47 protein-coding genes (2 of these 47 cut by a window edge) are annotated in these 56,658 nt (G+C 71.9%); 22 read left to right on the forward strand and 25 right to left on the reverse strand.

Annotation, left to right across the window (positions count from 1 at the left end; translation table 11 throughout):
- Window positions 1-141 carry the 5' portion of a hypothetical protein gene (locus ESZ52_RS17720; RefSeq protein ID WP_131106092.1) on the reverse strand. Its footprint begins 174 nt before the window's first position, so 141 of the gene's 315 nt are visible here — the first part of the coding sequence; its start codon is at window positions 139-141; its stop codon lies beyond the left edge, outside the window.
- Between the two features lie 25 nt (window positions 142-166).
- A complete protein-coding gene (locus tag ESZ52_RS17725; protein WP_131106093.1) occupies window positions 167-589 on the reverse strand; it encodes a hypothetical protein in 423 nt (140 codons plus the stop codon).
- A gap of 96 nt (window positions 590-685) precedes the next feature.
- Here ESZ52_RS17725 and ESZ52_RS17730 point away from each other — a divergent pair, with 96 nt between their 5' ends.
- Together ESZ52_RS17730 and ESZ52_RS17735 are read left to right on the forward strand one after the other, a co-directional pair.
- Entirely contained in the window at window positions 686-2,062 is a 1,377-nt protein-coding gene (locus tag ESZ52_RS17730; RefSeq protein ID WP_131106094.1) for a NupC/NupG family nucleoside CNT transporter, read from the forward strand.
- A 262-nt stretch (window positions 2,063-2,324) separates the two neighbouring features.
- Window positions 2,325-3,317, forward strand: coding sequence for an NAD(P)H-quinone oxidoreductase (locus ESZ52_RS17735; RefSeq protein WP_131106095.1), 993 nt, complete (start codon window positions 2,325-2,327; stop codon window positions 3,315-3,317).
- 35 nt (window positions 3,318-3,352) lie between these two features.
- On the opposite strand, the gene ESZ52_RS17740 is transcribed toward ESZ52_RS17735, so the two are convergent.
- Window positions 3,353-3,862, reverse strand: a complete 510-nt coding sequence (locus ESZ52_RS17740) for an NUDIX hydrolase (protein ID WP_131106096.1) — start codon at window positions 3,860-3,862, stop codon at window positions 3,353-3,355.
- A gap of 86 nt (window positions 3,863-3,948) precedes the next feature.
- The gene (locus tag ESZ52_RS17745) at window positions 3,949-5,676 is read right to left on the reverse strand and encodes an FAD-binding dehydrogenase (protein WP_131106097.1); all 1,728 of its coding nucleotides are present in this window, start codon (window positions 5,674-5,676) and stop codon (window positions 3,949-3,951) included.
- 75 nt (window positions 5,677-5,751) lie between these two features.
- Between ESZ52_RS17745 and ESZ52_RS17750 the strand changes: the two genes are divergently transcribed.
- Window positions 5,752-7,488 (forward strand): metallophosphoesterase family protein, encoded by a 1,737-nt coding sequence (locus tag ESZ52_RS17750; protein WP_181009841.1) that lies wholly within the window; start codon window positions 5,752-5,754, stop codon window positions 7,486-7,488.
- 135 nt (window positions 7,489-7,623) lie between these two features.
- Here the strand turns inward: ESZ52_RS17750 and ESZ52_RS17755 are convergent, their stop codons facing one another.
- Window positions 7,624-8,310 carry a 2'-5' RNA ligase family protein gene (locus ESZ52_RS17755; RefSeq protein WP_131106099.1) on the reverse strand — a complete coding sequence of 229 codons (687 nt, stop codon included), beginning with the start codon at window positions 8,308-8,310 and terminating at the stop codon, window positions 7,624-7,626.
- A gap of 193 nt (window positions 8,311-8,503) precedes the next feature.
- On the opposite strand from ESZ52_RS17755, the gene ESZ52_RS17760 reads away from it, so the two are divergent.
- The 4 genes from ESZ52_RS17760 to ESZ52_RS19395 all read left to right on the forward strand — a co-directional run bounded on the left by ESZ52_RS17760 (window position 8,504) and on the right by ESZ52_RS19395 (window position 10,976).
- Entirely contained in the window at window positions 8,504-9,397 is an 894-nt protein-coding gene (locus ESZ52_RS17760; protein ID WP_131106100.1) for a DsbA family protein, read from the forward strand.
- Window positions 9,398-9,406: 9 nt separating this feature from the next.
- The gene (locus ESZ52_RS17765) at window positions 9,407-9,721 is read left to right on the forward strand and encodes a YciI family protein (protein WP_131106101.1); all 315 of its coding nucleotides are present in this window, start codon (window positions 9,407-9,409) and stop codon (window positions 9,719-9,721) included.
- 234 nt (window positions 9,722-9,955) lie between these two features.
- Complete coding sequence (locus tag ESZ52_RS17770) at window positions 9,956-10,213, forward strand: ribbon-helix-helix domain-containing protein (protein WP_131106102.1); 258 nt, start codon at window positions 9,956-9,958, stop codon at window positions 10,211-10,213.
- A gap of 1 nt (window position 10,214) precedes the next feature.
- On the forward strand, window positions 10,215-10,976 hold the full coding sequence (locus ESZ52_RS19395; RefSeq protein WP_181009842.1) for a hypothetical protein: 762 nt from the start codon (window positions 10,215-10,217) through the stop codon (window positions 10,974-10,976).
- On the opposite strand, the gene ESZ52_RS17775 is transcribed toward ESZ52_RS19395, so the two are convergent.
- Together ESZ52_RS17775 and ESZ52_RS17780 are read right to left on the reverse strand one after the other, a co-directional pair.
- Window positions 10,934-12,091, reverse strand: a complete 1,158-nt coding sequence (locus ESZ52_RS17775; protein WP_131106103.1) for a trans-sulfuration enzyme family protein — start codon at window positions 12,089-12,091, stop codon at window positions 10,934-10,936. The genes ESZ52_RS19395 and ESZ52_RS17775 overlap by 43 nt on opposite strands.
- Window positions 12,088-12,693, reverse strand: a complete 606-nt coding sequence (locus ESZ52_RS17780; protein WP_131106104.1) for a CGNR zinc finger domain-containing protein — start codon at window positions 12,691-12,693, stop codon at window positions 12,088-12,090. Before ESZ52_RS17780 ends, ESZ52_RS17775 begins: the two co-directional genes overlap by 4 nt.
- 106 nt (window positions 12,694-12,799) lie before the next feature.
- On the opposite strand from ESZ52_RS17780, the gene ESZ52_RS17785 reads away from it, so the two are divergent.
- Window positions 12,800-13,870 carry an EamA family transporter gene (locus ESZ52_RS17785; protein WP_131106105.1) on the forward strand — a complete coding sequence of 357 codons (1,071 nt, stop codon included), beginning with the start codon at window positions 12,800-12,802 and terminating at the stop codon, window positions 13,868-13,870.
- An 8-nt stretch (window positions 13,871-13,878) separates the two neighbouring features.
- Here the strand turns inward: ESZ52_RS17785 and ESZ52_RS17790 are convergent, their stop codons facing one another.
- Both ESZ52_RS17790 and ESZ52_RS17795 read right to left on the reverse strand, forming a co-directional pair.
- Entirely contained in the window at window positions 13,879-15,378 is a 1,500-nt protein-coding gene (locus ESZ52_RS17790; protein WP_131106106.1) for a S10 family peptidase, read from the reverse strand.
- Window positions 15,379-15,469: 91 nt separating this feature from the next.
- Window positions 15,470-19,492, reverse strand: a complete 4,023-nt coding sequence (locus ESZ52_RS17795; protein WP_181009843.1) for a cell wall-binding repeat-containing protein — start codon at window positions 19,490-19,492, stop codon at window positions 15,470-15,472.
- Window positions 19,493-20,034: 542 nt separating this feature from the next.
- Here ESZ52_RS17795 and ESZ52_RS17800 point away from each other — a divergent pair.
- The gene (locus ESZ52_RS17800) at window positions 20,035-22,110 is read left to right on the forward strand and encodes a M3 family metallopeptidase (protein WP_131106108.1); all 2,076 of its coding nucleotides are present in this window, start codon (window positions 20,035-20,037) and stop codon (window positions 22,108-22,110) included.
- A gap of 10 nt (window positions 22,111-22,120) precedes the next feature.
- Here ESZ52_RS17800 and ESZ52_RS17805 read toward each other — a convergent pair whose 3' ends face one another.
- Both ESZ52_RS17805 and ESZ52_RS17810 read right to left on the reverse strand, forming a co-directional pair.
- On the reverse strand, window positions 22,121-24,208 hold the full coding sequence (locus ESZ52_RS17805) for an elongation factor G (RefSeq protein ID WP_131106109.1): 2,088 nt from the start codon (window positions 24,206-24,208) through the stop codon (window positions 22,121-22,123).
- A gap of 9 nt (window positions 24,209-24,217) precedes the next feature.
- Window positions 24,218-24,718: a MarR family winged helix-turn-helix transcriptional regulator gene (locus ESZ52_RS17810; RefSeq protein ID WP_131106110.1), complete on the reverse strand. Its 501-nt coding sequence runs from the start codon at window positions 24,716-24,718 to the stop codon at window positions 24,218-24,220.
- Between the two features lie 74 nt (window positions 24,719-24,792).
- Between ESZ52_RS17810 and ESZ52_RS17815 the strand changes: the two genes are divergently transcribed.
- Window positions 24,793-28,125 carry an efflux RND transporter permease subunit gene (locus ESZ52_RS17815; RefSeq protein ID WP_131106111.1) on the forward strand — a complete coding sequence of 1,111 codons (3,333 nt, stop codon included), beginning with the start codon at window positions 24,793-24,795 and terminating at the stop codon, window positions 28,123-28,125.
- A 16-nt stretch (window positions 28,126-28,141) separates the two neighbouring features.
- On the opposite strand, the gene ESZ52_RS17820 is transcribed toward ESZ52_RS17815, so the two are convergent.
- Entirely contained in the window at window positions 28,142-29,524 is a 1,383-nt protein-coding gene (locus tag ESZ52_RS17820) for a glucose-6-phosphate dehydrogenase (RefSeq protein WP_131106112.1), read from the reverse strand.
- A 103-nt stretch (window positions 29,525-29,627) separates the two neighbouring features.
- Here ESZ52_RS17820 and ESZ52_RS17825 point away from each other — a divergent pair, with 103 nt between their 5' ends.
- Window positions 29,628-30,170: a DedA family protein gene (locus ESZ52_RS17825; RefSeq protein WP_131106113.1), complete on the forward strand. Its 543-nt coding sequence runs from the start codon at window positions 29,628-29,630 to the stop codon at window positions 30,168-30,170.
- A 148-nt stretch (window positions 30,171-30,318) separates the two neighbouring features.
- Here ESZ52_RS17825 and ESZ52_RS17830 read toward each other — a convergent pair whose 3' ends face one another.
- Together ESZ52_RS17830 and ESZ52_RS17835 are read right to left on the reverse strand one after the other, a co-directional pair.
- Window positions 30,319-30,906 carry a class F sortase gene (locus ESZ52_RS17830; RefSeq protein ID WP_131106114.1) on the reverse strand — a complete coding sequence of 196 codons (588 nt, stop codon included), beginning with the start codon at window positions 30,904-30,906 and terminating at the stop codon, window positions 30,319-30,321.
- Between the two features lie 79 nt (window positions 30,907-30,985).
- On the reverse strand, window positions 30,986-31,669 hold the full coding sequence (locus ESZ52_RS17835; protein ID WP_131106115.1) for a hypothetical protein: 684 nt from the start codon (window positions 31,667-31,669) through the stop codon (window positions 30,986-30,988).
- Window positions 31,670-32,084: 415 nt separating this feature from the next.
- Here ESZ52_RS17835 and ESZ52_RS17840 point away from each other — a divergent pair, with 415 nt between their 5' ends.
- On the forward strand, window positions 32,085-33,062 hold the full coding sequence (locus ESZ52_RS17840) for a hypothetical protein (RefSeq protein WP_132974511.1): 978 nt from the start codon (window positions 32,085-32,087) through the stop codon (window positions 33,060-33,062).
- Window positions 33,063-33,184: 122 nt separating this feature from the next.
- Here the strand turns inward: ESZ52_RS17840 and ESZ52_RS17845 are convergent, their stop codons facing one another.
- Complete coding sequence (locus ESZ52_RS17845) at window positions 33,185-33,793, reverse strand: biotin transporter BioY (RefSeq protein ID WP_131106117.1); 609 nt, start codon at window positions 33,791-33,793, stop codon at window positions 33,185-33,187.
- Window positions 33,794-34,011: 218 nt separating this feature from the next.
- Between ESZ52_RS17845 and ESZ52_RS17850 the strand changes: the two genes are divergently transcribed.
- Together ESZ52_RS17850 and ilvA are read left to right on the forward strand one after the other, a co-directional pair.
- Window positions 34,012-35,031, forward strand: coding sequence for a 6-phosphofructokinase (locus tag ESZ52_RS17850; protein WP_131106118.1), 1,020 nt, complete (start codon window positions 34,012-34,014; stop codon window positions 35,029-35,031).
- A 133-nt stretch (window positions 35,032-35,164) separates the two neighbouring features.
- Window positions 35,165-36,430, forward strand: coding sequence for a threonine ammonia-lyase IlvA (ilvA, locus tag ESZ52_RS17855; protein ID WP_131106119.1), 1,266 nt, complete (start codon window positions 35,165-35,167; stop codon window positions 36,428-36,430).
- Window positions 36,431-36,472: 42 nt separating this feature from the next.
- On the opposite strand, the gene ESZ52_RS17860 is transcribed toward ilvA, so the two are convergent.
- A complete protein-coding gene (locus ESZ52_RS17860; RefSeq protein WP_181009844.1) occupies window positions 36,473-37,372 on the reverse strand; it encodes a siderophore-interacting protein in 900 nt (299 codons plus the stop codon).
- An 82-nt stretch (window positions 37,373-37,454) separates the two neighbouring features.
- On the opposite strand from ESZ52_RS17860, the gene ESZ52_RS17865 reads away from it, so the two are divergent.
- The 4 genes from ESZ52_RS17865 to ESZ52_RS17880 are packed head-to-tail and all read left to right on the forward strand — an operon-like array spanning window position 37,455 to window position 41,450.
- Complete coding sequence (locus ESZ52_RS17865) at window positions 37,455-38,531, forward strand: iron-siderophore ABC transporter substrate-binding protein (protein ID WP_202865375.1); 1,077 nt, start codon at window positions 37,455-37,457, stop codon at window positions 38,529-38,531.
- On the forward strand, window positions 38,528-39,574 hold the full coding sequence (locus ESZ52_RS17870; RefSeq protein ID WP_131106121.1) for a FecCD family ABC transporter permease: 1,047 nt from the start codon (window positions 38,528-38,530) through the stop codon (window positions 39,572-39,574). Before ESZ52_RS17865 ends, ESZ52_RS17870 begins: the two co-directional genes overlap by 4 nt.
- Entirely contained in the window at window positions 39,571-40,602 is a 1,032-nt protein-coding gene (locus ESZ52_RS17875) for a FecCD family ABC transporter permease (protein WP_131106122.1), read from the forward strand. The genes ESZ52_RS17870 and ESZ52_RS17875 overlap by 4 nt, the downstream gene beginning before the upstream one ends.
- Window positions 40,599-41,450, forward strand: coding sequence for an ABC transporter ATP-binding protein (locus ESZ52_RS17880; protein ID WP_131106123.1), 852 nt, complete (start codon window positions 40,599-40,601; stop codon window positions 41,448-41,450). The genes ESZ52_RS17875 and ESZ52_RS17880 overlap by 4 nt, the downstream gene beginning before the upstream one ends.
- A 70-nt stretch (window positions 41,451-41,520) precedes the next feature.
- Here the strand turns inward: ESZ52_RS17880 and ESZ52_RS17885 are convergent, their stop codons facing one another.
- Entirely contained in the window at window positions 41,521-43,854 is a 2,334-nt protein-coding gene (locus ESZ52_RS17885; RefSeq protein ID WP_131106124.1) for an MMPL family transporter, read from the reverse strand.
- A 143-nt stretch (window positions 43,855-43,997) separates the two neighbouring features.
- Here ESZ52_RS17885 and ESZ52_RS17890 point away from each other — a divergent pair, with 143 nt between their 5' ends.
- The 3 genes from ESZ52_RS17890 to moaA are packed head-to-tail and all read left to right on the forward strand — an operon-like array spanning window position 43,998 to window position 46,087.
- Complete coding sequence (locus tag ESZ52_RS17890) at window positions 43,998-44,492, forward strand: MarR family winged helix-turn-helix transcriptional regulator (RefSeq protein ID WP_131106125.1); 495 nt, start codon at window positions 43,998-44,000, stop codon at window positions 44,490-44,492.
- Window positions 44,493-44,549: 57 nt separating this feature from the next.
- On the forward strand, window positions 44,550-45,068 hold the full coding sequence (locus ESZ52_RS17895) for a MogA/MoaB family molybdenum cofactor biosynthesis protein (protein ID WP_131106126.1): 519 nt from the start codon (window positions 44,550-44,552) through the stop codon (window positions 45,066-45,068).
- Window positions 45,068-46,087 (forward strand): GTP 3',8-cyclase MoaA, encoded by a 1,020-nt coding sequence (moaA, locus tag ESZ52_RS17900; RefSeq protein WP_131106127.1) that lies wholly within the window; start codon window positions 45,068-45,070, stop codon window positions 46,085-46,087. The genes ESZ52_RS17895 and moaA overlap by 1 nt, the downstream gene beginning before the upstream one ends.
- 135 nt (window positions 46,088-46,222) lie before the next feature.
- Here moaA and ESZ52_RS17905 read toward each other — a convergent pair whose 3' ends face one another.
- The 3 genes from ESZ52_RS17905 to ESZ52_RS17915 form a co-directional block, all read right to left on the reverse strand.
- Window positions 46,223-46,462: a MoaD/ThiS family protein gene (locus tag ESZ52_RS17905; protein WP_131106128.1), complete on the reverse strand. Its 240-nt coding sequence runs from the start codon at window positions 46,460-46,462 to the stop codon at window positions 46,223-46,225.
- Between the two features lie 106 nt (window positions 46,463-46,568).
- The gene (gene mobA / locus ESZ52_RS17910) at window positions 46,569-47,282 is read right to left on the reverse strand and encodes a molybdenum cofactor guanylyltransferase (RefSeq protein ID WP_181009845.1); all 714 of its coding nucleotides are present in this window, start codon (window positions 47,280-47,282) and stop codon (window positions 46,569-46,571) included.
- A 251-nt stretch (window positions 47,283-47,533) separates the two neighbouring features.
- On the reverse strand, window positions 47,534-48,676 hold the full coding sequence (locus ESZ52_RS17915) for a ThiF family adenylyltransferase (protein WP_238154369.1): 1,143 nt from the start codon (window positions 48,674-48,676) through the stop codon (window positions 47,534-47,536).
- Between the two features lie 209 nt (window positions 48,677-48,885).
- Between ESZ52_RS17915 and ESZ52_RS17920 the strand changes: the two genes are divergently transcribed.
- Window positions 48,886-49,224 carry a hypothetical protein gene (locus ESZ52_RS17920; RefSeq protein ID WP_131106130.1) on the forward strand — a complete coding sequence of 113 codons (339 nt, stop codon included), beginning with the start codon at window positions 48,886-48,888 and terminating at the stop codon, window positions 49,222-49,224.
- A 44-nt stretch (window positions 49,225-49,268) separates the two neighbouring features.
- Here the strand turns inward: ESZ52_RS17920 and narI are convergent, their stop codons facing one another.
- The 5 genes in view from narI to ESZ52_RS17945 are tightly spaced (at most 48 nt apart) and all read right to left on the reverse strand, a layout consistent with a single transcriptional unit that may run on beyond the window.
- The gene (gene narI, locus ESZ52_RS17925; protein WP_131106131.1) at window positions 49,269-50,024 is read right to left on the reverse strand and encodes a respiratory nitrate reductase subunit gamma; all 756 of its coding nucleotides are present in this window, start codon (window positions 50,022-50,024) and stop codon (window positions 49,269-49,271) included.
- Window positions 50,021-50,824 (reverse strand): nitrate reductase molybdenum cofactor assembly chaperone, encoded by an 804-nt coding sequence (gene narJ, locus ESZ52_RS17930; protein ID WP_131106132.1) that lies wholly within the window; start codon window positions 50,822-50,824, stop codon window positions 50,021-50,023. The genes narI and narJ overlap by 4 nt, the downstream gene beginning before the upstream one ends.
- The gene (gene narH, locus ESZ52_RS17935) at window positions 50,824-52,590 is read right to left on the reverse strand and encodes a nitrate reductase subunit beta (RefSeq protein WP_131106133.1); all 1,767 of its coding nucleotides are present in this window, start codon (window positions 52,588-52,590) and stop codon (window positions 50,824-50,826) included. Before narH ends, narJ begins: the two co-directional genes overlap by 1 nt.
- Window positions 52,591-56,295, reverse strand: coding sequence for a nitrate reductase subunit alpha (locus ESZ52_RS17940; RefSeq protein ID WP_131106134.1), 3,705 nt, complete (start codon window positions 56,293-56,295; stop codon window positions 52,591-52,593).
- Window positions 56,296-56,343: 48 nt separating this feature from the next.
- On the reverse strand, window positions 56,344-56,658 hold the 3' end of the coding sequence (locus tag ESZ52_RS17945) for a helix-turn-helix transcriptional regulator (RefSeq protein WP_181009846.1). 609 nt of this gene lie beyond the right edge of the window; the window shows 315 of its 924 coding nt (coding positions 610-924); the start codon falls outside the window, past its right edge; the stop codon is at window positions 56,344-56,346.

A 56,658-nucleotide genomic window follows, 5' to 3' on the forward strand; every position in this document is an offset into this window, starting at 1 on the left:
GCACCCGCCCTCGAAGGCCCTGTGCGCCTTGTCAAGGGCCTCCTTGATCTCCTCGGCCGGTGGCGCCGCCGCCGCCCGGGCGCTGGTGATCGCCGACCGGTAGCTGTTGGGCACCATCGTGACCTCGTCCCCGCCTGCCATGCAGCCTCCTCCTCGTGCGCCCCGGTCAGCGCCCCGGCACTGGGCCGTGCTCGGCGATCCAGGTGTCCAGGTACTTCTCGAACCGGCCGAGGGACTCCTCGTCGGGGCGGCCCAGCGTGCGCGTGGGCGGGCCGTAGCCGAACCGCGTGCGGAAGGCCCCGTCCCGGTCCACCTCGAGATCCAGCACGGTCCAGCGCTCGCCGGCCTGCGCCATACCCTCGTTGAGCTCGGCGACGAGGTCGTAGAGCTGCTCGTCGAAGCCGAACTGGCCCGCGCCCCAGCGGTCACCCAGGTCCACGACCCCCAGGGTGACCCAGTTGAGGCTCACCTCGCCGTCGACGACCGTCGCCTCCCAGTTGCCCACCAGGCGGGCCCAGCCCTCCGGCGCGAGCTGGACGAACCGCTCCGCGATCGCCCGCACCTGCTCCTGCTGCGCGGTCGCCTCCATCGTTGCCCCTCCCAGGTCGAAGATGTCCTGCCCAGACCGGAGCCTAATGGGTCCGCACGACCAGCGCGGGCCGTCAGCCTCCGCTAACCTCGCCGAATGTATGCGCTGTGGGGCCTGGGTGGCATGGTCGGCCTGCTCGTGCTGGCCTGGCTGCTGTCGGAGAACCGCAGGGCGATCCGGTGGCGCACGGTGCTGGCGGCGCTGACGATCCAGGCCGGCTTCGGGGTGATCGTGCTCTACTGGCCGGCGGGGCAGCGGGCGCTCGAGTTCGCCTCCCGCGGGGTGCAGGCGATCATCGACTCCTCCGGCGCGGGCATCGACTTCGTCTTCGGCGGGGTGCTCGGCGGGGAGGGGGTCCAGTTCACCTTCGCCTTCCAGGTGCTGCCGGTCATCATCTTCTTCGGCTCCCTGACTGCCGTGCTCTACCACTTCGGGATCCTGCAGTTCGTCGTCGAGAAGCTGGGCGGGGCGCTGGGCTGGGCCCTGGGCACACGGCGGGCCGAGTCGGTCAACGCCGCGGCCAACGTCTTCGTCGGCCAGACCGAGGCGCCCCTGGTCATCCGGCCCTACCTCAAGGGTCTGACCCGCTCGGGGCTGTTCGCCGTCATGGTCGGCGGTCTGTCGACCGTGGCCGGGTCGGTGCTGGTGGGCTACTCCCTGCTGGGTGCGCCGCTGGAGTACCTCATCGCCGCCTCCTTCATGGCCGCGCCCGGCGCGCTGCTGATGGCCAAGATCGTTTTGCCGGAGCGGCTCGAGGACCGGGACTCCGACGACCCGGACTTCGCCGGCGCGAAGAAGCGCAGGGGACGCGGCGAACGGGCGAAGGTCGGGGCGGGAAAGGGGTCGGCCGCGGGCGGAGAGGGTGGGGCGAGTGCCGCAGGCGCGGGTGAGGCACCGCATACCTCGGAGGGAGACGACGACGACCTCCTTGAGGGGGACGAGCCGAGCGAGGAGGGACACCGCAACGTGATCGACGCGGCCGCCTCGGGCGCCGCGGACGGGCTGCGGCTGGCGCTGACCATCGGCGCGATGCTGCTGGCCTTCATCTCGCTGATCGCGCTGGTCAACCTCATCCTGGGGACGGTCGGGGGCTGGTTCGGCAACCCGGACCTGACCTTCGAGCAGATCCTGGGTTACGTCTTCGCGCCGATCATGACGATGATCGGTGTGCCCTGGTCCGAGGCGGCCGGCGCCGGGAGCTTCGTCGGGCAGAAGGTCGTGGTCAACGAGTTCGTGGCGTTCAGCAACTTCGCGCCGATCATCGAGGAGTTCAGCCCTCGCACCGGCGCGATCATCACGTTCGCCCTGACCGGCTTCGCCAACCTGGGCTCGCTCGGCATCCTGCTCGGCGGGCTGGGCGGTCTGGTCAAGGACCGTCGCGGCGAGATCGCCGAGCTCGGCCTGCGCGCCATCGCCGCCGCCACCCTGGCCAACCTGATGAGCGCCACGATCGCCGGCATCCTCATCAGCTGATGAGCGCCACGATCGCCGGCATCCTCATCAGCTGACCCCCCTCCCCCGACAGAACACGGGAAAAGGCCCGACAGAGCACGGCGAAGAGCCCAACAGAACACGCCGAAAGGCTCAACAGAACACGCCGAAGGGCCCATCAGGGGACAGGCAGCGGGCCTCCGGCGTGTCCTGTCGGGCCGTATCGCGTGCTCTGTGGGGCCATGTGACGTGTCCTGTCGGGCCGTATGGCGTGCTCTGTCGGGGGCGGCGTTAGGTTGGAGGCATGCGTGCGATCACCATCTCCGAGCCTGGCGAGGCCGACGCCCTCGTCATCGCTGACGTTCCTGCTCCCGAGCTCCGCCAGGGCGAGGTCCTGGTCGAGGTGGTCGCTGCGGGGGTGAACCGCGCGGACGTCATGCAGCGCAAGGGCTTCTACCCGCCGCCGCCCGGTGAGTCGGACCTGCCGGGGCTGGAGGTCAGCGGCCGGGTCGCCGAGCTCGGCCCGGGCACCGAGTCGTCCGGCTGGTCGGTCGGCGACGAGGTGTGCGCCCTGCTGTCCGGCGGCGGGTATGCCGAGTCGGTCGCCGTCCCCGTCGGTCAGCTCCTGCCGGTCCCCACCGGGGTCGAGCTCGCCGACGCCGCGGCGCTGCCGGAGGTGGTGTGCACGGTCTGGAGCAACCTGGTCATGGAAGCCGGTCTGCGCGAGGGTGAGACGGTGCTGCTGCACGGCGGGTCGAGCGGGATCGGCACGATGGCCATCCAGCTGGCCCGGGAGATCGGGGCCCGGGTGGCGGTCACGGCCGGGTCCGCCGACAAGCTCGCGGCCTGCCAGGAGCTGGGCGCGGACATCCTGGTCAACTACCGCGAGGAGGACTTCGTGGAGGTGGTCAAGGACGCCACGGACGGCCGAGGTGCGGACGTGATCCTCGACGTCGTCGGCGCGAAGTACCTGCCCCGCAACGTCAAGACGCTGGCGAAGGACGGCCGGCTGGTCGTCATCGGTCTGCTGGGTGGCCGTGCGGGCGAGCTGGACCTGGGCGCCCTGCTGACCAAGCGCGGCCGGGTCATCGCCACCTCGTTGCGATCCCGCTCGGTCGAGGCCAAGGCCGAGATCGTCGCCCAGGTGCGCGAGCACGTCTGGCCGATGATCGAGGACGGTCGGGTCCGGCCGCTCATCCAGTCGCGCCACCCCCTCGAGGACGCCGCCGAGGCGCACCGTGAGATGGAGGCCTCGGGCCACATCGGCAAGATTCTGCTGGACGTCAGCCAGCGCTGAGCGACCAGGCCGCACCCGGCTCGGCCCGCCCGACGTCAGTCAGAGCTGAGCAGCCGGCCCTCCCGCGGCTGCTCGTCCGCCGACCTCAACACGTCGAGGATCCCCCGGGTGTCACGGTCGGCCTTGCCCAGCTCCTTGCGTGAGGTCCAGCGGGCCTTCCGGGCTTCGGTCGACAGGTTCAGCTCCGGCCGGCGCTCCAGCCGGACCCGGAAGACCACGTCGATGCCCCGCTCCTGGGGGTCGAAGCGCACCGTGACCGGCTCCCCGGGGTCGATGTCGAGCCCGACCTCCTCGCGCACCTCGCGGCGGACAGCCTCCTCCGGCGACTCACCGCGGCCCAGCAACCCACCGGGCAGGCTCCACCCGCGCCGGTGCGGCTGCCACAGCACGAGGAAATCCTCCTCGTGCTCGATGACGCATACCGCGCCCACCCGGTAGGTCGGCGCGACCGTCCGGACCGCGGCCCGCTTGAGCGGCCCAGGGGTCACCCGGAAGGCGACCAGCGCAGCGGTGCTCAGCTTGCGCCGCACGGTGGACAGGTCCATACGCCCAGCCAACCACACCGGTCCGTGCCCGGAGCCGCGAGACCGCGGGGCCACACCCTGTCGCCGGTCGGGGGTGGGGTGGTCCGTCAGCCGAGGGCCCGGGCTGCGGCCCGGCCCGCGGCGCGGCCGGAGAACAGGCAGCCGCCGAGGAAGGTGCCCTCCAGCGACCGGTAGCCGTGCACACCGCCCCCGCCGAACCCGGCGACCTCGCCCGCGGCATACAGACCGGGAATCGGCTGACCGGCAGCATCCAGGGCCCGGCTGTCGAGGTCGGTCTGCACGCCGCCGAGGGTCTTGCGGGTGAGCACGCGCAGCCGCAGCGCGACGAGCGGGCCGTGGCCGGGGTCGAGGAAACGGTGCGGCGCCGCGGTCCGGATCAGCCTGTCGCCCAGCGAGCGGCGGGCAGCACGGACGAGCGCGACCTGGACGTCCTTGCCGTACGGGTTGTCCAGCTCGCGGTCGCGCGCCTGCACCAGCTCGCGCACCGCGACGGGGTCGAGCAGGTCCTCGCCGACCAGGGCGTTCATCTTCGCGACCAGCTGCTCGACGGTCGGCGCCTGCACCACGTCCGCGCCGTGCTCCACGAAGGCCTGCAGCGGGCCCGGGACGTCGGTGGTGACCCGCCCCAGCACCTGTCGCACGCTACGGCCGGTCAGGTCGGGGTTCTGCTCGGAGCCGGACAGCGCGTACTCCTTCCCCAGCACCGTGTGCGACGCCACGAACCAGCTGTGGTCGTGCTCGGGCGCGCTGCGTCGCAGGTGCGCCAGGGTGCCCAGGGTGTCAAAACCCGGCAGGTATGGCGCGGGCAGCCGTTGCCCCGTCGCGTCCAGCCACAGGGAGCTGGGCCCGGGCAGGATGCGGATGCCGTGGCCGGGCCACACCGGCGAGTGGTTGGGCAGGCCCTCGACGTAGTGCCACATCCGATCCCGGTTGACCAGCCGCGCCCCGGCACCGACCAGCGGCTCCAGCATCGAGCCGTCGACGTAGGCCGGGACGCCGGTGACCATGTGCCGCGGGGGTGTGCCCAGCCGCTCGGGCCAGAACTGCCGGACCAGCTCCTCGTTGGCACCGATGCCGCCGCTGGTGACGATCACCGCCTGGGCCACGAGCTCCACCTGGCCGACCACCTCGCGGGAGGACGGCATACCTCGATCCACCGGGTCGTGGGCGAGCACCTCGCAGCGCACGCCGGTGACCGCGCCGTCCGTGGTGACCAGCTCGGTCACCCGGTGCCGGCCGCGCAGCTGCACCAGCCCCGACTCCACGCCGGCGCGCACCTCGCGTTCGAACGGCTCGACGAGGCCGGGACCGGTGCCCCAGGTGATGTGGAAGCGCGGGACCGAGTTGCCGTGGCCGGTCGCCGTGCCGTCACCGCGCTCGGCCCAGCCCACGACGGGGAAGAACCGGACGCCCTTGTCGTGCAGCCACGCCCGCTTCTCCCCCGCGGCCCAGGCGACGTAGGCCTGCGCCCAGCGCCTCCCCCAGTGGTCCTCGCCGAGGCCGGCGCTGCTGAGGGCCGCCTCGTCCGGCTCAGGCTCGGCGGTGGTCCGGTCGAAGCCCGCGCTGCCCTGCCAGTCCGACCACGCCAGCTCCGGCGAGTCGTGGATGCGCATCCGCCGCTGCTCGGGGCTGTCGACGAGGAAGAGCCCGCCGAAGCTCCAGTACGCCTGACCCCCGAGGTGCTCCGTCGACTCCTGGTCGACCAGCAGCACGCGCTTCCCGGCGGCCACCAGCTCGCTGGTCGCGACCAGCCCCGCCAGCCCGGCACCCACCACGACCACGTCGGCCCGCGTCCGGCCACCCTGCTCGTCCATGGAGGGAGGCTAGCGCGAGCCGCGCACGTGGCTCGCTGCATGCCCGTCGGTCGCAGGGGTTACCCTGACGCTGCGATGAGCACCCGTGAGCGCATCCCTGCCAGCGTCGTCACCGGGCTGCGACGCGGCGTCGTCGTGGCTCTCCTCACCGTGGTCGCTTTCCTCGGCGGGGTCACCGCGACGCACTTCTTCCCGGTGCACACGCAGACCGACTACTTCGCCGCCCAGCTCTCCGTCCAGCCACGCCTCGACTCCACGGTCCTGCTGCCGACCGCGCTGGGGGACATGGAGGTCACCTTCGACGGCTCGCTGCCCGCGCCCGGCCTCGTCGGTCAGGTGCAGATCCGGGAGAGCGTCACCGAGCTGCTGCGGCAGGGGCAGCTGCGCACCGCCGACCTGCAGCCGACGCAGGAGGAGCTGCGGGGTGCCATCGACCTCGCCGTGCAGGAGGTCGCGTGGAAGTTCGCGCTCGGCGCGCTGATCACCACCGTCCTGGTCCTGTTCACGTATGCCGTCTCCCGCCCGGCGCGCCTGGCGCGGGCCCTGGTGTCCTCCGCGGTGGCCACTGCGCTGGCGCTGCTCCTGCCCGGCGCGACGGCATACCTGACCTACCGGACCGACAACGTGCAGGAGTTCCGCACGACGAGCCTGCTGTCGCTGGTGGAGAGCAACACCGACATCCTGGCCGGGCTGGACCGCAAGGCCGACCAGGGCGCGGTCTACGTCACCAACCTGCTGGCGCTGTCCTCGGCGATGCGGGCGGAGTTCAGCCCGGCCGCGATGGAGGAGCCGACGGTGCGGCTGCTGCTGGTCAGCGACCTGCACGGGATGAACCACTACCCCTTGATGCGCGAGATCGTGCAGACGCAGCAGATCGACGCGGTTATCGACGCCGGTGACCTGGTCAACTTCGGCACGCCCGAGGAGGGCAACCTCACCGGGATCTACGACGGCATCGAGAGCCTCGGCGTGCCGTACATCTTCGTGCGCGGCAACCACGACGCCGTCTCGGCCACCGACGAGCGGCTGCTGCGCCGCCTGAGCCAGGTGCCCAACGTGGTGCTGGCCGAGCCGACCCCGGGCGAGCTGCAGCTGATCACCGTGGGCGGGGTGCAGATCAGCGGGTTCAACGACACGCGCTACTTCAACCAGCGCAGCGACGACTTCGGCGCCGACCAGGCAGACCTGGCCGCGGCCTACCGGGAGCGGGTGGAGGGCCTGCCGCCGACCGACATCATCCTGACCCACCAGCCGTACGCCGCGACCCGGGTGGATCCTCGGGCGGTGACGATCAGCGGCCACATGCACGCCGCGGGCCTGGACGGCGCGAACATCCAGGTGGGGTCGTTCACCGGTGGCGGGCTGGTCAACCAGTTCCGGCTGCCGCCGCTGACGGAGGAGGCGCGGGAGGCGGCCGAGGAGGACCCCGACACCGCGGGCGAGCTCCAGGGTGCGCCCCAAGGGTTCGACATCCTCACCTTCAGCGAGGACTGCTCGGTCGGGACGCTGACCCGCTACAGCTACCGCAACCTCGTCTCCGGGCGGCCCCAGTTCGACGACGTCAGCATGGTCAACGGGCGCACCATCGAGGCCTCACCACCCCAGGAGGGCCGGGTGTGCTCGGCCGAGCTCGGGGTGACCGTCGGCCCGATCGAGGACATGGCCCTTCTCCTGGAGGAGAGCACCGCCGAGGAGCCGGAGTCGACGACGATCGAGGTGACGCCGCCCGACGACGCCGTGGTGACCACGCTGCCTCCGCTGCGGCTGCCGGAGATCGACGAGTCCGAGGTCACCGAGGCGCCGACGCCCTGATCGAGGCGGGCCATCCGGGGACCGATCTCCGTCTCACCTACCCTTTTCGTGCTTCGCGCGCGAAACATCCGTGCACTCAGCACGAGAACGGCAGACAAGTAGGCATACAGCTCACGGCGGGTGGCAGCCGCGTCCTCAGTGGCCGACCGGCCAGGTCTGCAGCACCTCGTAGCGGGGAGTGCCACGGGGACCCTGTCCCAGGTGCGACCGGATGAGGCACACCTCGTCCGCGGTCCACGCGTCGGTATGCAGCGTGTCCAGGGCCTGCACCAGGTGGCCGGCGGGCCCGGGGCGGCCGGCGACCCGGGCGACGGTGACATGCGGGCTGAACCGCGTGCCGTCCACACGGGCGCCCGCCCTGCTGGCCAGGGCGCGCGTCGCCGCGGCCCAGGCGCGAAGGCCCGACTGCCCCCGCTCGTCCGACTCCTCCAACTTCTCCGACTCCGCAGGCCCCGTCGCTTCCCCAGAGTTCTCGGACTCCCCAGACTTCTCGGACTCCTCAGGCTCCGTCGGCTCCTCCCGGACGGCCGCCCACAGCACCCTGGCGGCGCCGGGGTCCGGGAAGGCGCCGGCCCCCGCCAGGCGCAGGGTCAGCGGGGTGGCGCGGGCGGCCCACCGCATACCCTCCTCCTCCAGCGACTCCTCGCGCCACTCGTCCAGCTCTGGCAGGAAAGCCAGGGTGAGATGGAAGTGCTCCGGACGCGTCCAGCGCCAGCGGGGGTAGGTGTCGGCGGCCGCGAGGGCGTCGCGACGCGGCTCCAGGAAGCTGGTCAGCTGGTCGATCACCTCGGGTGGGGGCAGGACGGCCACGAAAGCGCGCATACTTCTAGTGTCGCGCCGAGCCACGCCCAGTGCCGACCCGGCGTCGATGCCAACCCACGCCCAGTGCCGACCCGGCCTCGACGGGTACGTCCGCGTCGAGGGTGCCTCCGCGTCGAGGAGCACGTCGCCCAAGGGGCTCGGGCGCTCGCATCCGCCGGCCGGAGCGCCCAGGCGGGTGTGCGAGGCTGGAGCGGTGAGTACCCCGACCGGAGCCCGCCAGCCTGCCAACGACTCCAGGGCCGCCTCGATCGCCTGGGCCGTGGCCGCGATCGTCGTGGCGCTGGTCATCGCCTTCATCGCCTGGCTGGCGATGGGGGACGGCGGGTCCGACACCGCCGGCGACGCCCCCGCCGCGACGCAGGAGGCGCAGCCGGAGCAGAGCGAAGACCAGGCTGGCGCGGCGGGCGACCCGGCCCAGGGCCAGGGCCAGGAGGGCGCCGACGCCGGTGACCCGGCGCAGCCACCCGCGCAGGCTCCGGCCCCCGACGCGGTGGAGCAGACCCCGCCGCCGGAGATCGAGGAGTTCATGCTGGGGCTGCAGCGCCGGGACGCCGACGACCCGATGGCGGTCGGGGCCGTCGACGCGCCGGTGGTGATGATCGAGTACGCCGACTACCGCTGCCCGTACTGCGCCCAGTTCGCCACGCAGACGCGCCCCGACCTGGACCCGCTGGTCGAGGAGGGGACGCTGCGCATCGAGTTCCGTGACCTCGTCCTCTTCGAGGAGGCCTCGCAGCTGGCGGCGGTCGCAGCCCGCGCCGCGGCCGAGCAGGACCACCTGCACGACTACCAGACGGCCCTGTTCGCGCTCTCCGCCGAGGGCCAGGCGGAGTACGGCCGCGACGACGTCATCGCGCTCGCGGAGGAGGTCGGCGTGCCCGACCTGGAGGCCTTCGAGACCGCGCTGGACGACCCCGAGATCCTGGCCGCGGTGCAGGCCGACACCGCCGAGGCGCGCTCCATCGGCGTCACCTCCACCCCGACCTTCCTCATCAACACCCAGGTCGTGCAGGGTGCCTACCCGATCCAGCACTTCGAGCAGGTCATCGCGGCCGAGGCCGAGCGGGCGGCGCAGAGCACCCAGTAGGTTGGCGCCATGAGCCTGTTCGCGGTCCACTACAGCTACTCCGACGACACCCGGGCGCGTGACGAGCACCGCCCTGCCCACCGGGAGTTCCTCGGCTCCCTCGCGCGGGAGGGCGTCGTGCTCCTCTCCGGCCCCTACGCCGACGTCGACGAGGCCCCGGACGCCGCCATGCTCATCCTCCGCGGCGACAGCGCCACCGAGCTGGTCGAGCTGCTGCGGGAGGACCCCTTCCAGCAGCAGGGCCTGGTCGAGCAGGTCGCGATCCGCGAGTGGACCCCCGTGCTGGGCCACTGGTTCGACCAGGCTCTGGCCGACGAGCTCTGACCTGCGCTGGGCCTGGGCCTCGGGTCGTGCCGGGCTATGTAACCGAGAATCGCCGAGCCGTACGGCCCCGATGTCGCCGAGCCACGCGGCCCAGAGTCGTCGAATGACGTGCCTGTGCACGCCGTAGCCCCGGATAGCGTGCACAGCCGCAGCACTCGGTGAGTGCCCATCGCTCGTGGTCGCCGTGACCACGGCCCGTTGTCACTGCATGCCTAGATTGCTAGCATTCTAGGTATGGTCGAGAAAGCCCAGTTCAACGTCTACCTACCTCGCGAGCTCATCACGGCGGTCAAGCACCGTGGGGTCGACGAGGGCGTCAGTCTCTCTGCTCTGGTCGAGCGGGCCCTGCGGGAGTACCTCGCCACCGCAACCCACAACGACCGCGTCCTGGGCTCGACCCCGACCTCGACCACCAGGACGACCGCGAACACTCCGCACCCGGCAACCACGACCATCACCAGCGCGACCGCCACGACCAGCAAGGAGCAGTGACATGCGCACCCTCACCGGCCCCACCCCCCGCCCCATCCGCTTCACCGCGGACATCCCTGGCTGGCAGCTGATCTTGAAGACTCTCGGCGGCACGCTCATCAGCGAGCATCCAGGCTGGCTCGTCTACCAGCTGGGCGGGGGCCGGGTCGCGCTGCATGCCGCCAGCGAGGATCAGCCAGCAGGCTTCACCACGCTTGCCGTCGAGGATCCGACCGAGCTCACCAAGGCGGTCCAGGCCGCGGCCGCCAGAGGCGTGCCGGTCACCCTGGAGGAGAGTGATCACGGCCCGGCCGGGGTCGTCCGGGCCGGTGACGGCACCTTCCTCTGGCTCGACCGCCCGACGCCGGTCGAAGTGGGCACGGGGGCCGCCGAGCGACCCGAGCTCACCACCCTCCAGATCTGGTACGGCCAGGACGCCGGCCTCATCCGGGGCGTTCTCGAGGGCCTCGGCGCGACACCCCGCCTCGTCGGGGACAACGGCACCTGGACGGACCTTGTCTACCCCGGCGGAGGGCTGGCCGCCGTCCACGCCGCTGACGAGACCGGCACCGAACTGTCCTTCGAGTGGGACGGCGACGTCGAGGAGGCCCAGCAGCTGCTGACTGCGGAGGGCATCGACTGCCTCCTGATCGACGAGACCTACAGCCGCACGCTCCAGGTCGCCGACCCCGACGGAGGCAAGCGGATCTGGATCAACGAGCGGCAGACCGACCTCTACGGTTACACGGACCTCTCGTCGGGCCCCGTCGCCGCCGACGCCTGACCAGCCGGGGCGGCGGGCACAGGAACCCCAGACCTCAGAGCCTGGTCCAGGTCGGTCCACAGGTCCTCGACGTCCTCGATGCCGACGGAGAGCCGGATGAGGTCGACGGGCACGGTGGGCACCTCCAGGGGGTGCCGTCGGCGGCGCTCGATCTGCGACTCGACCCCGCCCAGCGACGTCGAGTGCGTCCACAGCCGGGTCCGGGCGCAGACCGCCTCGGCCGTCTCCTCGCTGCCCACCTCGATCGACAGCATCGCCCCGAACCCGGGATAGCGCACGCGACCGACCGCGGGGTGCTCGCCCAACCGTTCCGCGATCTCCCGCGCCGACGCGGTGGCGCGCTCCAGCCGCACCGACAGGGTGCGGATGCCACGCAGCACCAGCCAGGCCTCCATGGGACCGGGGATCGCGCCGTGCAGGGTCCGGTGGGTATGCAGCCGCGCGGCCAGGTCCGCCCGCTGCGGGCTGACGACGACGGCGCCGAGGAGCACGTCGGAGTGGCCGGCGAGGTACTTGGTCGCCGAGTGCACGACCGCGTCCGCACCCCAGGACAGCGGCTGCTGGACGAGCGGGGTGGCGAAGGTGTTGTCGCACACGACCACCGGACGCCGATCGCCATACCGCTCCGCGAGCTCCCGCAGGACGGCGGGCACGTCGGTCACCTCCATCATCGGGTTGGTGGGGCTCTCCAGGAGCAGCAGGTCAGCGCCCGCGCACGCGGTCACGATGGCCTCGACGTCGTCGGCCGGCACCGTCCGCACGGTCAGCGCACCTGCGGCGGACCGCTCACCGAGGATGCCGGTAGTGCCGTTGTAGGCGTGCTGCGGGGCGACCACGACGCCGCCGATCGGGACGAGGGAGATCACCGCGGACACCGCGGCCAGGCCGGAGCCGAAAACCCGGGCCGAGCCACCCTCCAGCGACCCCAGCACCTCCTCGAGGGCCTCCCAGGTCGGGTTGGAGGTGCGCGCATAGTTGATCTCGCCGTCCGCGACGTAGGTCGAGGTGAACGCCACCGGCACGTTGACGGGGGCACCGGGCGCCCGCTCCGGTCGCCCGAGCGCCACCGCCCTGGTCGCGGCGGTCAGCTGCTCGTGGTCGGTGGCGTTGGTCATGCCTCATCCTCCATCGCGGCGCCCGAGCCGTCGGCAGGACCCCCGTCACCGGTCGGCCGGGCCGCCTGCCGCTCCCGGTATGCCGCAGCCGCCATCCGGTTGCCGCAGGTGGTGCCGCAGTAGCGCCGGGACCGGTTGCGGGACAGGTCCACGTGCACGTCGCGGCAGTCGTCGGCCTCGCACACGCGCAGCCGCCGCAGCTCGTTGGCCCGCAGCACGTCACCGAAGGCCATCGCCGCCTCGACCGCCATCCGGGAGGCGAGCGGGGCGTCGTCCGGGGTGGCGTGCAGGTGCCAGCCCAGGTCGTCGTGGTTGACCAGCCGCGGCAGGGCCTGGGCCTCGGCGAGCAGCGTGTTGACCAGCTCGGCCACCCCTTCTTCATCCGCCTCCCAGAAGGTCGCGAGCCGGGGCCGCAGGGCGCGCACCTCGTCGAGCTCGGCCCGGTCCCGGGTGCGACGCCCGGTCCAGCGCCACCGGCGGACGAAGTCCTCCAGGTCGCTCACCGTGGCCAGCTCGTCCACGTCCCCCTCGCGACGCACGCCCGTGTTCACCAGGGCCGCGGCACCCTGGAGCGCCAGCGCTGTGTCATGAGTGAAATGCATCTTGACTCCTGAGCCGTGGCTCGCTTATCGTCATATGTGTCAACGGCTGACACCCATGATCCCACGTCGGGCCGTTGAGCGAGCCCGCCTTCGAGAGGAGGGCCGCATGAGCGCGACCTCGACCACCCCGCCGCCCACCGGCACCTCCGCCGACCTCGTCGACCGCGGCGGCCGCGGCGGCCGGGCCAGCCTCACCCCCCGCCGCAGCCCCCGCCGCGTGTTCTGGGTCGGTCTGCTGGTCGCGGTGCTGTCGGCGTCCATGTTCGGCACCTCCGGCGCCGTGGCCAAGAGCCTGCTCGTGGAGGGCTGGTCCCCCGGCGCGGCCGTCACCGTGCGGATCGCGGTCGGCGCCCTGCTCCTGGCACCGCTGGCGGTGTGGGAGATGCGCGGACGCTGGCACCTGCTGCGCAGCCGGCTGACCTGGACCCATCTGGGGCTCTTCGGCCTGCTCGCGGTGGCGGGCTGCCAGCTGTTCTACTTCCTCGCCGTCGAGCGGCTCTCGGTGGGCGTGGCGCTGATGCTCGAGTACCTCGGCCCCATCCTCGTCGTGGGCTGGCTCTGGCTGGCCCGTGGCCAGCGGCCCCGTCCCCTGACGGTCGGCGGCATCGCGGTGGCCCTCGTCGGGCTGCTGCTGGTCCTCGACGTCCTGGGCGACGTGCAGCTCAGCACGGTCGGGGTGCTCTGGGGCCTGGCCGCCGCGTTCGGCCTGGCGGTCTTCTTCGTCGTCGGGGCGGACGACGCCTCCGGGCTGCCGCCTCTGGCCTTCGCCTGCTTCGGTATGACGCTCGGCGTGCTCGCCCTCCTGGTCGCCGGGCTGGCCGGCGTGGTGCCGATGACCTGGGACACCGGCCCGGCCGCCCTCGCCGGGGTGACCGTGCCCTGGTGGGTGCCCGTGCTCTGGCTAGGTGTCGTCGCCGCGGGGGTGGCCTACGCGACCGGCATCTTCGCGGCCCGGGCGCTGGGCGCGAAGGTGAGCTCGTTCGTCGGGCTCACCGAGGTGATGTTCGCCGTGCTGTGGGCCTGGGTCCTGCTCGCCGAGCTGCCCGCCCCGGTCCAGCTGGCCGGTGGCCTGCTGATCCTGGCCGGAGTGGTCTGCGTCAAGCTCGACGAGCCGGCCCAGGGCGCCCACGCCGAGACGGGCCCGATGGAGGTCGAGCCCATCCCCGACCGGTCCTGAGACCGGGGTCAGGACGCGCTGGCGCGACGGACGAAGTCGGTGATCCCCTCCGCCTCCTCGATCCGGGTGGCCTCCCCGACGTAGGGCATGTGGCCGGTCTCGAAGTAGGCGTGCTCGATGCGGTCGAGGGCCTGCTCGGGCACCCGCAGGTGGGCGACCATGTCCTCGGCCGCGCCGTAGGGGGTCGCCAGGTCGTAGTAGCCGTACTCGATCCGGACCCGCAGGTGCGGGTTGGCGCGCAGCACCCGCTCCAGCCGATCGGTGACGTTGATCGGCCTGGCCTCGAACTCGCTGTAGGACCAGTGCTGGATCGCGTCGGAGAAGACGGCGTAGGGCAGGTCGAGGTCGGAGCTCAGCTCGCCGCGCAGGTAGTGGTGGATGGCCGCGGCGTACGGGCCCATGATCATGTCGATGGAGGGGTCGGCGTCCATCCCCTCGGCGATCCCGGAGTGCAGGACACCGGTGATCCGCCCGTCGATCCGGCCGACCGTGCGCCCCTCCGAGCGGAGCAGCTCGGTGCAGAAGCGCCAGTGCTCGGGCCGCAGGTCGCTGCGGTCCAGGTAGTCCTCGGACAGGCCGGTCAACCGGGCCAGGGTGGCCAGCACCTCCGCCCGCTCCTCGGCGGCCAGCCGGTGACCCCGGCCGAGCGCCCACCGGTAGGTGGTGCCGGCATACTCCTCGGCCTCGGCGAGGACCTCGCGCAGGGACCGGCCGGAGTGCTTGCCGTGGTAGTGCGCGATGGCGGCGTAGGTGGGCAGGAACGACTGGCACGCCTCGTCGTGGCGCAGGTAGCGGAAGTCCTGGGCGCCGAAGTCGAGGACGCTGGAGATGAGGACCAGGCCGTTGAGCTGCATACCGAACGTGCTGAAGAGACGCTCGGCTACGGCGACGGCCCGGGTCGTGCCGTAGGACTCGCCGGCGATGAACTTGGGGCTCATCCACCGGTCCTCGCGCGTGCACCACAGCCGGATCAGCTCGGTGACCTGCTCCACGTCCTTGCCGAAACCGTGGTAGTCCTTAGCCTTGCCGCCCTCGACCACGCGGGACTGGCCGGTGGACATCGGGTCGATGAAGACGAGGTCCGTGGCCCGCAGCGGGGTGTGCGGGTTGTCCAGCAGCGCGTACGGCGGCGGCGTCGGCGCGTCCGCCTCCCCCGCGTCGACGATGCGCGGCCCCATGACGCCCAGGTGCAGCCACACCGAGCTCGAGCCCGGCCCGCCGTTGAAGACGAAGGTGATCGGGCGCGACCGCCGGTCGACCTCGTCGGTGTCGAGGGTGTATGCCGTGACCGCCAGCTCGGCGCGCGGCTTCCACCCCTCGAAGACGTCGTCCTTGAACTCCTCCTCGCGCAGGACGACCCGCCCGGTGCGGGCGGTGTAGGACAGCTCGCCCTCGGTGGTCTGCACGGTGTGCCGGGTCTCGACCAGCAGGTCCCGCGGCTCCGGCCGCTCCGGGGAGCTCGCGGCGCGGTCGGAGGTGGGGGTGGGCTGGTCGGCGCTGACACTCATGGGCGCGACCCTATGACACCGACGGTGCCCCGCCGACCTGGTGGTCGACGGGGCACCGTGTGTGAGCGTGTGATCGTGTGCGCTCAGTCGGTCAGTCCTGACCGCGCAGGTCCTCCAGCTCCTCGATCACCTTGTCCGAGACCGCGGTGGTCCCACCGAGCACGACGGCGCGGTCGGGGTCCAGACGCGTGATGGCCTGGACGATCGCACCGGGCAGACCACCCTGACGGGTGATCAGCAGCGGCTCGTGGTCCGCACCAGCCTTCGCGCCACCAGCCAGGGCGTCCGGCCAGTTCTGACCCGAGGCCACATACACGGTCTCCGCGGACGCGACCTCAGCGAACAGGCGAGCCGAGGTGACCCACCGGTTCAGGCCACCAGTACGCGTGGTCGGAGCCCACTCCCGCAGCTCGTTGACCACGTCCTGGTCCACCGCGCCCTCACCACCGAGCACCGTGATCGACCCCGGCTCCAACGCGTCCAGCGCAGCAGCGGTCGCCGACGGGATCTCCGTACGACGCACCAGCAGCACCGGAGAGTCCAGGGCACCAGCACGAGCCGCCGCGGACAACGCGTCCGGGTAGTCCACACCAGTGGCCACGAACACCCGCTCCACGTCCTGACCCGCGAACTGGGCCGCCACCGCCGCAGCAGTGCCGTACCGGTTCGTGCCCGAGACCCGCTCCACCGGCGCACCGGTCAACGCAGCAGCCTCAGCCAGCACCGCATCCGCCACCGCGCCGTCACCACCCAGCACCACGACCCGCTCCGGCGCCAGACGCACCAGCTCGGCCTTGGTCGAGTTCGGCAACGCACCCGGACGGGTCAACAGCACCGGAGCCTCCAACGACCCAGCCAGAGCCGAACCGGTCAACGCGTCCGGGTAGTCCCCGCCCGTAGCCAGGAACACCACCTCAGCACCGGCCGCGTACGTGCCCGACACCGCCGCAGCCGTGCCGTACCGGTTCGTGCCAGAGAGGCGCTCGACCTCGATCGGCGCGATCTGGACGGACATTGTGACCGGGACGGTCACCAGCGGCTCGTCGGCGTCGTCGGACTCGATGCACAGCTGCGCCGTGTAGGTGCCCTCGTCCAGGCCGGTGGCGTCGAGGGAGACCTCGACGCTCGTGCTCTCACCGGGAGCGGTGGTGCCGCTCGCCGGCTCGACGTTCAGCCAGTCGGCACCGCAGGACTGCGTGCCGCCCAGGGTGAAGGCCAGCGCATCCCACTGCACGCCCAGGTCACTGAGCGGGCTCCAGCTCGTGGCACCGGCGTTGAACAGGTTGTTCGGGTCGACCAGGTGGGCGGACTCACCCGCGCCCTGGCCGGCCTGCAGCCAGTTCCACCGGTTGTTCCCCGTGGTGTTGATCGACGGGTAGACCGACAGCCAGTAGGTGCCGGCCTCGAGCTCCAGCCCCTCGGCCCCGGCCGCGGCCAGGTCCAGGGTGATGTGGTTGTTGGTGATGTCGACACCGGCGGCCGTGGGGGCGGCGTCGAAGGCCCACACCGCGTCGTCCCCATCCTGGGGGTGGGACGCGGGCACACCCTCTGCGTCGGCGTAGATGCGCCAGCTCAGTTCTGTGGCGTTGGTCAGCGAGCCGGCGGTCCAGAAACCGGGCGTGTAGATCGTGCTGACCTCGGCGTCGCTGTCGATGACGAAGTCGTCGGCGGAGTAGACGCCGGCGCTCAGCGAGGTGAAGTAGTCGCTGACGATGCCACCCGTGCCGACCTGGGTCTGCTCGTAGACGACAGTGTCGGCGTCCTCGTCCAGCACCTCCCAGGTCAGCGTGCCGCCACCCTCGTTGCCGATGGTCAGCTCGTGGGTGGTCACCGTGTCCGGAGCCTGGGTGTCCTCGATCTCCGCCGGGTCGACGGTGATGTCGGGAATACCTGCGGTGCCCTTCAGGGCCACCGGGAGAGAGGCGTCGGCGATGTCCTCGCCGGTGCTGTGCGTCGCGTCGGTGGAGAAGGTGACCTCGCCGAACGCCCAGGCGCCGGCCGTCTCGACCGTGGTCGCCGTGATGACGACCTCCTGCGACGCGCCCTCGGCCAGGGTGAACTCGGCCGGGGAGACCTGCAGGGTCAGACCCTCGGCACCCGCGGTGGTGGCGGTGTAGGTCGCCTCGCCGTCGGCCACGTTGGTGACCGTCCGGGTCCAGCTGCACACGCCGGGGCAGGCGTGCTTGACCATGGCCGGCAGGTTCAGCGTCGCCGGGTCACCGCCGATGGCGGGGTTGGCGGCGATCATGGCCTCGATGGACTCGTCCATGACGAGGCCGACGCGGCTGGCGTTGTAGAGGTTGATCCGGCCCGAGCCGATGTCGAAGGGGTCGGCCGCGGTGGCGGCGTCCTCCTTGAGGATGTCGGAGTCGGCCGTCAGCGCCAGCGCCGAGCGGATCTCGGTCGGGGTGAGGTCCGGGTACACGGCCCGCATGAGGGCCGTGGCCCCGGCGGCGTGCGGCGAGGACATCGAGGTGCCGCCGAGGACGGCATACACGTCGGTGTTCTCACCCTGCGGCGCGGCGGCCGCGAGGATGTTCACACCGGGGGCGGCGTAGGTCGGGGCCAGCATGTCGTACTGGCTCGGACCGCGGGAGCTGAAGCCCGCGACGATGTCGGTCCACTCCTCGTCCTCGAAGATCTCCGCCTCGGCGGAGATGGTGCCGTAGACCTCCTCGTCGGTGCTCTCGAAGAAGTCCAGCAGCGCCTGCGAGGACTCGCCCGGGATCATCACCGTGGGGATGGTGGTGTCCTCCAGTCCGCCCGGGGCGCTCGGCGGTCCGCCGACGTTGTTGCCCATCAGGACACCGATCGCACCGGCGGCCTGGGCGTTCTCCACCTTCACCGGGAAGGTGCAGTCACCGCGCTCGACGAAGGCGATCGCACCGTCCATCGAGCCCGGCTCGAGCGCGGTGCAGGCGCGGAAGTTGTCCTGGTCCGCGGCGGAGCGGATCTCGCCGCTCAGGTCCTCGTCCAGTCCCGGGCCGGAGCCGGGGAAGCCCGGCATCTCGGTCAGCTCGGACGGCACCGGGTCCGGTCCGGTGACCGCGACGTTCTGGGCGAAGACCCGGTGGTGGGTCGTCGCGGCCGTGCCGGCCATCCAGGGGCCGGTCTTGGCGACGGTGCTGGCGCCCGGGCCGTCGTTGCCCGCGGAGGCGACGACGTTGATCCCGGCGGCCGCGGCGTCGCGGAAGGCCAGGTCGACCCCGTCGTTCCAGGGGAAGTCGCTGCCGGAGATGGAGTAGTTCAGCACGTCCACGCCGTCGTCGATCGCGTGGTCGACGGCGGCGATGGTCGAGGAGCCGGGGCAGCCCGGGGCGCACACCAGGTAGGAGATGGCGTTGGCGCGGGGGGCGACACCCTGGACCATGCGCTCGATCACGGTGCCGCCGATGTTCACGTCGGCCTCGTGCCGGTTGCCGGCGATGGTGGAGCCGACGTGGCTGCCGTGGTCGTCGGTGTCGACGGCGCTCGGGGAGGCGGGGTTCAGGTTGTAGGCCCCGATGAGCTTGTCGTTGCAGATGTCCTCGTACCCGCCCGCGGACGGGTCGGCGCAGACACCCAGGTAGACACCCTCGCCGAGGGGGTTGGTGTGGGTGTAGCCCTCACCGTCGGTCTCGGCGAACGAGGGGTGGTAGGGGTTCACGCCGGAGTCGATGAAGCCGACGATGACGCCCTCGCCAGAGGTCTCGGCACCCGTGCCGGTGTCGCCCTCCCAGACGGCGTCGGACAGGATCACCTCGTGGCTGACGTCGGTGTCCAGCTCCCGCTCGATGTCGGGGTAGACCTCCAGGACACCGGGCAGCTCGCGAAGCTGCGCGGCCTCGGCCTCGGAGATCTCCACGGCCATGCCGTTGAGGACGTTGAGGTAGGTGAACTCCACGTTGACGTCGCGACCGAGGGTCGCGTCGATGGTGTCGACGAGCTCGGCGTGCTTGGCCTCCAGCTGGGCCTCGAAGCTGGCGATCTGGGCGTCGGAGGCGGTGCCACGCGCCTCGAGGGTGGCGGTGTAGGCGGCGACGGAGGGGCCGGCGAGCCGGACGATCCACAGACCCGTGTCGCTCGGCACCCCTTCCCAGTCGCTGGAGGGTGCGGCCTCGGGGGCCGACCCCATGTATTCGTCCGTGAGGGAAGGCTCACCGTCGGCTGGCGAGCCGGGTGAGATGGGTAGTGCGGTTGCCGGCGTCAGACCGGCAGCCACCAGGGCCAGACCCGCGAGCGCACTCGCTGCACGGGTCGACCGGCGCCTGTTCAGGGCCATTCGGGATTCTCCGTTCGATGGGACCAAGGCGCTCCGGACGGGCCAGGGGTGGACCCACGGCGCACCATGTTGCGGGCCGGCTCGCACCGGCCCCGTGCGTCCCCCACCGGCTCTTCGTCGAACGAAGCCACGGACCCCTGGGCCGTCGCCCGGCGGTGGACACGTCAGCGCCTCGTCGGGACACGAAGCACAGACTCACCGACCTTCCCACAGGAGGCTCACAGCAGTCCCGTGACCTGCCGTTTTGTGACTGAACCGTGACCTCCGGCCCCGGTCCTGGCGGTCCTTCGGACCCTGGCGTGCTCCTCGTCCGCACCTCGTGCGACCGCCTCCCGACAGCCACCTGACCGTCCTCCCACGCGTCGTCGTGGGCGCCACGTGATGTGATGGGCAGTATGTCGAACCCCCTCCTCGCCCCCTCCACGCTGGAGTACTCCCTGCCCGACTACGCGCGGATCACCGACGCCCACGTGCGTGAGGCGCTGGAGGTCGGGATGGCTGAGCAGCTCGCCGCGCTGCGCGCCCTGGCGCAGGACGAGGAGCCGGCCACCGTCGAGAACGTGCTGCACGCCTGGGAGACCAGCGGCGCGACGCTGGACCGCACGATGTCCGCCTTCTGGGTCGCCAAGGCCGCCGACACCAACGACGAGCGCGACGCGATCATGACCGAGTTCAGCCCCCGGCTTGCCCAGCACAGCGACGCCATCATGCTCGACCCGGACCTGTACGCCCGCCTCCGTGCCCTCCGCGAGCGGGCCGACGCCGGCGAGGTCGTCCTGGACGAGCAGGACGAGTTCGTCCTCACCGAGCGGCTGCGCGGCTACGAGCGCGGCGGGGTGAACCTGCCGGAGGACCAGCAGGCCCGGCTGCGGGAGCTGAACGCCGAGCTGGCCGGCCTGTCCACCGAGTTCGACCGCCTCCTGGTCGCGGGCCGCAACGCGGCGGCGGTGCACGTCACCGACGAGGCCCGCCTGGCCGGCCTGTCGGACGACGACCGCGCCGGTCTGCGCGAGTCGGCCCGCGCCCGCGACCTCGACGGCTGGCTGGTCACCATCACCAACACCACCCGCCAGCCCGTGCTGGACGGCCTGGAGGACCGCGCGCTGCGTGAGGAGGTCTTCCTGGCCTCGACGGGGCGCGGCCTGGGCTCTGACGACGCTGTGCACGACACGCGTTCGATCCTGGTCCGGATCGCCCGCCTGCGGGCCGAGCGGGCCACCCTGCTGGGCTACCCGCACCACGCCGCCTACGTGCACGAGGTGGCCTGCGCCGGCAGCACGGACGCGGTCAACGACCTGCTGGCCCGGCTCGCCACCGGCGTGGTCCAGATCGCCGAGCGGGAGGCCGAGGAGCTGCGCGAGCAGCTGCATACCCTCGACCCTGAGGCGACGATGGAGGCGTGGGACTGGCAGTTCCTGGCGACCGCGCGGAGCTCGGCGCAGGGCGAGGGCCCGGACCCGGAGCAGCTCAAGCCCTACCTGGAGTACTCCCGGGTCCTGCACGACGGGGTGTTCGCCGCGGCCACCGCGCTCTACGGCATCACCTTCCGCCAGCGGCCCGACCTGGTCGGGTACACGAAGGACGCCACCGTCTACGAGGTCCGGGAGGAGGACGGCACCGTCCTGGGCGCCGTGGTCATCGACCCGTTCACCCGGCCGACCAAGCGGGGCGGGGCCTGGATGACCAGCATCGTGGACCAGTCCCACCTGCTCGGCGACCTGCCCGTGGTGACGAACACCTGCAACCTGCCCGCGCCGGCGCCCGGCTCGCCCAGCCTGATGACCTGGGACAACGTCATCACCCTCTTCCACGAGTTCGGGCACGACCTGCACGGGTTGCTCTCCGACGTCCGCTACCCCTCCCGGTCCGGCACGTCGGTGCCCCGGGACTTCGTCGAGTTTCCCAGCCAGGTCAACGAGATCTGGGCCTTCGAGCCCGAGCTCATCCAGCGCTACGCCCGGCACCACGAGACCGACGAGCCGCTGCCGCAGGAGTGGGTGCAGGCCCTGGTCGAGGCCCGGCAGGAGAGCGGTGCCTCGACCCTGGAGCTGCTCAAGGCGATGATCCTGGACCAGGCGTGGCACCAGACGCCGCTGGCCGAGCTGCCCGAGGACGGGTCGGGCGTGGAGGCCTTCGAGGCCGCCGCGCTCGAGCGGGCCGGAGTCGCCTTCCCGCTCGTCCCGCCGCGGTACCGCTCGGCCTACTTCCACCACATCTTCGGCGGCGGCTACGCCGCGGGCTACTACTCCTACCTGTGGTCCGAGGTGATGGACGCCGACACCGTCGCCTGGTTCCGCGAGCAGGGCACGGCCGACCAGCCCGGGGGTATGACGCGCGCCGCCGGGGAGCGCTTCCGCCGGGAGCTGCTCGGGCCCGGTGGCTCGGTCGAGGCGCTGGAGACCTACCGCCGCTTCCGCGGCGCCGACCCGGACGTCACCCCGCTGCTGCACCGCCTGGGGCTCGCCGGCTGAGGGTGGCCGCTCAGCCGGTGAGCTCCCGGGCCAGCGCGGCCGGCAGGTAGTCGTAGCGGGCGAAGGTGCGGGTGAACGACCCGGAGCCGTGGGCGACCGAGCGCAGGTCGATCGGGTAGCGGGAGAGCTCGTGCTGGGGCACGTCGGCGACGACCATCGTGTGCTCCGGCAGTCCCGCGGGCTGGGTGGCCTGCACCTGGGCCCGCCGGCCGCGCAGGTCGGCCAGGACCGCCCCCAGGTAGTCGTCTGCGACGGTCACCTCGACGGTGTCGACCGGCTCCAGCAGGGACATGGTCGACTCGTTCGCGGCGTCGCGCAGCGCCAGGCCGGCCGCCGTCTGGAAGGCCATGTCGGAGGAGTCGACCGAGTGCGCCTTGCCGTCGAGCAGGGTGATCCGGACGTCCACGCAGGGGTAGCCGGCGAGCAGCCCCTCCTGCAGCTGGGCGCGGGCGCCCTTCTCCACCGAGGGGATGAAGTTGCGCGGCACGGCCCCACCGACCACCTTGTCGACGAACTCGACCCCGGCGCCCCGGGGCAGCGGCTCGATCTGCAGCTGGACGACGGCATACTGCCCGTGCCCACCCGACTGCTTGACCAGCCGACCCTGGGCCTGGACGGGACGCACGAAGGTCTCGCGCAGCGAGGTGCGGACCGGCTCGGTGGCGACCTCGACGTGGTGCCGGTGCTGCAGCCGGTCCAGGACGTCCTCGACGTGGGCCGGGCCGAGCGTCCAGAGGACCAGCTGGTGGGTCTCGGCGTTGCGCTCCAGGCGCAGGGTGAGGTCCTCGGCGATGAGCCGCTGCAGCGCGTGGGCGAGCTTGTCCTCGTCCTTGGTCGCGCGGGCGTGCAGGGCGACCGGCAGCAGCGGCTCGGGCAGCAGCCAGGGCTCGACCAGGGCCGGGCGGTCGGTGCCGGAGACGGTGTCGGAGGTCTGGGCGGTCGTCAGCTTGCTGACCAGGACGACCTCGCCGGCGATCGCCGAGGACCGGGGGACGCTGCCGTCGGCGAGAGGGCTGCTGATCTGCCCGATCCGCTCGTCGTCCTCGTCGTGACCGGGACGGCCCTCGAGCTCGCTCCCGAGCGTCCACTCCAGGTGACCGCTGACGTGCAGGCGGGCGTCGGCGGTGAGGGTGCCGGAGAAGATCCGCAGCAGGGAGAGCCGGCCGACGTAGGGGTCGGTGGAGGTGCGGATGACCTGGGCCACGAGGGGACCGTCCGGGTCGGCGGTGAGCGTGCCGAAGTCACCACCCTGAGGTGTCATCACCGCCGGCATCCAGGCTCGGTCGGGAGAGGGGAAGGAGTTGACGACCAGGTCGAGCAGCGCCGGAACCCCCACCCCGGTGGGCGGGTTGACCGGCACGACCGGGAAGAAGCGGGCGGTGGCGACGGCGGCGGACAGGTCGGCGCGCAGGCCGTCGAGGTCCAGCTCCTCTCCCGACAGGTAGCGGTCGAGCAGTCCCTCGTCCTCGGACGTCTCGATGATGGCCTCGATGAGCGGGCCGCGGTGCTCCTCGACGCGTGCCGCCTGCTCCTCGGTCAGCGGCTGGTGGGCGCCGGAGGCGTCGTGGCGCCCCTGCTCGAGGAGGTCCAGCACCCCGGTCAGCGAGCTGGGGCTGCCCTCCAGCACCGGCAGCCCGAGCGGCACGGCGTCGCCGAAGACCCGCGAGCACTCGGCCACCACCGAGTCCCAGTCGCTGCGGGCCAGCTCCAGCTGGGTCACGGCGACGGCGCGGGGGATGCCGACGGCGTCGCACTCGCGCCACAGCATCCGGGTGGCCTCGTCGATGCCGCTGCCGGCCGCGACCACGAAGAGCACCGCGTCGGCCGCCCGCAGCCCGGCCCGCACGTCGCCCACGAAGTCGGGGCGGCCGGGGCTGTCGACGAGGGTGACCACCGTGCCGGTCGAGGGGTGCACCGTGGTGAGCACGCCCAGCTCGGTCGAGGCCTCCTCGGCCTGCTTGACGTGGCCCAGGTGACCGGTGGCGATCTGCTCGATCAGCGCGCTCTTCCCCGTGCCCTGCGGGCCGACCAGGATCACGGACCGGACCTGCGAGGCGTCCGTGGGTGGGGTGAACGAAGCGGCGCCGTGGCGGTTCATGACCAGACCTTACGCCTTGGGGACGGGCCGCCCCTGGAAGGTTTGCGGACCACCGGACCCGTCGATCTCACGGGCGATGTCGCGCAGCCGCTCGGCCAGCCGGCAGGCCTCGGCGAGCTCGCGCTCATCGAGCCGCTCGATGAGCAGCTCCCTCGCCTGCTGCCCCGGGGTCTCGAGGCGCACGAGCACCGTCAGCCCCTCGTGGGTGGGGTGCAGCAGCACCCGTCGACGGTCGACCGGGTCCGGCTCGCGCTCGATCCAGCCCTTGGCCACGATGCGGTCCACGATGCCGCTCATCGTCGAGGTGCTGACCCCGATCTGCTCCGCGAGGTCCTGGCCCGACATCCCCGGGGTGCCGCGCAGCAGGGACAGCACCTGCAGCTGACGCAGGGTGAGGTCCGGCACCTCCTGCACGCCCACCCACCGCATGGTGGTGGTATGCAGCTCGGCCTCGGCCGCCCCCAGCCGGGCGGTCAGCTCCTCACGGTCCGAGGTCGCGTCCGTGCTCATCCCAGCCTCCTCCCAGTTGGCTTCAGACGATTGATTCGGTCGAGGCGAACTATTCGCCTTAGGCTAGGCATCCTATGTCACGCCTGACGTTCTTCAGCGTGCGCAACCGCGCCCTCATCGCCCTCGCCACCGTCTTCGGCATCCTCGCCGGCCTGTGGTCCGCCTCCGCCCTGCCTCGGGAGCTCTTCCCCTCCCTGCAGTTCCCGGTCCTGGTGGTCGCCACCCCGGTCACCGGCTCCAGCTCCTCGGTCGTCGAGGAGCAGGTCACCCGGCCGATCGAGACGGCCGCGCAGGGGCTGAACAACGTGGTCGAGGTGCAGTCCACCTCCACCGACGGGTTCTCCTCGGTCATCGTCGAGCTGGACTACGGCACCGACATGGGGGCGGCCCAGACCGACCTGCAGCGCGTCGTGCTGGCGCTGCCGCAGCTGCCGGACACCGCCAACCCGCAGATCATCGCCGGCAACCTCGATGACTTCCCGATCATCCAGATGTCGGCCAGCGGGGGCGAGGACGTCGACGGCGAGGAGCTGGTGGACCGGCTCGAGCGCTTCGTGCTGCCCGAGATCGAGGACCTGGACGGTGTGCGCTCCGCGACCCTGTCCGGTGTCGCGGACCGGGTGGTGACGATCGACCTGGACGAGGAGGCGGCCCAGGAGGCCGGTGTCTCCGTCGCCGACGTCGGCCAGCTGCTCCAGGCCAACGGCGTGGTGCTCCCGGGCGGCCAGGTGCTCGACGGCGACACCGAGCTCCCGGTGCAGGTCGGCTCGCGGCTGACCAGCGTGGAGGAGATCGCCGAGCTGCCCCTGCTCACGCAGGCGACGATCGGGGCGCGCACCGCGGCCCAGCAGCAGCAGGCAGCGATCGGGGAGACCGAGCAGGCGGCCCAGGAGGCGGGCGAGGCCGCCGCCGCCGACCCCACCAACCCCGAGCTGGCCGGCCAGGCGGCCGCCGCCCAGGCCGCGGCCGAGCAGGCCGCCGCCGCCGGCGACGTCGAGATCCCGGAGATCCCCACCCTCGGGGACGTGGCCGAGGTGAGCCTGCAGGAGCGGCCGGCGACGGCATACACCCGCACCAACGGGTTGGCCAGCGTCGGCCTGGCGATCACCAAGACCCCGGACGGCAACGCGGTGGAGGTCTCGCACGCGGTGAACGAGGCGCTGCCCGAGCTGGAGCAGTCGCTGGACGGCGGCGAGCTGGTGACGATCTTCGACCAGGCGCCGTTCATCGAGAAGTCGATCGAGGACCTGGCCACCGAGGGCCTGCTCGGACTGGGCTTCGCGGTGCTGGTGGTGCTGGTCTTCCTGCTCTCGGTCCGGCTGACGCTGGTCACCGCGCTCTCGATCCCGCTGTCGCTGCTGGTGACGCTGGTCGGGCTGAGCGCGCTGGGGTACAGCCTCAACATCCTGACGCTGGGCGCGCTGACCATCGCCATCGGGCGCGTGGTCGACGACTCGATCGTCGTGATCGAGAACATCAAGCGGCACACCTCGCTCGGCGAGGGCCGCAAGGACGCGGTGCTCAACGGGACCAAGGAGGTCGCGGGCGCGATCACCTCGGCGACCATCGCGACCGTCGCGGTCTTCCTGCCGTTGGGCTTCGTCGGCGGGGCCGTCGGGGAGCTCTTCCGGCCGTTCGCGGTGACCGTGTCGCTGGCGATGCTGGCCTCGCTGCTGGTCGCGCTGACGATCATCCCGGTCGTGGGCTTCTGGCTGCTGGGCACGGGGCGGCGCGCCAAGCACGCGCCGGAGTCCCCGCAGACCGAGCCGGAGGAGGACGCCGACAGCGAGGCTGGCGAGGCGGTCGCGGTGGGCGGCGAGGACCGCGAGGAGGCCATGGCGGGCGCGCCCACGCGCCCGGCCGGCGACGCCCCGGACCGGCTGCAGCGCGGCTACCTGCCCGCGCTGCGCGCCTCGCTCCGGCGGCCGTGGCTGACCCTGGCGCTCGCCGCCGGGCTGCTGGTGGCCACGGTCCTCGGTGCCGGGCTGCTGCGCACCGACTTCATCGGCGACACGGGCGAGAACACCGTCCAGGCGACGCTGGAGATGCCGGTCGGCACCACGCTGGAGGAGACCGACGAGCAGGCCCGCGAGGTGGAGGACTGGCTCGCGGAGCGCGACGAGGTGCAGAGCTACCAGGCCACGGTCGGGTCCAGCGGCGGCATCGAGGCTGTCTTCACCGGGGCCGGGGCGAGCACGGCGACGTTCGCCGTCACCGTCGACGAGGAGGTCAGCGGGCGCAGCTTCGGCCAGGAGCTGACCAGCCACTTCGAGCCCGACCTGCCGGAGGGTGCCACCCTCACCGCGAGCGCAGGACAGGCCGGCCCGGTCGGCAGCGGTCTGTCGATCCGGGTGCAGGCCCAGGAACCGGAGGACCTCCAGGAGACCGCCGAGGCCGTCACGCAGCTGATGCGCGACACCGGCGCCGCGGACGTGGTCAACGACCTCGCCGAGACGGTGCCGACCCTGGAGGTGCGGGTCGACCGGGCCGCCGCGGCCGAGGTGGGGGTCGTCGAGGCCCAGCTGGGCCAGCTCGTGCAGGCCGCCACCGACGGGGCCACCGTGGGCCAGGTGGAGTTCGGCACCGAGCAGCTGGACATCGTCGTGCTGCAGGGTGCGGCGGAGGACGTGCAGGCGCTGGAGGAGCTCGAGGTGGCCCGAGACGCCGAGGGCGAGCCGGTGCTGCTCGGTGAGGTGGCCGAGCTGGTCGCCGGCGAGGATGCAGCCAGCATCACCCGGGTCGACGGCCTCCGGGCGGCCACGGTGACCGGCAGCTCCACCGGTGACGACCTCAGCGCGGTGACCAGCGACCTGGAGGCGCGGGTCGCGGCGCTCGACGTGCCGGAGGGCGTGCAGGTGGAGATCGGTGGCGTCAGCGCCGACCAGGAGGAAGCCTTCGCGGCGCTGGGCCTGGCGCTGGTGGCCGCCGTGGCGATCGTCTACCTGGTCATGGTGGCGACCTTCAACTCGCTGCTGCAGCCGCTGATCCTGCTGGTGTCGGTGCCGTTCGCCGCCACCGGCTCGGTCGCCGCGCTGCTGGTCACGCGGCAGGCACTGGACGTGACCGCCCTCGTCGGCTTCCTCATGCTCATCGGCATCGTGGTCACCAACGCGATCGTGCTCATCGACCTGGTCAACCAGTACCGCGCCCAGGGCATGGACCGCACGACCGCCGTGCTCGAGGGCGCCCGGCACCGGTTGCGGCCGATCCTGATGACCGCCTTCGCCACCATCCTGGCGCTCGTGCCGATGGCGATCGCGCTCACCGGCGGCAGCGCCTTCATCTCCCAGCCGCTGGCGATCGTCGTCATCGGCGGACTGCTGAGCTCCACGCTGCTGACGCTGATCCTGGTGCCGGTGCTCTACGAGCTGGTCGAGCGGGGGGTCGCCCGCTTCTCCCGGAGCTGACCGTCCGCGTCGGCGGTCAGCGGGGCGGGACCGTGCCCCATCCCTCCGGGCCCTGCGACCCGGCCGGGTACTCCTCGAGCGGCACCTCGTCGTGGCGCCAGGCGGTGAGGACCGGCTCGACGATCTGCCACATCAGCTCGGCCGCGTCGCCGCGGATCGACAGCAGCGGGTTGCCGTCGAGGATGCCGGCGAGCACCTCGCCGTAGGGCCGCATCCGCGGCTGACCGAGCGCGGTGTGCAGCTGGGCCTGCTCCAGGTCAAAGGGGTTGCCCATGGCGTTGACCGACACGTCCAGGGTGACCGCCCCGGGACGCAGCTGGAGCACCAGCCGGTCCGGTGCGCCGCAGTCCCGCAGCCCGTCCGGGATGTGCGCCGGCTCGCGGAAGGTGACGGTGATCTCCTTGTGCGCCACCCCCAGCGCCTTGCCGCTGCGCAGCACGAAAGGCACCCCGGCCCAGCGCTCGTTGCGGATCTCCACGACCAGCTCGGCCAGGGTCTCGGTGCCCAGCTCGGGGTCGACCCCCTCCTCCTTGGCGTAGTCGGGCACCTCCCGGTCCCCGATCCGGCCGGCGGTGTACCGGGCCCGGCGTGAGGCGGTCAGCGGGTCGTCACCCCACAGGCGGGTGGCCCGCAGCACCTGCGACTTCAGGGAGCGCATCTCCTCGGCGTCCAGGCTCGCCGGGCTCTCCATCGCGAACATGGCCAGCACCTGCAGCAGGTGCGACTGGGTCATGTCGATGAGCGCGCCGGCCTTGTCGTAGTACCCGGCCCGCCCCTCCAGGGCGAGGTCCTCGTCATACTCGATCTCGACCTGGGCGATGTGCTCCCTGGTCCAGAGCGGCTGGAAGACGCGGTTGGCGAAGCGGAGGCCGAGCAAGTTGAGCACGGTGTTGACGCCGAGGAAGTGGTCGATCCGGTGGATCTGCTCCTCCGGCACGACGCGGGTGGCCTGCGCGTTGAGCGCTCGGGCCGAGGCCAGGTCGTGCCCGAACGGCTTCTCCATCGCCAGGCGGGTGCCGTCGGGCACGCCGATCCGCTCCAGCAGGGCGCAGACGCCGACCGTCACCTGCGGCGGGAGCGCGAAGTAGATCACCAGTGCCCCGGGCACCGAGGCGATCAGCTCGGCCAGCTGGCCCTCGTCCAGGGCGTCCGCCCGCCGGTATGCGGTCTCCCCCGCCACCCGGTCGATCGCCTCCTGCGGTGCGTCAGCCTCGGCGAACGCCTCCCGCACCCGCTGCTCCCACTCCTGCGGAGGCAGCTCGGCCCGGTCGGCGCCGAGCACCCGTACCCGCCGGTCCGGCTCGACCTTGAGCAGGGACCCCAGGCCTGGCAGGAGCAGGCGGCGGGTGAGGTCACCGGAGGCGCCGAGGATGAGCAGCGTGGTGGGCTGGTCCGTCATACCGGCAGGGTATGCGGTGCGGGCCTGGCGGGGTGTGTGGTGCGGGGTCGGGCGGGTGTGCGGTGCGAGGCCCGCGGCGTCCTGGACGTAGTCTTGAGTCATCGTGAGCAGCCCCTCCTCCTGGCGTCTGGAAGACATCGCCCTCGGCGTCTTCGTCGCCTTCTTCGTCGGTTCGATGTTGCGCGGCCAGGCCATCTACTGGCTCGCCCGCGTCATCACCGACCGCGCGCTCGCGCTCGGGGAGCCGGAGGAGGGCTGGCGACGGAAGGCATACCGGTGGCTGCACAGCGACCGCGTCGCGCACGCCCGCGCGGCGCTGGCCAGGTGGGGCTGGCCGCTGGTGCCGTTCGCCTACCTCACCGTCGGGTTCCAGTCGATGGTGATGGCGGCGGCCGGCATGGTGCGCATGTCGTGGAAGGTCTTCACGCTGGCGCAGGTGCCGGGGTCGATCGCCTGGGCGCTGATCTACACCACGGTGGGCTTCGCCTTCTGGGGTGCCTTCTTCGCCGCGGTGCAGGGCAACCCGGTCTGGGTGGTGCTGCTCCTGGCCGTGGTGACCATCGCCGTGCTCGTCGTGCGCCGCCGGCGGCGGCAGCGCGCCGCGGCCGAGGCGCCAGCAGAGGCGCAGCCGGGCCCGACGCCTTGATCGCCAGCCGGGCCCTCCGTGTCCTCGCGGGGCTGTCAGCCGACCTTGAGCCGCTTAGTCATGGGTGAGCCGGTTCTTGCCGGCTCACCCATGACATGCCGGCTAGAGGTGTGACCGACGAGGACACACCTGAAGGAGACACCCCGAGCTAGTTGCCGGTCTCCTCGGCGATCGCGACGAAGTTGGCGCGGGTGTGGCCGTCGGCGCGCTGCCCGAGGGACTCGTCGCAGGTGATGAGCGCGACGCGGGCGACGTCGTCCTGGTTGTCCCAGACGGCCGGCATCCGTTGCAGGCCCTCCTTGGAGACCTGCTGGGTGCGCTTGACGACGAACTCGCGGGTGTCGCCGTTGCCGTAGCCGATGGTGACGATGTCGCCGGGCGTCACCTCGCCGAGGTCGTAGAAGACGTCGGGCTCGTCGTAGTAGGTGACGTGGCCGGCGATCACCGCGGTCCCCACCTGCCCGGGAACCACGCGGCCGGAGCCGACGTGCCAGATCACGTCACCCTGGTCCGGGTTGATCGTGCCTTGCGGGGTCAGCCCTTCCGGCGTGATCGGCTCCTGGTCCAGGCCGGCCGACTCCACGCTCACCCAGGCGGGAGCGTCCGGCCCGTCGGCGCTGATGGGATGGCCGGAGGTCCCCTCGATGGCGCCGACAGCCTGCACCGCCAGGGTGCTCACGCCGAGGGTGGCGACGAGCAGGCCGGTCGGGACGAGAAGTCGGTGTCCTCCGGTCATGGTGTCCTGAGTGTCGGTGTTCTTCGTCTCGGTATTCTTCGCCCGGGTCGGTCCCGGGTGTCCGTCAGACCGGGCAGCCTCAGGCGCGGCGCCGCAGGGCGAAGCCCGTGATGCCGACGCCGGCCAGGGCGAGCGCGGCACCACCGATCAGGCCGAGGTTGGCACCGGACATGGTGCTCGGGCCGTCGGTCTCGACCGGCGGGCCACCGACCTCGTCGGCCTCGTCGTCAGCGGCGTCTTCGTCCGCCGCGTCGTCCTCGTCGGTGGCGCCGTCATCGGTGGCCTCGTCGTCCGTGGCGCCGTCCTCGGTGGCTTCGTCGTCCGTCGCCTCGTCGTCCGTCGTGTCGTCCTCAGCAGCCTCGTCGGCGTCCTCCTCGGGGTCGGCCGGAGCGGCCTCCCCGGCCGGGGCACCCTGGCAGACGACGGCCCGCTCGATGCTCTCGCCGCTGCTGGAGGAGTAGATGTGCTCCTCGCCGTAACCCAGGAACGGCGAATGCTCCGCGGTCCCGTCGGCCAGCTCGAGAGCGACGCCCAGGAACTCGTTCTCCTCCTGCAGGAGCGGGGACCACTGCTGCTCGCTGATGAAGACGCTGCTCTCCCCACCGGGGATCGTGGAGACGAGGCAGCTGACATCGGAGTAGCCGGACAGCTCGGTGAAGCGGTCCGCCCAGTCGTCGGGCGGCGTGGTCGCGAGGGCCGGTCCGGCTGAGAGCAGGACGGCGGCGCCGGTAGCGAGCGCGAGCCTGAAGGTGGTGCGGCGCATGGTCACGGTCCTTTCATGGCGAACGCGCGGTTCCTCCGCGGTCCTGCAGTCAATGCTCAATCCACAGTAGTCACAACAGTCACAAATGTCACACATGTAACTCTGAGCGCGCAAGTACCATAGCGAACGGTTGCCCTGGGGCCCAAGCCCGGAGGGGTGCGCCGGTGAACGGGATCGGGCGATGAGCCGGGAGGCCACTGCGGTAGCCCGCTGTCGCTATGGCGACACCGGGCTACCTCGGTACCAAGCCCATCCGCAACCCGGGGGGTTAGCCTTGCGGCCCATGGACGAGGACGGCACCGAGGAGGCTGCGCTGCACGATGCGGCCTGGGAGGTGTATGGCGTCCCGCCGGCCGACTTCGTGGCCACCAGGACCCGGTGGGTGAAGGACCTGCGCTCGCGCAAGCAGCGGGAGGTGGCGACGGCCGTCGCCGCGCTGCGCAAGCCTTCGGTGGCCGCGGCCGCCGTCAATGCGCTGGTACGCGCGGAGGATCCTGTGGTCGACCGCCTCCGCGAGGTCGGCACCCGCATGAGGCATGCGCAGTCCGCGCTCGACGCCCAAGGCCTGGCGGCCCTGCGGGGTGAGCGCGACGCCGTGCTGCACGACTGGGTCGAGGCCGCGCGCACCCACGCGCCGGCATCGCTGACGCCGGCGGTCGAGGCTGAGGTGCGGGACACCGCCGTGGCGGCTCTCGCGGACGGCGCCGCCACGGATGTGGTGCTGAGCGGGACGCTGACCCGAGCCCTCTCCTACAGCGGCTTCGGTGAGGTGGATGTCAGCGACGCCGTGGCCCGCACCAGTACGGGCGTCGTCCTGACCCGCATCGAAGGTGGCGGTGGAGGCGACACGGACGCCGATGCGGACGATCTCGAGGACAGCGAGGCGGACGAAGCTGACCCGGGGGACGAGGATCACGTGGATGTCGACGAGGGCGAGGACGTCGAGAACAACGTCGAGCGCGAGGACGTCGAGGACAACGACGAGCGCGAGGACGTCGAGGAGGACGTTGACGACGAGGACGTCGACGAAGACGAAGGCGACCAGTCCGTCGAGCCCGACGAGGACGAACCCGACATCGCGACCGGGGACGGACTGGCCCGACTCGAGGAGGACCTAGCGGAGGCCGAGGAACAGGTGACTGCGGCGCGGCGGGAGCGGCGGTCGCTCCTCGAGGCTGCGAAGGCAGCGGCCGCACAACTGGCGGACGCCGAGGACGCTCTGGCGGAGGCGAGGCGCCTCCTCACTCGGGCCGAGAAGGAGGCCGAGCACGCACAGTCGGAGGACGAGCGGGCACGCGCCGCACTCGAGGACGCGGACGACGCTCTCGCGGCCGCACGGAAGCGCCGCGCCGAGGCACGTACAGCGCTAGAAGAAGCCGAGGACGCCGAATAAGCCAGCCCGGGACCGGCGGGACCGGCTTTGCCGTGTCCGGTCGAGCCCTATGCCGTGTCCGGTGGGGCCCTTGCCGTGTCCGGTGGGGCCCTTTGCCGTGTCCTGTCGGCGGTGGGGCCCGGTCAGCGGCGGGCGTCGAGCGCCCGGATGGCCTGCCAGGCCACCGGGAAGATCGCGGCGGCGATCCCGGCCTTGATCAGGCCCGGCACGACGAACGGCGTGATCCCGACGGCGGCGATCGCGGACAGGTCGGTCAGGCCGAGCATGGCCGCGAGGTAGGGGACGCCCACGACGAACGGGGCGACCGTGGCCAGGGTGAAGCCGGCCATGGCCAGCAGGAAGTTGCGGTCCCAGGCGCGCTCGGCGGCCCAGCCGGCGATCGCCGCAGCAGCGATGAAGCCGATGATGAAGCCGAAGGACGGGGCGAGCACGTAGGCGGGGCCGCCCATCCCCCCGGCGAAGATCGGGGCGCCCGCGAGGCCGGCGAGCAGGTACGTCGTCAGGGCCGCTGCTCCCCGGCGCATCCCGAGGGCGCCGCCGACCAGCATGACACCCAGGGTCTGACCGGTGATGGGGACCGGGCCGATGCGCCAGCTGGCCTGGGCGAGCAGCGCCACCACGGCAGCGCCGGTGACGACGACCGCGACGTCCACCAGGGTGCTGCGACGCGGCAGGAGACGGTCGGCGAGGACGCCCGTCGAGGGGCGTGCGGCAAGGGTTGCACCTGACATGGAGGCAAGAGTGCCACAGCGGGCCCCGGCTCGGGCAGGTGGTCAACCGCGCTGATGGATGGTCGACCGCACGGACAGCACGAGCCGACCGCTCCGCACCCGCGCACCGGCCGGGTGGGTGGCCGAGCGGGCGGGCGACCGCATACCCTGGGAAACACGCCGACGCCGGTCCCCCTCGGGCCGGCGTCGTCCTTGTCCCGACCTTCCAGGATGGACCTATGAAGATCGCACTGCTCACCGCCGGCGGCGACTGCCCGGGCCTCAACGCCGTCATCCGCGGCGTGGTGCTCAAGGGCGACCGGATCTACGACCACGAGTTCGTCGGGGTCCGGGGCGGCTTCCGCGGTCTGGTGCAGGACGACATCGTCCCGCTGCCCCGGCAGCGGGTGCGCGGGCTGTCCAAGGTCGGCGGCACGATCCTGGGCACCTCCCGGGTCAGCCCCTTCGACCACGGCGGCACCGACCGGGTCAAGGAGGTCATGGACAAGCACGAGATCGACGCGCTGATCGCGATCGGCGGCGAGGGGACGCTGACCGTGGCCCGCATGTTCCACGACGACGGGATCAACGTCGTCGGCGTGCCGAAGACCATCGACAACGACCTCTCCGCCACCGACCGGACCTTCGGCTTCGACACCGCCGTGTCCGTGGCGACCGAGTCGATCGACCGGCTGCGGACCACGGGCGAGGCGCATAGCCGCTGCATGGTCGTGGAGGTCATGGGCCGGCACGCGGGCTGGATCGCGCTGCACGCCGGCATCGCCAGCGGCGCCCACGCCATCCTCATCCCCGAGGTCCCGGTGACCCAGGACCAGGTCTGCGAGTGGGTGCAGCACGCCATGGACCGCCGGCGCGCGCCGGTCGTGGTGGTCGCCGAGGGCTTCCGCTTCGAGGGTGCCGACCAGGTCGACAAGGGCCGCACCGACGGCTTCGGCCGGCCGCTGCTGGGCGGCATCGGCGAGCAGGTCACTGGGCTGATCGAGGAGCGCACCGGCATCGAGACCCGCAACACCACGCTGGGCCACCTGCAGCGCGGGGGCGTCCCGAGCGCGGACGACCGCGTGCTCGCCACCCGGTTCGGCACCGCCGCGGTCGACGCGGTGAGCGAGCGCCGCTGGGGGACCATGGTCGCCCTGCGCGGCCAGGACATCGTCTACGTCAACCTGCGGGAGGCCACCAGCGCCCTCAAGACCGTCCCGCGGGAGCAGTGGGACCAGGCCGCGATCCTCTTCGGCTGATCCCCTCGGCGAGGCTCGCGTGGCCTGACTCTCAAGGTCCGGACCTGGGTGCGGCGCCCGACCCTCCGGGCGGCACCGGACGCCACGTCAACCGCTGGTCAACCCTTCTCACCCCCTCCCTAGGATGCCGGGTATGCCGTCCTCCCCCACCCTGCCCACCGCGGCCGACGTCGAGGCCGCGGCCGCCCGGATCGCGGGCCGGGTGGCCCGCACCCCGCTGCAGCTCAGCCCTCGCCTCTCGGAGCGGACCGGCGCGCAGGTCTGGCTCAAGCGCGAGGACCTGCAGCCGGTGCGCTCCTACAAGGGACGCGGCTCGGCCAACCTCATCGCCCAGCTGAGCAGCGACCAGGTCTGGGCCGGCGTCGTGTGCGCCAGCGCCGGCAACCACGCCCAGGGCGTCGCGCACGCGTGCGCCTCCCTCGGCGTGAGCGCCCGCATCTACCTGCCCGCCCGCACCCCGCGGCAGAAGCGCGACCGGGTGACCGAGATCGGCGGCGACTGGGTGGAGATCGTCGTCGGCGGCCAGACCTACGACGACGCCGCCGCGGCCGCGAGGGCGGACGCCGAGTCGACCGGCGCCACGCTGGTCCCCGCCTTCGACGACCCGGCGATCATCGCCGGCCAGGGCACCGTCGCCCTCGAGATCATGGACGATCTGGCGGAGGTGGACCGGACGTGTGACGTCGTCGTGGTACCCGTCGGGGGTGGTGGGCTGCTCGCCGGCTGCCTGACCTGGTTGCGGGAGCGGCAGCCCGGCGTGCGCGTCGTCGGGGTGGAGCCGGCCGGGGCCGCCAGCATGATCGCGGCCACCCGGGCGGGCGCCCCGGTGACCCTGCCCGAGATCGACCGGTTCATCGACGGGGCGGCCGTGGCCCGGGCCGGCGACTGGACCTACCAGGCCGTGGCACGGCATACCCCCGAGCTGCTCGCCGTGCCCGAGGGGCGCGTGTGCACCGAGATGCTGGCGCTCTACCAGACCGAGGGGATCATCACCGAGCCCGCCGGCGCGCTCGCGGCGGCCGCGCTGGACCGGGTGCCGGTCGAGCCCGGGCAGACCGTCGTGGTCGTCGTCTCCGGCGGCAACAACGACGTGCTCCGGTATGCCGAGGTGATGGAGCGCTCGCTGGTGCACGAGGGCCTCAAGCACTACTTCCTCGTCGACTTCCCGCAGGAGCCCGGGATGCTACGGCGGTTCCTGGACGAGGTGCTCGGCCCGGACGACGACATCGCGCTGTTCGAGTACGTCAAGCGCAACAACCGCGAGACCGGCCCCGCGCTGGTCGGCATCGAGCTGGGCTCACGCGAGGACCTGGCGCCGCTGCTGGAGCGGCTGGACCGCTCGAGCATGGATGTGGAGCCGATCCAGCCGGACAGCCCACTGTTCCGGTTCATCCTCTAGGTCGGCGGCCGCCGCCAGGCCCGCGGTCAGCGCCCCGGCCGGCTACCCCCGCGGCCGGCCCAGGATCCAGTAGGCGCAGAAGTAGACCGAGGTCTTGGCCAGGCCGCGGTCGGAGACCAGGTGGCGCCGCACCGTGGCGGCCAGCTCCTGCTCGCCGGACACCCAGCCGTGGTCGAGGCCGCGCAGGTCGGCCTTCCTGACCGACTCCAGCAGCGCCTCCCCGGGCCGCCGGTCTCCCCTCACGACGACCGTGAGGCTCCCCCGCTCCGGCTCGGGCAGGGCCGGCAGGACGCCCTCCTGCCCCACCTCGAGGAAGACGTGCAGCGCCGTGCCGCTGCCGCGGGCGCCTTCGAGGATCCCCGCGATCGCGGGGTATGCCGTCTCGTCGCCGGCCACCAGGCGCGCCTCGTCGCCGGTGCGAGCGGGGTAGCTGGCCGAGCCGGTCTGCACCGCCACCGGGTCCCCGGGCCGGGCCGTGCGCACCCAGGTCGCGCCGGGGCCCTCGTCGACCTCGCCGGGCGGGTGCAGGACGACCTCGACGTCCAGCTCGCAGGTGTCGGGGCGCCACTCACGCACGGTGTACCAGCGCACGTCGGGGCGGACCTCCTCCGGCATCGCACCGATGACGGGCCGCGGGTTGGGGCCGGTGATCGAGGACAGGTCCGGCAGCTCGGCGCCCGCCCGGGGCATGACCAGGCCGACGTACTCGTCCGGGCCCAGGACGGCATACCCCTGGAAGCCGGGCACGTGCAGGGTGAGCCGCCGCAGCCAGGGCGCGACGGCGGTGACCGCGGTCACCGAGCCCGGCACGCACCGGTGCCCCTCCCGCTCGACGGGCATGGCGGTGGTGCGGGCGTAGGCAGCGGTGGCGACCCGGGCCAGGGCCGGGGTGTGCAGCAGCCGCGTCGCGGCCTCGCGCAGGGTGGTGGCGACGGTGGTCACGGTGAGCCCTCTCGTAGCGGAACTGGACACGCAGAACATACGCTAAGTTAGGCCAGCCTAACCTCACTTACAAGGAGAGATCGTGTCAAAAACTCACCGGGCTGCGCTCACCGCGACCGCACTGTCGACTGCGCTCCTGCTCGCTGCCTGCGGCGGCGAGACCGACGGAGGCACCGACGGCCAGGCGGCGGACCAGAACGAGGCCGGGACCGCCGGCGCAGGCGCAGGCGCCGACGAGGGCGCCTTCCCCGTCACCGTCCAGCACGCCTTCGGCGAGACCACCATCGAGCAGGCGCCCGAGCGGGTGGCGACCGTCGCCTGGGCCAACCACGAGGTGCCGCTCGCGCTGGGGATCGTGCCCGTGGGCATGAGCAAGGCCACCTGGGGCGACGACGACGGCGACGGGATCCTGCCGTGGGTCGAGGACAAGCTGGCCGAGCTGGACGCGGAGGCACCCGCGCTGTTCGACGAGACCGACGGGATCGACTTCGAGGCGGTCGCGGACACCAGCCCGGACATCATCCTCGCCGCCTACTCCGGCCTGACCCAGGAGGAGTACGACACGCTCAGCAAGATCGCGCCCGTCGTCGCCTACCCCGACCTCGCCTGGGGCACCACGATGCACGAGATGATCGAGCTCAACAGCCAGGCGCTGGGTCTGGCCGAGGAGGGCCAGGAGCTGGTCGCTGACCTGGACACGCAGATCGCGGACGCCGTGGCGGAGTACCCCGAGCTGGAGGACCAGGCCGCCGTCTTCACCTACCTGGACCCCAACGACCTCAGCCAGATCGGCTTCTACACCACCACCGACCCCCGGACCGGCTTCCTGGAGATCCTCGGCCTGCAGACCCCGCAGGCGGTGGCCGAGGCCTCCGCGGCCAGCGACTCCTTCTACGAGACGGTCAGCGCCGAGAGCAGCGACTCCTTCGCCGACGTCGACCTGTTCATCACCTACGGGCCCGCGGACGGCTCGGTGGTCGAGCTGGTCCAGGCCGACCCGCTGATGTCGAAGATCCCGGCCGTCGAGAACGGCGCGATCGTGGTGCTGGAGGACAACACCCCGCTGGCCGCGTCGGCCAACCCCTCGCCGCTGTCCATCGCCTGGGGCCTGGAGGACTACCTGGCCCTGCTGGCCGAGGCCGCTGACCAGGCACGATGACCAGCACCCTGGACTCGCCGCCGAGGACCGCCCCACCCGGGCGGACCGTGACGGCCGGTCCGCGCCTGGCCGGCCTGGCCCTCGCGCTCGGTGTCCTGGCCGTCCTGGCCGTCCTGTCGGTCACGCTCGGCGTGCGTGACATCAGCTGGGCGGACCTGCGCGCGGCCCTGGGCGGTCTGGACGAGAACGTCTCGCAGGCCGCGGTCCACAAGCGCATCCCCCGCACCCTGCTGGCCATGCTCGTGGGCGCGGCCTTGGGCCTGGCCGGCGCGGTGATGCAGGGCGTCACCCGCAACCCGCTCGCCGACCCCGGCATCCTCGGGGTCACCTCCGGTGCCTCGCTGGCGGTCGTGTCCGGCATCGCCTTCTTCGGGCTCGGCTCCCCCACCGGGTTCATCTGGGTGGCGATCGCGGGCGCCGCGGTCTCCGCCGTCCTCGTGTATGTGGTGGGCTCGCTCGGCCGGGGCGGCGCCACCCCCCTGAAGCTCGCGCTGGCGGGAGCGGCGACCACGGCGGCCTTCAGCTCGCTCATCAGCGCCATCCTGCTGCCCCGGATCGCGGTCATGGATTCCTTCCGGTTCTGGCAGATCGGGGGCGTGGGCGGGGCCAGCATCGCCAAGATCCTCACCGTGCTGCCCTTCCTGGTGGTGGGCACCCTGGTCTGCCTGGTCGTGGCCAGGGGGCTCAACGCGCTGGCGCTGGGGGACGACCTGGCGGCCGGCCTGGGCGAGCGGGTGGGGCTGACCCGGGCCGCGGCGGCCGCCGGGGCCGTGCTGCTGTGCGGGGCCGCGACGGCCGTGGCCGGGCCGATCGGTTTCGTCGGTCTCGTCGTCCCGCACGCCTGCCGGCTGGTCGCCGGCAGCGACCACCGCTGGCTCCTGCCCCTGTCCATGGTCGTCGGGGCGGCCCTGCTCACCGGCGCCGACCTGGTCGGCCGGCTCGTGGCCCGTCCCGCCGAGGTCGACGTCGGCATCATCACCGCCCTGGTCGGGGCCCCCGTCTTCATCATGATCGTCCGCCGGATGCGCGGGAGGGCGCTGTGACCGCCACCCTCGAGCTGGTCCGCAGCGGCCGGGCCAGGCGCGCCCGGTCCCGGGCGGTGCTCACCGTCGTGCTGGCCGCGCTCGTGCTGACCCTGGTCGCCACCAGCCTGATGGTGGGCCAGACCTTCTACGGCCCCGGGGAGGTCGCCCGGGTCATCCTCGGCCAGGACGTCCCCGGTGCCTCGTTCACCGTCGGCGAGCTGCGGCTGCCGCGCACCACGCTGGCCCTCCTGGCCGGTCTGGCGTTCGGCCTGGCCGGCGTCACCTTCCAGACGATGCTGCACAACCCGCTGGCCTCGCCGGACATCATCGGGATCAGCTCCGGCGCCAGCGCCGCCGCCGTCGTGGCCATCGTGGTCCTGCAGCTGTCGCAGACCTGGGTCTCGCTGGTGGCGATCGTCGCCGCGCTGCTCACCGCGCTGGTCATCTACCTGCTGGCCTACCGCGACGGCGTGGCCGGCACCCGGCTCATCCTCATCGGCATCGGCATCTCCGCGATGCTCGACTCGGTCGTCGCCTACGTCATCGTCCGGGCCGCGACCTGGGACCTGCAGGCCGCGATGCGCTGGCTGACCGGCAGCGTCAACGGGGCCGTCTGGTCGACGGTGGTCCCGCTCTGCCTGGCCGTCGCGGTCCTCGCCCCGATCCTGCTCACCCAGGCCCGCCCGCTGCGGCTCATGCAGCACGGCGACGACGCCGCGGCCGCGCTGGGCGTGCCGGTGGAGCGCACCCGGGTCATCGCGATCCTCGCCGCCGTCGGGCTGATCGCCTTCGCCACCGCCGCCGCGGGGCCGATCGCCTTCGTCGCCTTCCTCGCCGGCCCGATCGCCGCCCGGATCGTCGGACCCGGCACCTCGCTGATGGTGCCGGCCGCCCTGGTCGGCGCCGCGCTCGTGCTCGGCGCCGACCTCGTGGGGCAGCACGCCGTCGGCAACCGCTACCCCGTGGGTGTCATCACCGGCGTGCTCGGCGCCCCCTACCTCGTCTACCTGCTCATCCGCACCAACCGCGCTGGAGGATCCCTATGACCGGCTCTACGACCGTCCCTCAGACCGTGGCCCACACCCTGCTGGCCGAGGACGTCACGCTCGGTTACGGCGAGCGCACCGTCGTCGAGGGGCTCGACCTGTCGGTCGACGACGGGCGGATCACCGTCATCGTCGGCGCCAACGCCTGCGGCAAGTCGACGCTGCTGCGCGCCCTGGCCCGGCTGCTTGCCCCGGCCTGCGGGCAGGTGCTCCTGGACGGCAAGGAGCTGCACCGCCTGCCGACCAAGGAGGTCGCCCGTACCCTCGGCCTGCTGCCCCAGTCGCCGATCGCCCCGGAGGGGATCGTCGTCGCCGACCTCGTCGCCCGCGGGCGCAGCCCGCACCAGCGGCTGCTGAGCCGCTGGTCGCCGGCGGACGACCTCGCGGTCGCGGAGGCGCTGGACCTCACCGGCACCACGGAGCTCGCCGGTCGGGCGGTCGACGAGCTCTCCGGCGGCCAGCGGCAGCGGGTGTGGATCGCGATGGCGCTGGCCCAGCGGACCGACATCCTGCTGCTGGACGAGCCGACCACCTTCCTCGACATCTGCCACCAGGTGGAGGTGCTGGACCTGCTCACCGACCTCAACCGCGAGCGCGGCACCACGATCGTCATGGTGCTGCACGACCTCAACCTGGCGGCCCGGTATGCCGACCGCCTGGTCGCCATGGCCGGTGGCCGGGTCCTGGCCACCGGCGAGCCGGAGGAGGTGCTCTCGCCGTCGGTGATCGAGGCGGTGTTCGGGATGCCCAGCGAGGTCGTGCCCGACCCGGTCTCCGGCCGGCCGATGGTGCTGCCGATCGGTCGGCACCACTCGGTGCGGTCCGTCCCGGCGGCCCGCACCGCCTGAGCTGCACCGCCCGACGCCAGGTCGAGCTCCCGGCGTCGCGCGGTCTCGCCCTCAAGGTGGTACGACCGGCTCAGCCCGAGGCCGGCTCCAGCTCCCGGTCCTCCGCGACGTCGCCCTCCCGGTGGCGGCCGGCGGAGTCGACCCGGCGGGGCCACCAGAAGTGCTCGCCCAGGACCCGCACGATGGCCGGCGTCAGCACGGTGCGCACGACGAGGGTGTCGAGCAGCACGCCGATGCAGATCACCACACCGATCTGGGCGAGCACCACCAGGGGCAGCACGCCGAGCACCGCGAAGACCGCCGCGAGCAGGATGCCGGCGCTGGTGATGACGCCACCCGTCGCCCCCAGGGCGCGCAGCACGCCGTCCCTGGTCCCGTGCTCGCCGGCCTCCTCCAGGGTGCGGGTGATGAGGAAGATGTTGTAGTCCACACCCAGGGCCACGAGGAAGAGGAAGGCCAGCAGCGGCATACTCGCGTCGATGGCGCTGAAGCCCAGCACGCCGGTGAACAGCCACCAGGAGACGCCCAGGGCCGCGGCCGAGGTCGCCACGGTGGTCAGCACGAGCACCAGCGGGGCCAGGATGGACCGGAGCAGCCCGGCCAGGACGAGGAAGATCAGGACCAGGATGAGCGGCATGATCAACCACCGGTCCTGAACGTTGCCGTCGCCCTCGTCGAGCGCCGAGGCGTCGCCCCCGGTGACGTAGACGTCGTCGGGCACGGCGTCGCGGATCGCCAGCACGGCCTCCTGGGACTCCCCGCTGCCCGGCTCGGCGTCCAGGATGACCTGGAGCTGACCGATCCCCTCCTCGGGCGGCACCACGGTGGCCTGCTCCACACCGGAGACCTCGGACACCGTCTCGGAGAGCTCCGCCAGCGTGGCCTCGTCGTCGGTCTCGGTGACCAGGATGATCGGCTCGGACGCCCCGGCGGGGAAGGACTCACCCAGCCGCTGGCCGGCGGTGATCGCCTCCGGGGTGTCGATGAACTGGTCCTCCGGGGCCAGCCCGGTCTCGTACTGGAAGAGGCCGGCGGTCATCGCCGCGAGCACCACGAGGGTGGCCACGATCCAGGCGACCGGGCGGCGGGCCACGACGTCGCCGATGCGCCGCCAGACCGACCGGCCCTCGGCCAGGCCCTCTTCGCCCTGCCGCGGCACCTTCGGCCAGAAGATCCAGCGACCGAAGTTCACCAGCACGGCCGGCAGGACGACCAGGACCATGAGCATCGCGACCAGGATGCCGACGGCCGAGGCCAGGCCCAGCCCGCGGGTCGACGGGAAGACGGACAGCAGCAGGGTCAGCACACCCACCGCGACGGTGCTCGCGCTGGCGATGATCGCCTCGGCGGCCCGGCGCAGCGCGATGGCCATCGCCTTGTGCCGTGACTCGTGCTGCCGCAGCTCGTCGCGGTAGCGGCTGATGAGCAGCAGGGCGTAGTTGGTCCCGGCACCGAAGACCAGCACGGACAGGATGCCGACGGTGGATTCGTCCCACGGCACGCCTACGGCCTTCAGCACGTGCGTCGCAGCGGTGGTCGCGACCTGGTCGGCGATGCCGACGACCGCCAGCGGCAGGATCCACAGGATGGGGCTGCGGTAGGTGACGATCAGCAGGATCGCCACGACCGAGGCGGTGGCGGCCAGCAGCGTGAAGTTGGCGCCGTCGAAGACCGAGGCCAGGTCGGCCGAGATCGCGGCCGGGCCGGTCACCTGGGCCGTGACCCCGTCCGGCACGGCATCCGTCAGGCCGGAGCGCAGCTCGGCGATGGCGTCACGGGCGTCCGAGGAGGTCGGGGCGTTGATCTCGAGCACGCTGAACGCGGCGGTGCCGTCCTCGGCCGGGATCACCGGGAAGGCGGCGTCGGCGACACCCGGCGGCGGACCGCCCTGGCCCTCACCCTCCTCAGCACCCTCCGGCGGGCCACCCTGGCCCTCGCCCTCACCGTCCTCCACACCCGGCGGCGGGCCCCCTTGGCCCTCACCCTCCTCAGCACCCTCCGGCGGGCCACCCTGGCCCTCGCCCTCACCCGCGCCCTCGGGCGGGCCCGACTGCTCGCCGGTCTCCATACCCATCTCCCCGCCCATGCCGCCGTTGGTCTCGGGCGGCTCGGCACCGTCGGGCGCGACGTCCTCGACGACCGAAGCGAGGTCAGGCACCAGGTCGGCGATGCCTTCGTCCTCGACGGTGAACAGGACGATCGCCGCCTGGTTCCCCTCGTCGGGCAGCCCCTCCAGCAGCTCCTGGCCCTGGGTGCTCTCGAAGCCGGCAGGCAGCGTGTCCAACGGGCTCGCCGAGCGCTCGGCCGGACCGACGCCGACGATGACCAGCAGCCCCAGCAGGACGCCTACGACCGCCACGATCCAGGACCGGCGGCCGGTGATGGCCTCGATGATGCGCGACACGAGAGGGCCTTTCGAAGTGTGTATGGTACTAGTTACCTCACCAAGTACCTAAGTTGGTGAACTAACGCCAGCGAATCTATCACAGGTTTGTCTAGGGTTCTGTCCCAAGCAGCGACAACCCTTGACAGCGGAGGAGGCACCTGATGGACAGGCGGCAGGAGAACCCGCCGGCAGCGGCGCCGGACCCGGGTCACGCCTCGACGTGGGTGCGCGACTGGCAGCGCAGCCAGACCCTCGACGCGCTGCGCCGTCTGCTCAGCACGAGCGGACGGGTGACCCCTGCGCTCGCCCGCCGGACCGGCCTGTCCCACACCGAGCTCTCCGTGCTGGAGCACGTCATGGAGGAGCCGATGGGCCCCAGCGAGCTGGCCCAGCGCATCGGCGTGACCACCGCGGCGGCCAGCGGCATCGTCGACCGCCTCGTCGCCCGTGGCCATGCCGAGCGCCAGCCGCACCCCACCGACCGCCGGCGTACCGCCGTCGTCTGCACCGCCAGCGGCCGCGAGGAGCTGATGGAGCACCTGATGCCGATGTTCCTGGAGCTGGCGCAGCTGGACGAGGCGTTCACCGAGGCCGAGCTCGAGGTGATCAACCGCTTCCTCACCGCGGCCGACCGTGCCGTCGCGCGCCTGCTGTAGGGCGGCCCCCGCGGCCGGCGGGGGCCGGCCGGGTGACCGGCCTCGTAGACTAGGTGGATGAGTCCCACCCAGTCCCGCCCGGCCCGGCTCGCTGTCGCCCTCACGGTGTCCGACCGCAGCTCCGACGGCAGGCGTGAGGACACCTCCGGCCAGCTGCTCGTCGGGGGCCTGCAAGAGCTGGGCTTCGAGGTGCGCACCGCGATCGTGCCCGACGGGGCGGACAACGTCGCCGGGGCGCTCCGCGCGGCGGTCGAGCAGCGCGCCGCCCTGGTGGTGAGCACCGGCGGGACGGGCATGACTCCCCGAGACCTGACTCCGGAGGGCACGCGTCAGGTGATCAACCGGGAGAACCCGGGACTGGCCGAGCTGCTGCGGCGCGAGGGCGCACGGCATACCCCGTTCGCGGCGGTTTCCCGCGGGGTGGTGGGGGTCATCGACTGGCCGACCGAGCACGGCGTCGGCGGCACCCTCGTGGTCAACCTGCCCGGACGACCCTCGGCGGTCACCGAGGGCCTGGAGGTGATCGGGCCGTTGCTCGAGCACGTCCTGGACCAGATCAACGGAGGCGACCACTGATGACGGCCCCTACACCCCAGCCCCAGCGCGGGCCCCTGATCGACCGCTACGGCCGGGTGCACCGCGACCTGCGCATCTCGGTCACCGACCGGTGCTCGCTGCGCTGCACCTACTGCATGCCCGAGGACGGCGTGCCGTGGCTGCCGCGCCTGACGATGCTGACCACCCCCGAGGTCGTCCGGCTCGCCGGGATCGCCGTGTCCCTGGGCATCGAGGAGATCCGGCTGACCGGTGGTGAGCCGTTGCTGCGCCGCGACCTCGTCGACGTCGTCGCCGGCCTGGCCGCTCTCGACCCTGCCCCCGAGATCTCGATGACGACCAACGGGATCGGTCTGGAGAAGACCGCGTCGGCGCTGCGCGAGGCGGGGATGACGCGGGTCAACGTCAGCCTGGACACGCTGCGCCGCGAGACCTTCATCCAGCTGGCCAAGCGCGACCGGCTGCACGACACCCTCGCCGGGATCCGTGCCGCCGCGGAGGCCGGGCTGACCCCGGTCAAGCTGAACACGGTCCTGATGCGCGACATCAACGACCAGGACGCCCCCGACCTGCTGGGCTTCGCGCTCGAGCACGGCTACGAGCTGCGCTTCATCGAGCAGATGCCGCTGGACGCCCAGCACCAGTGGGACCGCAGCCAGATGGTCACCGGCGAGGAGATCCTGTCCCTGCTGCGTCCGCGCTTCGACCTGGAGCCGCTGCCGGACGAGGCCCGCGGGTCAGCCCCGGCCGAGCTCTTCCTCGTCAACGGCGGGCCTGCCACGGTGGGCGTCATCGCCTCGGTCACGATGCCGTTCTGCGGGACGTGCGACCGGGTCCGGCTCACCGCCGACGGTCAGGTGCGCAACTGCCTGTTCGCCACCGGCGAGACCGACCTGCGCGAGCCGATGCGCCAGGGCGCGTCCGACGACGAGCTGGCACAGATCTTCCGCGACTCGATCGGGGCCAAGCTGCCCGGTCACGGGATCAACGAGCCGCACTTCCTGCAGCCGCCCCGACCGATGAGCGCGATCGGCGGCTGATCACGCCCTTCGACCGGCGACACGGTTTGCCCCTGACCGGCGACACGGTTTGTCCCGCACCGGGGACACGGTTTGTCCCGCACCGGGGACACGGTCTGTCCCGCACCGGGGACACGGTCTGTACGCAGGGCTGCGTCAGCCTCCGGCGAAGGGGGGGAGCACGTCCAGTTCGGCGTCGTGGGCCAGCGGCAGGGCCGGGTCGGAGACATACTGCCCCTCGTGCAGCACAGAGCTGCGTTCCAGCACCCGGGCCAGCTCCGCCCCGTGCCTGGAGCGAAGGTCGGCGAGCAGGCTGCCGAGGTCGTCGGCGTCCACCCGCTCGCTCTGGATCCCGGCCGCTTCCGCGGCCGCCGCGAAGTACCTCACCGTGGCCATAAGCACAGTCTCCCAGACTCCCGTATGGGGTTCCAGCCCGCCACCGGGCCGGGCAACCATGGTGCCGGTCCGCAGCAGAGCGTGTCGCCGGTCCGAGCGAGGCTTGTCAGCAGGAACCGGTGACGTCGTCGTGGGCGACGCGGCGGGCCCAGTCCTCGACGTCCTGCCAGGTGTCGACGTCGCCGAGGTGCTGCGGGTCCATGGTGACGTCCTGCCAGTGCAGCCCGGAGACCAGGCGGCGCACGGAGGTGTCCCGCACGTCGGGCAGGGCCTCGAGCGCGCGGGTCAGGGCGTCCCTGCGGTAGACGGCCAGCAGCCACTGCCGGTGCCCGGTCGAGTCGACCGGGCTCACCGCCTCGACCTCCTCGTCGACGTAGGGCAGCTCGGCTGCCAGGAGCGCGAGGGCGCGGGCGGCTTCGGGCTGGTCGACGGCCGCGACCGCGACCCACCCGCGGTCCCCTACCTTCGGCCCGACCGGGACGTCCGGACGGTCCGCGACATCGAGGCCGCCGGCGGGCGCCGGATCCACTGGGGTCCTTGGTGCGCTGATGCCATCCAACGCGTCCAGACCAGCAGCGATGCCCGCCACCGGACCACCGTCAGGCGGGTCCTCCAGGGTTTGCAGCACGGTCCGGCCGTCCGGCAGCGGGGGCAAGGGTGTGTGGCCCACCACGACCACCACGCCGCCAAGATCCACGTCCTGCAACAGACGCTCGACGAGGGAGCGGCCCCCGACGACCAGGGCAGCCTTGTCCTGGCCCCCCAGCCGGGACCCCCGCCCACCGGCGAGTATCACCAGGTCAACGATCGATGACGCCATACCCAAGCATGGCATCGCTGGGTCGCAGAGCCCACCCTTGTGCGGGAATGGTGTGTCACATCCGTCGCTGGCAGCACGGATGTGACACACCGTTTCCGCACAGGGGTGCTGGAGGAGGGCAGGCAGGTAGATAGGAAAGGCGTGCGCTCGGTCGAGGCACAGGTGGGCAAGGAAAAAACATGCGCCCGGTCGGGCCCTTTGACGTGTCCTGTCGGGCCTTTTGACGTGTCCTGTCGGGTGGGGTCAGCGCATCAGTACGTGGGCAGGGAGGGGTCGACGCGCTCGATCCAGGCGAGCATGCCCCCGGTCATCACGCTGACGTCGTCCCGGCCCAGGCGGACCAGATGGGCGGCTGCGCGACGGGCCCGCGGCCCGGCCTTGCAGTAGACGACGACGGGGCCGTCGGGCAGGTGGTGGTCGAGCTCGTCCCAGGTGAGTACCTCGCCCACCGGCACGCGGAGCGCCCCCGGCACCGTGCCCAGCTCGTGCTCGGCCGGCTCGCGCACGTCGAGGAGGACGGGGGCGCCGCTGCCGATCATGGCCGAGACCTCCTCGGCCGAGTGCTCGGTGAGCGGCACCATCTCGCGCACGGGCTCCCGCTCGACCGGCGGCAGGTGGGCGCCGGCCGGGCGCAGCGGGATCTCCCGGGTGCGCTGGCTCAGGGCGTCGACGAGCAGGACCCTGCCCACCAGCGGCTCGCCGAAGCCGCAGATCAGCTTCACCGCCTCCCCTGCCATGATCGACCCGACCTGGCCGACCAGCGCCCCCAGCACGCCCGCCTCGGAGCAGGACGGCACGTCCTCGGGCCGGGGCGGGACGGGGAAGAGGTCGCGCAGGCTGACCGCGTCGTCCAGCCCCGGCACGAAGGTGGAGATCTGCGCGTCGAAGCGCAGGACGGCCGCCCAGACGACCGGCAGCCCGAGCGCCCGGCAGGCGTCGGAGACGGCATACCGGGTCGGGAAGTTGTCGGCCCCGTCGAGCACGAGGTGATGCTCCCCGAGGAGGTCCTGCGCGTTGTCGGGCGTGATCCGGGTATGGCGTACCTCGACCGAGACGTCGGGGTTGAGGCCGCGGACGTAGTCGGCGGCTGAGTCGACCTTGCGGACGCCGACGGCGTCGCTGCGGTGCACGACCTGGCGCTGCAGGTTGGTCGTGTCGATGACGTCGTCGTCGATGATCGTCAGGTGCCCGACGCCGGCTGCGGCCAGGTAGGCCAGGATCGGGCTGCCCAGCCCACCGGCCCCGACGACCGCGACCCGTGCGGCCAGCAGCCTGCGCTGCGCCTCGATGCCCATCCCCGGCACCAGCAGATGACGGGAGTAGCGCGTCACCTGCTCGGGGGTGAGCGCCTGCCCGGGCTCGACGAGCGGGGCCAGGGGTACGGGACGGGTCACGTGTCCACCTTCAGCTCGGTGAGGAGGTCGATCCACCAGCCTACGCGCGGCGCCTGCGCGGTGGCCATGTGGTCAGAGGGCGAGGTTCGCCCCTGGGGTATCGGTTCGGTGGTACCTTGCGAGGACACCGCTCGTCCGGCGATGTGAGGTCAACCACCCGGCGAAAGGAGCGCTGTCATGCACCTCCAGGTGGGGCTCGAGGCGGAGCCATGAGAAGGGCCCGAGACAAGACGCGGGACGTCCCCGTGGACGAGGACGCCCCGCCCCGTCGTAACACCGCCGTCCTCCGCGTGCACCGCGGCCCGGCCTCCCCGGACCGCGTCGTGGTCTACGGCACCACCCCGCTCGGGCCGCTCACCGACGAGGTCACCGAGTTCACCGTCCCGCCCGGCCACCACCTGGTCTCGCTGAAGCTCGGCTTCCACCACAGCGTGGCCACCTGGGTCACCCTCCGGCCCGGCCAGGTGCTGGACCTGGTGGTGGAGGACAACGTGCAGGCCATCGCGCCGATGCTGCAGGGCGGCTTCCTCCGCTTCCACCGGACCTAGCCGGGACCAGACGGGACCAGCCGGGACCAGCCGAGACCTCAGACTCAGCCGACCCGCTCCCAGCCACGCTTCTGCGCCCGGGTGCCGGTGGCGGTGCCCCGGCGGACGTCGCGGGAGCGGTAGACGATGTAGGGCCGCACGAAGTAGCCCAGCGGGGCGGAGAAGACGTGCACCAGCCGGGTGAACGGCCACATCGCGAACAGGATGAACGCCCAGAACGCGTGCGCCCGGAAGCTCCAGGGGATGCCCTCCATCAGCGTCGGGTCCGGCTGGAACCAGAAGATCTGCCGGAACCACACCGAGACGTTCTCCCGGTAGTTGAAGTAGCCGTGGTCGCCGGTCTGCGCGGGGCTGACCCCGATCCCGGCGGTCTGCAGGGTGTTGAGCGCACCCAGCACGATGACGAGCATCAGCGCGGCATACATGACCTTGTCGTTGACCGTGGTGGCCGAGAAGACCGGCCCGACGGTGCGGCGCCGGTAGACCAGGATCGCCAGGCCGACCACCGTCATGATCCCGAAGATGACCCCGCCGATGACCGCGAACTGGTGGTAGATCTCCTCGGGGATCACCCGGTCGGTCCACGACTTGGGAATCACCAGCCCCATGAAGTGACCGGCCGCCACGCCCAGGATGCCGAAGTGGAACAGCGGGCTGCCGATCCGCAGGAGCTTGCGCTCGTAGAGCTGGGAGCTGCGGGTGGTCCACCCGAACTTGTCGTAGCGGTACCGCCACACGTGTCCGACCACGAAGATCGCCAGGCAGACGTACGGGACGATCACCCAGAGGAAGGTACTCATCGGGGGGCTCCTACGGGGATGGTGGATCCGAGCTGGGCGGGGGAGGTATGCGGTGCGCCGTCGCCGCAGCCGGCGCTGGGCTGCATGGGTGACTCGCGCATCTGGTCGAGGGCGGGGTCGATGGCGTAGGGCGCGTTGAGCGCGGCGTCGTCCAGGCCGACCGTCTCCTGCGGCGGGCCCTGGGCGATGAGCTTGGCCAGCGCGACCTCGTCGTCGCTGTCCAGCGCGGGGAGCGTGGCGCGGACCGCCGACAGCACGTCGAGCCAGGGCGAGGACCGCTTGTCCAGGGCCCGGCGCAGCAGCTCGATGCCGACCCGGTGGTCGTTGAGCAGCTTCCAGGCCGCGTCAGGGGCGGTGGTCGCCCCGAACTCCAGCACCACCGGAAGGAAGTCGGGCAGCTCGGCCGGGCTGTCCTCGCCCTCGCGCAGCTCCACCCCGTGCTCGCGGTAGAGCTGCTTGAACCGGACGAGGGCGACGCCCCGGTTGCGGGTGTCGCCGTACAGGAAGTACGTCAGGTGCAGGGCGCACTTGCGGGTGACGTCGAAGGTGTCGACGTAGGCGATCTGGAGGGCGCCGAGGCCGTCCTCCGCGACGACGGTCTCGACGTGGTCCAGGAACCGGTCCAGCGGCTCGACCGCCGACGCCGGGAGACCGGCGATCACCTCGCGCAGCACCGGCAGCCGCGCCGGCAGCTGGTCGTCGGGGTAGTCCAGCAGGAGCGAGCACACCTGCCAGGTGTCGGCCTGGGCCTGCGCGTCCAGCGCCGGCTGCGTGCGGCGGTGCCGCCTCCAGGGCAGCATCAGCGCAGCCCCTCTGCCGAGCCCGCGGTGTTGTCCGGGCGGGCGCGGCCACCCTCCAGGGTGGCGTTGTCGTCCACCCCGTCGGCCGCCTCCAGCGGTGAGGTGACGGCGGAGTCGCGGTCGGGGAAGAGCCCCTCGGGCATGCCGCGGCCGTCCCAGTTGAGCAGGTTGACCCGGCCCCGCTTGGCGCCGCCGGAGACGAGGGTGTCGGCGGTGGCCCGCTCCTGCAGCATCTTGAAGTTCTCCACCGCGACCGGGGTCACCCCGCCGCGGCCGGAGCCCTCGCCGAACGGGCCGGACATCTCCAGCAGCTCGTCGTCGAAGTCGCTGACCGGGCAGTCGGTGGCCGTCTCCTCCAGCGCGTGGGCCTGCTCGCCGTGGGCGGAGGGGATGACGTAGCGCTCCTCGTACTTGGCGATGGCCAGGAGGCGGAACATCTCATACATCTCCTCCTCGGTCATCCCCACCGCCTCCGGGATCTCGGCCCGCGGGTCGCGCCCGAGGTTGATGTCGCGCATGTAGGACCGCATCGCCGCCAGCTTGCGCAGGACGTCGTTGACCGGGCCCACGTCACCCGCGGTGAACAGGTTGGCGAGGTACTCCACCGGGATGCGCAGCGTGTCGATCGCGGCGAACAGGTTGTCCTTGTCCTCCGCGTCGTAGCCGGTGCCCTTGATCGCGTCGACGACCGGTGACAGCGGCGGGATGTACCAGACCATCGGCATCGTGCGGTACTCCGGGTGCAGCGGCAGCGCCACCTTGTAGTCCTGGATGAGCTTGAGGACCGGGGACTTCTTGGCCGCCTCGATCCAGTCACCGGGGATGCCGGCGCGCTCCGCCTCGCGCGCCACCGCGGGGTCGCGGGGGTCGAGGAAGACCGAGCGCTGCGCCTCGTACAGGTCGTGCTCGTCCTGCACGGAGGCCGCCTCGAGCACCTTGTCGGCGTCGTAGAGCATCAGCCCGATGTAGCGCAGCCGGCCCACGCAGGTCTCGGCGCACACCGTGGGGATGCCGACCTCGATGCGCGGGTAGCAGAAGGTGCACTTCTCGGCCTTGCCGGTCTTGTGGTTGAAGTAGACCTTCTTGTAGGGGCAGCCGGTGACGCACTGCCGCCAGCCGCGGCACTGGTCCTGGTCGACCAGCACGATCCCGTCCTCGGCCCGCTTGTAGATCGCGCCGGAGGGGCAGGAGGCCGCGCAGCTGGGGTTGAGGCAGTGCTCGCAGATCCGCGGCAGGTAGAACATGAAGGTCTCTTCGAACTCGAACTTGACCTTGTCCTGCAGCCCCTTGAGCATCGGGTCCTGTGCCGCGTGCTCGTGCGAGCCACCCAGGTCGTCGTCCCAGTTGGCCGACCACTCGATGTTGATCTGCTTGCCGGAGATCAGCGAGTACGGCTTGGCGACCGGGAAGTTCTCCTGCGCCGGGGCGTGCAGCAGCGTCTCGTAGTCGTAGGTCCACGGCTCGTAGTAGTCGTTGATGCTGGGCATCTTGGGGCTGGAGAAGATGTTCAGCAGCTTGGTGAGCCGCCCGCCCGCCTTCAGCTTGAGCCGGCCGTTCGGGGTGACCTCCCAGCCGCCCTTCCAGACCTCCTGGTCCTCATACCCGCGCGGGTAGCCCATGCCGGGCTTGGTCTCGACGTTGTTGAACCACACGTACTCCGTGCCCTGCCGGTTGGTCCACGCCTGCTTGCAGGTCACCGAGCAGGTGTGGCACCCGATGCACTTGTCGAGGTTCATCACCATCGCCATCTGGGCCATGACGCGCATTTAATATTCCACCTTCGCAGTCCGCTTACGGATCATCGTGACTTCGTCCCGGTTGTTGCCGGTCGGTCCGATGTAGTTGAAGAAGTAGGCGTGCTGGGCATAGCCGCCGATGATGTGGCTGGGTTTCATCAGGATCCGGGTCAGGCTGTTGTGGATGCCGCCGCGCTTGCGGTCCGTCTCCGTCAGCGGCACGTCGATCAGCCGGTCCTGGGCGTGGTGCATGTAGACCGTGCCCTCGGGCATCCGGTGGCTGACGATCGCCCGGCAGGCGACCACGCCGTTGCGGTTGACCGCCTCGATCCAGTCGTTGTCCTTGACCCCGATCTTGGCGGCGTCCTTGTCGGACATCCAGATCACCTGGCCGCCGCGGGAGAGCGAGAGCATGAACAGGTTGTCCTGGTACTCGCTGTGGATCGACCACTTGTTGTGCGGGGTCAGGTAGCGCACCGACACCCCGAGCTCGTTCTGCTCACCGGGCGTGCTCTCCCCGAACAGGGTCTTCATGTTCAGCGGCGGTCGGTAGGTCGGCAGCGCCTCGCCCATCCCGAGCATCCAGTCGTGGTCCAGGTAGAACTGCTGGCGGCCGGTGAGGGTGTGGAACGGCTTGGAGCGCTCGATGTTGATGGTGAACGGGCTGTAGCGCCGCCCGCCGGACTCGCTGCCGGACCACTCGGGGGAGGTGATGACCGGCACGGGCGCGGCCTGGGTGTCGGCGAAGGTGATCTGCTTGCCCTCGTGCTCGGAGGCCAGGTCGTGCAGCTGGGTCCCGGTGCGCTGCTCCAGGAACTTGAAGCCCTGGGTGGCCAGATGGCCGTTGCTCACCGCCGACAGGTGCATGATCGCGTCGGCGAACTGGATGTCGGTCGCCAGCGTGGGCTGGCCGTCAGCGGCACCGCCGCGCACCACCCCGTTGCGCTGGGCGAGGATGTCGACCTCCCGGCTCACCTCATACTTCACGCCCTTGGTCTGCATGCCGACGTTCTTCAGCAGCGGGCCGATCGCGGTCATCTTGTCGTAGATGGCCGTGTAGTCGCGCTCGACCTCGGCGATCACCGGCAGGGTCTTGCCCGGTATGGCGTCCACCTCACCGGTCTTCCAGTCCAGGACCCGCCCGTGCACCGTCGCCATCGCCTCGGGGGTGTCGTGCCACAGCGGCTTGGTGACCACGTCCTTGCGGGTGCCGAGGTGGTCGACGGCCAGCTCGGAGAACCGCTTGGCGATCGCCTTCCACGCCTCCCAGTCCGTCTTGGACTGCCACGGCGGGGAGATGGCCGGGTTGAAGGAGTGGATGAACGGGTGCATGTCGGTGGTGTTGAGGTCGTGCTTCTCGTACCAGGTCGCCGCCGGCAGGACCACGTCGGAGAACAGCGTGGAGCTGGTCATCCGGAAGTCCAGGGTGAGCAGCAGGTCGAGCTTGCCCTCCGGCGCCCGCTCCGGCCACGGTATGCCGTGGGGGCGCAGGTGCTCGGGCGCCTCGGTCGCCTTGACCGCGTTGTCCGCGCCGAGCAGGTGCTTGAGGAAGTACTCGTTGCCCTTGGCGCTGGACCCGAGCAGGTTGGCCCGCCACAGGGACAGGATCCGGGGGAAGTTCTCCGGGTTCTCCGGGTCCTCGACCGCGAACTGCAGCGTGCCCTCCTTCAGCTGGCTGGCCACATACTCCGGAGCGCTCATCCCGGCGGCGGCCGCCTCGTCCGCCACCTGCAGCGAGGACCGGTCGAACTGCGGGTAGGACGGGGTCCAGCCCAGCCGCACCGACTGCGCCAGCAGGTCCATCGTGGTCTGCCCGGCGAACAACCCGGTGTTGCCGTTGATCGCGTCGGCGTCGAAGGTGTCGTAGCGGTACTGCGAGGTGTGGACGTACCAGTAGGCCGTCTGGTTCATGTGCCGCGGGGGGCGCACCCAGTCCAGCGCGAAGGCCAGGTGCTGGAAGCCCATGATCGGCCGGATCTTCTCCTGACCGACGTAGTGCGCCCAGCCGCCGCCGTTGCGGCCCTGGCAGCCGGTGATCGTGGTCAGCACCAGCATGGCCCGGTAGACCTGGTCGGAGTGGTACCAGTGGTTGGTGCCGGCGCCCATGAGGATCATCCCGCGCCCGTTCGTGTCGATGGCGTTCTGCGCCCACTCACGCGCGATCCGGATGATCTGCTCCGGCGGGGCCCCGCAGATCTCGGCCGCCCAGGCGGGGGTGGCCGGCACCGACGGGTCCTCGTAGCCGGTGGGCCACTGGCCGGGCAGTCCGTCCCGCGCCACGCCGTAGTGCGCGAGCATCAGGTCCAGCACCGTGGTGACCAGGTGCTCCCCGACCCGGCGGACCGGGACGCCACGCCGCTCGGTGCGCATCTGCCCCTCGACGTTGTCGAAGCGCGGGAGCACGACCTCCACGGCCTCACCGGTGTCGCCGTAGAGCGTCAGCGCGGGGTCGATGCCGTCCAGGTCGAGGTTCCACCGGCCGGCGCCGTCGTCGCCGTAGCGGTGGCCGATCGAGCCGTTGGGGATGGCGACGTCGTCGACCGCGCGGTCCAGGACGGCCGGCTTCCACAGCGCGTTCTCGCTCTGCTGCTCGGGGTAGTGCCCGTCCAGGTCGCCGGCGGTCAGGAACTTTGACGGTTGGTACGTGCCGTCCTCCTGCTGGACGAGGGTGACCAGGTAGGGCAGGTCGGTGAAGCGCTTGTTGTAGTCGGTGAAGAAGTCCACCTGCTGGTCGACGAAGAACTCCTTGAGGACCACGTGGCCCATCCCCATCGCCAGGGCGCCGTCGGTGCCCGGGTCGGAGGCGACCCACTCGTCGGCGAACTTGACGTTGTCGGCGTAGTCGGGGGAGACCGCGATGACCTTCTGGCCGCGGTAGCGGGCCTCGACCATCCAGTGCGCGTCGGGGGTGCGGGTCAGCGGGACGTTGGAGCCCCACATGATCAGGTAGCCGGCGTCCCACCAGTCCCCGGACTCCGGCACGTCGGTCTGGTCGCCGAACATCTGCGGGGAGGCGTTGGGCAGGTCGGCATACCAGTCGTAGAAGGAGAGCATCGGCGCGCCGATGAGCTCGTGGAACCGGGAGCCGGAGGAGTAGGAGACCGGCGACATCGCCGGGATCGGGGAGAAGCCGGCGATCCGGTCCGGGCCGTAGCGCTTGACCGTGTAGACGTGCGCCGCCGCGATGAGGTCCACGACCTCCTCCCAGGTGGAGCGGACCAGCCCGCCCTTGCCGCGCGCGCTCTTGTAGGCGCGGGCCTTCTCTTCGTCCTGGACGATCGAGGCCCAGGCGAGCACGGAGTCGCCGTACTCCCGGCGCGCCTCCCGGAACATCTCCAGCAGGGTGCCGCGCACGTAGGGGTAGCGCACCCGGGTGGGGCTGTAGGTGTACCAGGAGAAGGCGGCGCCGCGGGGGCATCCGCGGGGCTCGTACTCCGGGCGGTCAGCACCGGCCGACGGGTAGTCCGTCTGCTGCGCCTCCCAGGTGATGATCCCGTCCTTGACGTAGACCTTCCAGCTGCAGGAGCCGGTGCAGTTGACGCCGTGGGTGGAGCGGACGACCTTGTCGTGGCTCCACCGGTCGCGGTAGAAGGCGTCTCCGGAGCGGCCACCGGTGACGTGGACCGAGCGCTGGTCGTCCGAGACCTCGCCGCGGGTGAAGAACCGGCTGGTGCTCACCAGCGCCTGGCTCAGCGGCCCGTCCAAACCCGGACGGCTCTGGGTGCTCTGGCTCATGAGGTGCTCTCCTGATCGGTGGCGACGGGTCTGCTGGACGGGCTGGGTCTAGGCCCCGGTCGCCGGCCCGAGGGCGGGCGGTTCCGGGGGTTGCGGTTCGGTGCTGACGGGCTCCGTATGCGGTGCGCCGGACGGCGGAGCTGTCGCGGGCGCAGCGGTGGCGGGCGCAGCGGTGGCGGGCAGGTCGTCGGGCAGGACCAGGCCCTCGACGTCAGCGGGCCCGCCGTCGCGGAAGATCACGGCGTGGCAGGTCTGCGGTCCGACGAAGGGACGCAGGCTGACCTCGGCCTGCTCCTCCCCGGCGACCTCCAGCGCGCCGCGGAGCAGACCGCGGTGCACCCCGCAGACCACGGCCGGGCGGAC

This window comes from Ornithinimicrobium sufpigmenti, assembly GCF_004322775.1.
GTDB classification, from domain to species: Bacteria; Actinomycetota; Actinomycetes; order Actinomycetales; family Dermatophilaceae; genus Ornithinicoccus; species Ornithinicoccus sufpigmenti.

Bases quoted from the DNA above. Each gene is read 5' to 3' on its own strand.
- ESZ52_RS17750 (WP_181009841.1), top strand. From the start codon at position 5,752: ATGAGCACCCGTGAGCGCATCCCTGCCAGCGTCGTCACCGGGCTGCGA.
- ESZ52_RS17815 (WP_131106111.1), top strand. From the start codon at position 24,793: ATGTCACGCCTGACGTTCTTCAGCGTGCGCAACCGCGCCCTCATCGCC.
- narH (WP_131106133.1), bottom strand. From the start codon at position 52,590: ATGCGCGTCATGGCCCAGATGGCGATGGTGATGAACCTCGACAAGTGC.
- ilvA (WP_131106119.1), top strand. From the start codon at position 35,165: ATGCCGTCCTCCCCCACCCTGCCCACCGCGGCCGACGTCGAGGCCGCG.
- ESZ52_RS17740 (WP_131106096.1), bottom strand. From the start codon at position 3,862: ATGGACCTGTCCACCGTGCGGCGCAAGCTGAGCACCGCTGCGCTGGTC.
- ESZ52_RS17905 (WP_131106128.1), bottom strand. From the start codon at position 46,462: ATGGCCACGGTGAGGTACTTCGCGGCGGCCGCGGAAGCGGCCGGGATC.
- ESZ52_RS17780 (WP_131106104.1), bottom strand. From the start codon at position 12,693: ATGCATTTCACTCATGACACAGCGCTGGCGCTCCAGGGTGCCGCGGCC.
- narI (WP_131106131.1), bottom strand. From the start codon at position 50,024: ATGAGTACCTTCCTCTGGGTGATCGTCCCGTACGTCTGCCTGGCGATC.
- ESZ52_RS17765 (WP_131106101.1), top strand. From the start codon at position 9,407: ATGAGCCTGTTCGCGGTCCACTACAGCTACTCCGACGACACCCGGGCG.
- ESZ52_RS17770 (WP_131106102.1), top strand. From the start codon at position 9,956: ATGGTCGAGAAAGCCCAGTTCAACGTCTACCTACCTCGCGAGCTCATC.
- ESZ52_RS17805 (WP_131106109.1), bottom strand. From the start codon at position 24,208: ATGAACCGCCACGGCGCCGCTTCGTTCACCCCACCCACGGACGCCTCG.
- ESZ52_RS19395 (WP_181009842.1), top strand. From the start codon at position 10,215: ATGCGCACCCTCACCGGCCCCACCCCCCGCCCCATCCGCTTCACCGCG.
- ESZ52_RS17820 (WP_131106112.1), bottom strand. From the start codon at position 29,524: ATGACGGACCAGCCCACCACGCTGCTCATCCTCGGCGCCTCCGGTGAC.
- ESZ52_RS17810 (WP_131106110.1), bottom strand. From the start codon at position 24,718: ATGAGCACGGACGCGACCTCGGACCGTGAGGAGCTGACCGCCCGGCTG.
- ESZ52_RS17880 (WP_131106123.1), top strand. From the start codon at position 40,599: ATGACCGGCTCTACGACCGTCCCTCAGACCGTGGCCCACACCCTGCTG.
- ESZ52_RS17775 (WP_131106103.1), bottom strand. From the start codon at position 12,091: ATGACCAACGCCACCGACCACGAGCAGCTGACCGCCGCGACCAGGGCG.
- ESZ52_RS17735 (WP_131106095.1), top strand. From the start codon at position 2,325: ATGCGTGCGATCACCATCTCCGAGCCTGGCGAGGCCGACGCCCTCGTC.
- ESZ52_RS17920 (WP_131106130.1), top strand. From the start codon at position 48,886: ATGAGAAGGGCCCGAGACAAGACGCGGGACGTCCCCGTGGACGAGGAC.
- moaA (WP_131106127.1), top strand. From the start codon at position 45,068: ATGACGGCCCCTACACCCCAGCCCCAGCGCGGGCCCCTGATCGACCGC.
- ESZ52_RS17835 (WP_131106115.1), bottom strand. From the start codon at position 31,669: ATGCGCCGCACCACCTTCAGGCTCGCGCTCGCTACCGGCGCCGCCGTC.
- narJ (WP_131106132.1), bottom strand. From the start codon at position 50,824: ATGCTGCCCTGGAGGCGGCACCGCCGCACGCAGCCGGCGCTGGACGCG.
- ESZ52_RS17830 (WP_131106114.1), bottom strand. From the start codon at position 30,906: ATGACCGGAGGACACCGACTTCTCGTCCCGACCGGCCTGCTCGTCGCC.
- mobA (WP_181009845.1), bottom strand. From the start codon at position 47,282: ATGGCGTCATCGATCGTTGACCTGGTGATACTCGCCGGTGGGCGGGGG.
- ESZ52_RS17790 (WP_131106106.1), bottom strand. From the start codon at position 15,378: ATGAGTGTCAGCGCCGACCAGCCCACCCCCACCTCCGACCGCGCCGCG.
- ESZ52_RS17850 (WP_131106118.1), top strand. From the start codon at position 34,012: ATGAAGATCGCACTGCTCACCGCCGGCGGCGACTGCCCGGGCCTCAAC.
- ESZ52_RS17845 (WP_131106117.1), bottom strand. From the start codon at position 33,793: ATGTCAGGTGCAACCCTTGCCGCACGCCCCTCGACGGGCGTCCTCGCC.
- ESZ52_RS17730 (WP_131106094.1), top strand. From the start codon at position 686: ATGTATGCGCTGTGGGGCCTGGGTGGCATGGTCGGCCTGCTCGTGCTG.
- ESZ52_RS17870 (WP_131106121.1), top strand. From the start codon at position 38,528: ATGACCAGCACCCTGGACTCGCCGCCGAGGACCGCCCCACCCGGGCGG.
- ESZ52_RS17895 (WP_131106126.1), top strand. From the start codon at position 44,550: ATGAGTCCCACCCAGTCCCGCCCGGCCCGGCTCGCTGTCGCCCTCACG.
- ESZ52_RS17745 (WP_131106097.1), bottom strand. From the start codon at position 5,676: ATGGACGAGCAGGGTGGCCGGACGCGGGCCGACGTGGTCGTGGTGGGT.
- ESZ52_RS17940 (WP_131106134.1), bottom strand. From the start codon at position 56,295: ATGAGCCAGAGCACCCAGAGCCGTCCGGGTTTGGACGGGCCGCTGAGC.
- ESZ52_RS17725 (WP_131106093.1), bottom strand. From the start codon at position 589: ATGGAGGCGACCGCGCAGCAGGAGCAGGTGCGGGCGATCGCGGAGCGG.
- ESZ52_RS17890 (WP_131106125.1), top strand. From the start codon at position 43,998: ATGGACAGGCGGCAGGAGAACCCGCCGGCAGCGGCGCCGGACCCGGGT.
- ESZ52_RS17785 (WP_131106105.1), top strand. From the start codon at position 12,800: ATGAGCGCGACCTCGACCACCCCGCCGCCCACCGGCACCTCCGCCGAC.
- ESZ52_RS17755 (WP_131106099.1), bottom strand. From the start codon at position 8,310: ATGCGCGCTTTCGTGGCCGTCCTGCCCCCACCCGAGGTGATCGACCAG.
- ESZ52_RS17795 (WP_181009843.1), bottom strand. From the start codon at position 19,492: ATGGGGTCGGCCCCCGAGGCCGCACCCTCCAGCGACTGGGAAGGGGTG.
- ESZ52_RS17800 (WP_131106108.1), top strand. From the start codon at position 20,035: ATGTCGAACCCCCTCCTCGCCCCCTCCACGCTGGAGTACTCCCTGCCC.